At 71.8% G+C, this 50,387-nt stretch carries 47 protein-coding genes and 1 riboswitch; of the genes, 16 read left to right on the top strand and 31 right to left on the bottom strand.

Annotation, left to right across the window (positions count from 1 at the left end):
- The 13 genes from AB0D99_RS31110 to AB0D99_RS31050 all read right to left on the bottom strand — a co-directional run.
- A partial coding sequence (locus AB0D99_RS31110; protein WP_362369779.1) for an adenosylhomocysteinase occupies positions 1-719 on the bottom strand: 719 nt, incomplete at its 3' end.
- Between the two features lie 90 nt (positions 720-809).
- The gene (gene metH / locus AB0D99_RS31105; RefSeq protein ID WP_362369776.1) at positions 810-4,265 is read right to left on the bottom strand and encodes a methionine synthase; all 3,456 of its coding nucleotides are present in this window, start codon (positions 4,263-4,265) and stop codon (positions 810-812) included.
- Positions 4,262-5,245, bottom strand: coding sequence for a carbohydrate kinase family protein (locus AB0D99_RS31100; RefSeq protein ID WP_362369773.1), 984 nt, complete (start codon positions 5,243-5,245; stop codon positions 4,262-4,264). The genes metH and AB0D99_RS31100 overlap by 4 nt, the downstream gene beginning before the upstream one ends.
- Positions 5,246-5,249: 4 nt before the next feature.
- Positions 5,250-6,476: a methionine adenosyltransferase gene (metK, locus tag AB0D99_RS31095; protein WP_362369770.1), complete on the bottom strand. Its 1,227-nt coding sequence runs from the start codon at positions 6,474-6,476 to the stop codon at positions 5,250-5,252.
- Positions 6,473-6,730, bottom strand: a complete 258-nt coding sequence (locus tag AB0D99_RS31090; protein ID WP_362369767.1) for an acyl carrier protein — start codon at positions 6,728-6,730, stop codon at positions 6,473-6,475. Before AB0D99_RS31090 ends, metK begins: the two co-directional genes overlap by 4 nt.
- A gap of 14 nt (positions 6,731-6,744) precedes the next feature.
- Positions 6,745-7,194 carry a holo-ACP synthase gene (acpS, locus tag AB0D99_RS31085; RefSeq protein WP_362369764.1) on the bottom strand — a complete coding sequence of 150 codons (450 nt, stop codon included), beginning with the start codon at positions 7,192-7,194 and terminating at the stop codon, positions 6,745-6,747.
- 1 nt (position 7,195) lies between these two features.
- Complete coding sequence (locus AB0D99_RS31080) at positions 7,196-8,101, bottom strand: hypothetical protein (protein WP_362369761.1); 906 nt, start codon at positions 8,099-8,101, stop codon at positions 7,196-7,198.
- A gap of 38 nt (positions 8,102-8,139) precedes the next feature.
- Positions 8,140-9,033, bottom strand: coding sequence for a diiron oxygenase (locus AB0D99_RS31075; protein ID WP_362369758.1), 894 nt, complete (start codon positions 9,031-9,033; stop codon positions 8,140-8,142).
- 27 nt (positions 9,034-9,060) lie between these two features.
- Positions 9,061-10,104 carry a methyltransferase domain-containing protein gene (locus AB0D99_RS31070; RefSeq protein WP_362369756.1) on the bottom strand — a complete coding sequence of 348 codons (1,044 nt, stop codon included), beginning with the start codon at positions 10,102-10,104 and terminating at the stop codon, positions 9,061-9,063.
- Entirely contained in the window at positions 10,101-10,967 is an 867-nt protein-coding gene (locus AB0D99_RS31065; RefSeq protein WP_362369753.1) for an SAM-dependent methyltransferase, read from the bottom strand. The genes AB0D99_RS31070 and AB0D99_RS31065 overlap by 4 nt, the downstream gene beginning before the upstream one ends.
- A 44-nt stretch (positions 10,968-11,011) precedes the next feature.
- Positions 11,012-11,527: a MaoC family dehydratase gene (locus AB0D99_RS31060; protein ID WP_362369750.1), complete on the bottom strand. Its 516-nt coding sequence runs from the start codon at positions 11,525-11,527 to the stop codon at positions 11,012-11,014.
- A 122-nt stretch (positions 11,528-11,649) separates the two neighbouring features.
- Positions 11,650-12,822: an aminotransferase class I/II-fold pyridoxal phosphate-dependent enzyme gene (locus AB0D99_RS31055; protein ID WP_362369747.1), complete on the bottom strand. Its 1,173-nt coding sequence runs from the start codon at positions 12,820-12,822 to the stop codon at positions 11,650-11,652.
- Positions 12,823-12,912: 90 nt separating this feature from the next.
- On the bottom strand, positions 12,913-14,346 hold the full coding sequence (locus tag AB0D99_RS31050) for an MFS transporter (RefSeq protein ID WP_362369744.1): 1,434 nt from the start codon (positions 14,344-14,346) through the stop codon (positions 12,913-12,915).
- A 142-nt stretch (positions 14,347-14,488) separates the two neighbouring features.
- Here AB0D99_RS31050 and AB0D99_RS31045 point away from each other — a divergent pair, with 142 nt between their 5' ends.
- From AB0D99_RS31045 to AB0D99_RS31035, 3 genes are all read left to right on the top strand, one after another.
- The gene (locus tag AB0D99_RS31045; RefSeq protein ID WP_362369741.1) at positions 14,489-15,148 is read left to right on the top strand and encodes a hypothetical protein; all 660 of its coding nucleotides are present in this window, start codon (positions 14,489-14,491) and stop codon (positions 15,146-15,148) included.
- Positions 15,149-15,254: 106 nt separating this feature from the next.
- Positions 15,255-17,453, top strand: a complete 2,199-nt coding sequence (locus AB0D99_RS31040) for a VCBS repeat-containing protein (RefSeq protein WP_362369738.1) — start codon at positions 15,255-15,257, stop codon at positions 17,451-17,453.
- A gap of 162 nt (positions 17,454-17,615) precedes the next feature.
- Positions 17,616-18,845 (top strand): Cmx/CmrA family chloramphenicol efflux MFS transporter, encoded by a 1,230-nt coding sequence (locus tag AB0D99_RS31035; protein ID WP_362369792.1) that lies wholly within the window; start codon positions 17,616-17,618, stop codon positions 18,843-18,845.
- A 131-nt stretch (positions 18,846-18,976) separates the two neighbouring features.
- On the opposite strand, the gene AB0D99_RS31030 is transcribed toward AB0D99_RS31035, so the two are convergent.
- Positions 18,977-19,264, bottom strand: a complete 288-nt coding sequence (locus AB0D99_RS31030; RefSeq protein ID WP_362369735.1) for a DUF4031 domain-containing protein — start codon at positions 19,262-19,264, stop codon at positions 18,977-18,979.
- A gap of 13 nt (positions 19,265-19,277) precedes the next feature.
- Positions 19,278-19,634 (bottom strand): hypothetical protein, encoded by a 357-nt coding sequence (locus AB0D99_RS31025; RefSeq protein ID WP_362369732.1) that lies wholly within the window; start codon positions 19,632-19,634, stop codon positions 19,278-19,280.
- 150 nt (positions 19,635-19,784) lie between these two features.
- Here AB0D99_RS31025 and AB0D99_RS31020 point away from each other — a divergent pair, with 150 nt between their 5' ends.
- The 3 genes from AB0D99_RS31020 to AB0D99_RS31010 are packed head-to-tail and all read left to right on the top strand — an operon-like array spanning position 19,785 to position 23,190.
- Positions 19,785-20,711 (top strand): MurR/RpiR family transcriptional regulator, encoded by a 927-nt coding sequence (locus AB0D99_RS31020; protein ID WP_362369789.1) that lies wholly within the window; start codon positions 19,785-19,787, stop codon positions 20,709-20,711.
- A gap of 32 nt (positions 20,712-20,743) precedes the next feature.
- Entirely contained in the window at positions 20,744-21,670 is a 927-nt protein-coding gene (gene murQ, locus AB0D99_RS31015; protein WP_362369729.1) for an N-acetylmuramic acid 6-phosphate etherase, read from the top strand.
- 38 nt (positions 21,671-21,708) lie between these two features.
- On the top strand, positions 21,709-23,190 hold the full coding sequence (locus AB0D99_RS31010; RefSeq protein WP_362369726.1) for a PTS transporter subunit EIIC: 1,482 nt from the start codon (positions 21,709-21,711) through the stop codon (positions 23,188-23,190).
- A 121-nt stretch (positions 23,191-23,311) separates the two neighbouring features.
- Here the strand turns inward: AB0D99_RS31010 and AB0D99_RS31005 are convergent, their stop codons facing one another.
- Positions 23,312-24,421 carry a calcium-binding protein gene (locus AB0D99_RS31005; RefSeq protein WP_362369723.1) on the bottom strand — a complete coding sequence of 370 codons (1,110 nt, stop codon included), beginning with the start codon at positions 24,419-24,421 and terminating at the stop codon, positions 23,312-23,314.
- A 194-nt stretch (positions 24,422-24,615) separates the two neighbouring features.
- The gene (locus AB0D99_RS31000; protein ID WP_362369720.1) at positions 24,616-26,127 is read right to left on the bottom strand and encodes an alpha/beta hydrolase; all 1,512 of its coding nucleotides are present in this window, start codon (positions 26,125-26,127) and stop codon (positions 24,616-24,618) included.
- 186 nt (positions 26,128-26,313) lie between these two features.
- Between AB0D99_RS31000 and AB0D99_RS30995 the strand changes: the two genes are divergently transcribed.
- Together AB0D99_RS30995 and AB0D99_RS30990 are read left to right on the top strand one after the other, a co-directional pair.
- On the top strand, positions 26,314-26,955 hold the full coding sequence (locus tag AB0D99_RS30995; RefSeq protein WP_362369717.1) for a hypothetical protein: 642 nt from the start codon (positions 26,314-26,316) through the stop codon (positions 26,953-26,955).
- A gap of 179 nt (positions 26,956-27,134) precedes the next feature.
- Positions 27,135-27,479 (top strand): ASCH domain-containing protein, encoded by a 345-nt coding sequence (locus tag AB0D99_RS30990; RefSeq protein ID WP_362369714.1) that lies wholly within the window; start codon positions 27,135-27,137, stop codon positions 27,477-27,479.
- Positions 27,480-27,524: 45 nt separating this feature from the next.
- Here the strand turns inward: AB0D99_RS30990 and AB0D99_RS30985 are convergent, their stop codons facing one another.
- The 7 genes from AB0D99_RS30985 to thrC all read right to left on the bottom strand — a co-directional run bounded on the left by AB0D99_RS30985 (position 27,525) and on the right by thrC (position 34,187).
- Positions 27,525-28,496: a hypothetical protein gene (locus AB0D99_RS30985; RefSeq protein WP_362369711.1), complete on the bottom strand. Its 972-nt coding sequence runs from the start codon at positions 28,494-28,496 to the stop codon at positions 27,525-27,527.
- 86 nt (positions 28,497-28,582) lie between these two features.
- A complete protein-coding gene (locus AB0D99_RS30980; RefSeq protein WP_362369708.1) occupies positions 28,583-29,143 on the bottom strand; it encodes a GNAT family protein in 561 nt (186 codons plus the stop codon).
- Complete coding sequence (locus AB0D99_RS30975; RefSeq protein ID WP_362369705.1) at positions 29,140-29,607, bottom strand: SRPBCC family protein; 468 nt, start codon at positions 29,605-29,607, stop codon at positions 29,140-29,142. Before AB0D99_RS30975 ends, AB0D99_RS30980 begins: the two co-directional genes overlap by 4 nt.
- 225 nt (positions 29,608-29,832) lie before the next feature.
- Entirely contained in the window at positions 29,833-31,461 is a 1,629-nt protein-coding gene (gene groL, locus AB0D99_RS30970; RefSeq protein ID WP_362369702.1) for a chaperonin GroEL, read from the bottom strand.
- 368 nt (positions 31,462-31,829) lie between these two features.
- Positions 31,830-32,033, bottom strand: a complete 204-nt coding sequence (locus AB0D99_RS30965) for a cold-shock protein (protein WP_005315736.1) — start codon at positions 32,031-32,033, stop codon at positions 31,830-31,832.
- 447 nt (positions 32,034-32,480) lie between these two features.
- Positions 32,481-32,759, bottom strand: a complete 279-nt coding sequence (locus tag AB0D99_RS30960; protein ID WP_215066190.1) for a MoaD/ThiS family protein — start codon at positions 32,757-32,759, stop codon at positions 32,481-32,483.
- Between the two features lie 114 nt (positions 32,760-32,873).
- On the bottom strand, positions 32,874-34,187 hold the full coding sequence (gene thrC, locus AB0D99_RS30955) for a threonine synthase (protein WP_362369785.1): 1,314 nt from the start codon (positions 34,185-34,187) through the stop codon (positions 32,874-32,876).
- A riboswitch (SAM riboswitch) is annotated at positions 34,181-34,338 on the bottom strand. (Overlaps the previous gene by 7 nt.)
- A gap of 121 nt (positions 34,339-34,459) precedes the next feature.
- Between thrC and AB0D99_RS30950 the strand changes: the two genes are divergently transcribed.
- The 3 genes from AB0D99_RS30950 (at position 34,460) to AB0D99_RS30940 (ending at position 38,452) form a co-directional block, all read left to right on the top strand.
- Positions 34,460-35,434, top strand: coding sequence for a glucosyl-3-phosphoglycerate synthase (locus AB0D99_RS30950; RefSeq protein ID WP_362369697.1), 975 nt, complete (start codon positions 34,460-34,462; stop codon positions 35,432-35,434).
- Positions 35,435-35,472: 38 nt separating this feature from the next.
- The gene (locus AB0D99_RS30945; RefSeq protein ID WP_362369694.1) at positions 35,473-36,912 is read left to right on the top strand and encodes a hypothetical protein; all 1,440 of its coding nucleotides are present in this window, start codon (positions 35,473-35,475) and stop codon (positions 36,910-36,912) included.
- Between the two features lie 100 nt (positions 36,913-37,012).
- Positions 37,013-38,452 (top strand): trehalose-6-phosphate synthase, encoded by a 1,440-nt coding sequence (locus AB0D99_RS30940; protein ID WP_362369691.1) that lies wholly within the window; start codon positions 37,013-37,015, stop codon positions 38,450-38,452.
- A 16-nt stretch (positions 38,453-38,468) separates the two neighbouring features.
- On the opposite strand, the gene otsB is transcribed toward AB0D99_RS30940, so the two are convergent.
- The 3 genes from otsB to AB0D99_RS30925 are packed head-to-tail and all read right to left on the bottom strand — an operon-like array spanning position 38,469 to position 40,862.
- Complete coding sequence (gene otsB / locus AB0D99_RS30935; RefSeq protein WP_362369688.1) at positions 38,469-39,344, bottom strand: trehalose-phosphatase; 876 nt, start codon at positions 39,342-39,344, stop codon at positions 38,469-38,471.
- A gap of 23 nt (positions 39,345-39,367) precedes the next feature.
- On the bottom strand, positions 39,368-39,622 hold the full coding sequence (locus tag AB0D99_RS30930; protein ID WP_362369685.1) for a DUF3263 domain-containing protein: 255 nt from the start codon (positions 39,620-39,622) through the stop codon (positions 39,368-39,370).
- Between the two features lie 10 nt (positions 39,623-39,632).
- The gene (locus AB0D99_RS30925; RefSeq protein WP_362369782.1) at positions 39,633-40,862 is read right to left on the bottom strand and encodes an extracellular solute-binding protein; all 1,230 of its coding nucleotides are present in this window, start codon (positions 40,860-40,862) and stop codon (positions 39,633-39,635) included.
- A gap of 240 nt (positions 40,863-41,102) precedes the next feature.
- On the opposite strand from AB0D99_RS30925, the gene AB0D99_RS30920 reads away from it, so the two are divergent.
- From AB0D99_RS30920 to AB0D99_RS30910, 3 genes are all read left to right on the top strand, one after another.
- Positions 41,103-42,041, top strand: coding sequence for an ROK family protein (locus AB0D99_RS30920; RefSeq protein ID WP_362369682.1), 939 nt, complete (start codon positions 41,103-41,105; stop codon positions 42,039-42,041).
- Entirely contained in the window at positions 42,041-43,186 is a 1,146-nt protein-coding gene (gene nagA, locus AB0D99_RS30915) for an N-acetylglucosamine-6-phosphate deacetylase (RefSeq protein WP_362369679.1), read from the top strand. Before AB0D99_RS30920 ends, nagA begins: the two co-directional genes overlap by 1 nt.
- Before the next feature lie 143 nt (positions 43,187-43,329).
- Positions 43,330-44,256, top strand: coding sequence for a 1-phosphofructokinase family hexose kinase (locus tag AB0D99_RS30910; RefSeq protein ID WP_362369676.1), 927 nt, complete (start codon positions 43,330-43,332; stop codon positions 44,254-44,256).
- A 65-nt stretch (positions 44,257-44,321) separates the two neighbouring features.
- Here AB0D99_RS30910 and AB0D99_RS30905 read toward each other — a convergent pair whose 3' ends face one another.
- Positions 44,322-45,281, bottom strand: coding sequence for a CBM35 domain-containing protein (locus tag AB0D99_RS30905; protein ID WP_362369673.1), 960 nt, complete (start codon positions 45,279-45,281; stop codon positions 44,322-44,324).
- Between the two features lie 153 nt (positions 45,282-45,434).
- Positions 45,435-47,057, bottom strand: a complete 1,623-nt coding sequence (gene cdgB / locus AB0D99_RS30900) for a diguanylate cyclase CdgB (protein ID WP_362369670.1) — start codon at positions 47,055-47,057, stop codon at positions 45,435-45,437.
- 313 nt (positions 47,058-47,370) lie between these two features.
- Here cdgB and AB0D99_RS30895 point away from each other — a divergent pair, with 313 nt between their 5' ends.
- Positions 47,371-47,970 (top strand): flavin reductase family protein, encoded by a 600-nt coding sequence (locus AB0D99_RS30895; RefSeq protein ID WP_362369667.1) that lies wholly within the window; start codon positions 47,371-47,373, stop codon positions 47,968-47,970.
- A gap of 7 nt (positions 47,971-47,977) precedes the next feature.
- Here AB0D99_RS30895 and arfB read toward each other — a convergent pair whose 3' ends face one another.
- Entirely contained in the window at positions 47,978-48,415 is a 438-nt protein-coding gene (gene arfB / locus AB0D99_RS30890) for an alternative ribosome rescue aminoacyl-tRNA hydrolase ArfB (RefSeq protein ID WP_362369664.1), read from the bottom strand.
- 127 nt (positions 48,416-48,542) lie between these two features.
- Between arfB and AB0D99_RS30885 the strand changes: the two genes are divergently transcribed.
- Positions 48,543-49,118, top strand: coding sequence for a TerD family protein (locus AB0D99_RS30885; RefSeq protein WP_361960491.1), 576 nt, complete (start codon positions 48,543-48,545; stop codon positions 49,116-49,118).
- Positions 49,119-49,188: 70 nt separating this feature from the next.
- On the opposite strand, the gene AB0D99_RS30880 is transcribed toward AB0D99_RS30885, so the two are convergent.
- Positions 49,189-50,067, bottom strand: coding sequence for a DUF4394 domain-containing protein (locus AB0D99_RS30880; RefSeq protein WP_362369660.1), 879 nt, complete (start codon positions 50,065-50,067; stop codon positions 49,189-49,191).
- Between the last annotated feature and the right edge of the window lie 320 nt (positions 50,068-50,387).

Genomic DNA, 50,387 nt, shown 5'->3' with positions numbered 1-50,387 from the left:
CGGTTGATGCCGTCGATCAGGGAGTGGCGGCAGCCGTACTTGTTGTCGAACTTCGACTTCGTCACGGCGTCGTTCACGTTGATCGCCGGGAAGAGCAGCGCGCCCTCGCGGTGCATCTCGTACAGGCGGTGGACACCGGTCGTGGTCTCCTCGGTCACGCCGCGGATCTCGGACGCGAGCGCCGTCCAGTCGATCGAGGTGCGCCGCAAGAGCGCGAGGACGGCGCGCAGTTCGTCGTTGTCCGCGGTCGAGGGGTCCGGGACCTCGCCGGCCTTCTGGTACTCCACGCCCTTGTGGACGAGGAGGGTGGCGTCACCGCCGTCGTCCAGGATCATGTTGGGGCCCGGGGCGTCCGGCCAGGTGAGGGCCTGCTCCGTGCACCACCAGTACTCCTCCGGGGTCTCGCCCTTCCAGGCGAAGACCGGGATCCCGGCCGCGGCGATCGCGGCGGCCGCGTGGTCCTGGGTCGAGTAGATGTTGCACGACACCCAGCGGACCTCGGCGCCGAGCGCGACGAGCGTCTCGATCAGGACGGCGGTCTGCACGGTCATGTGCAGCGAGCCGGTGATCCGGGCGCCGGCGAGGGGCTGCCGCTCGGCGTACTCGCGGCGGATCGCCATCAGCCCCGGCATCTCGTGCTCGGCGAGGGTGATCTCCTTGCGGCCGAAGCCGGCGAGCGAGATGTCGGCGACCTTGTAGTCGGTGAACGCGTCAGACATGGGCAACGCTCCTTGAGTGCGGAATCGTTCGATGGGTTTCCGGGGCGGCCGGGGCGGGCCGGCCCGACGCGGCCGGCGCCGCCGTCCGGGTCACCGCCGGCCCCCCGCGTTGAAGTAGCTCGCCTCGGGGTGGTGGACGACGATCGCGTCCGTCGACTGCTCGGGGTGCAGCTGGTACTCCTCCGACAGCTCGACCCCGATCCGCTCGGGCCGCAGCAGCCCGGCGATCTTCGCCCGGTCCTCCAGGTCGGGGCAGGCCGGGTAGCCGAGCGAGTAGCGGCAGCCCTGGTACTCGGTGCGCAGCATCCCCTCGATGCCCGCCGGGTCCGCTCCCCCGATGCCCCACTCCGCGCGCACCCGGGCATGCCAGTACTCGGCGAGCGCCTCGGCCAACTGCACGGACAGACCGTGGAGTTCGAGATAGTCGCGGTAGCGGTCGGCGGCGAAGAGCCGCGCCGTCTCGGCGCCGATCCGTGAGCCGACGGTGACGACCTGGAGCGCGAGGACGTCCACCTCGCCGGAGTCCTCCGCGCGGAAGAAGTCGGCCAGGCAGAGGCGGCGGCCCCGCTGTTGGCGGGGGAAGGAGAAGCGGGTCCGCTCGCCTCCGTCCTCGTCCAGGACTATCAGGTCGTCGCCCTTGGACACACAGGGGAAGTAGCCGTGCACCACGGCCGCTTCGAGGAGCTGGTCGGTCTGCAGCCGGTCCAGCAGGCCGCGCAGCCGCGGCCGGCCCTCCGACTCGACGGTCCCGGCGTCCTTCAGCCCCCACTGGCCCTTGAACAGGGCGTTCTCGTCGAGCCAGGACGCGTACTCGGCGAGCTGGATGCCCTTGACGACCCGCGTGCCGAGGAACGGCGGCTCCGGTACGGGAAGGTCGCGGGCCACGTCCGAGCGGCCCGGCGGCTCCGGCTCCCGCACCTCCGGGGCGGGCGCGTCCCGCCGGGTCACCCGGCGCCGCTTCAGCTCCGGGAGCACGGCTCCCGGGACGCCCCGCTTGACCGCCATCAGCGCGTCCATCAGCCGCAGGCCCTCGAAGGCGTCCCGGGCGTAGCGCACCTCGCCCGCGTACAGCTCGTGCAGGTCCTGCTCGACGTACGCCCTGGTCAGTGCCGCGCCACCGAGGATCACGGGGAACTTCGGAGCGAGCCCGCGGCCGTTCAGCTCCTCCAGGTTCTCCTTCATGATCACCGTGGACTTGACCAGCAGGCCGGACATGCCGATGACGTCGGCGCGGTGTTCTTCGGCGGCGTCCAGGATGGCGGAGACCGGCTGCTTGATGCCGAGGTTCACGACGTTGTAGCCGTTGTTGGACAGAATGATGTCGACGAGGTTCTTGCCGATGTCGTGGACGTCGCCCCGGACGGTCGCGAGCACGATCGTGCCCTTGCCCTCCGCGTCCGACTTCTCCATGTGCGGTTCCAGATACGCCACGGCCGTCTTCATGACCTCGGCCGACTGGAGCACGAACGGCAGCTGCATCCGGCCCGAGCCGAACAGCTCGCCGACCGTCTTCATCCCGTCCAGCAGGATGTCGTTGACGATCTCCAGCGCCGGGCGCCCCTCCAGGGCCTCCGCGAGATCGGCCTCCAGACCGTTCCTCTCGCCGTCGACGATGCGGCGCTTCAGCCGTTCCTCCAGCGGCAGCCCGAGCAGTTCCTCGGCCTTCCCCGCCTTCAGTGACGTCGCCGTCGCGCCCTCGAAGAGTTCGAGGAGACGCTGCAGCGGGTCGTACCCCTCCCGCCGCCGGTCGTGGATCAGATCGAGCGCGACCTCGACCTGCTCCGGTTCCAGCCGGGCGATCGGCAGGATCTTCGAGGCGTGCACGATCGCCGAGTCGAGCCCGGCCTTCACGCACTCGTCGAGGAAGACCGAGTTCAGCACGATCCGCGCGGCCGGGTTCAGCCCGAAGGAGATGTTGGACAGGCCCAGCGTCGTCTGGACGTCCGGGTGCCGGCGCTTGAGCTCCCGGATCGCCTCGATGGTGTGGATTCCGTCCCGCCGGGACTCCTCCTGGCCGGTGCAGATCGTGAACGTCAGACAGTCGATCAGGATGTCCGACTCCCTGATGCCCCATCTCCCCGTCAGATCGGCGATGATCCGCTCCGCGATCGCGAGCTTCGCCTCGACCGTGCGGGCCTGCCCCTCCTCGTCGATCGTCAGGGCCATCAGGGCGGCCCCGTGCTCCTTCGCCAACGCCGTGACCCGCGCGAACCGGGACTCCGGCCCGTCTCCGTCCTCGTAGTTGACCGAGTTGACCACCGCCCGGCCGCCGAGCTTCTCCAGCCCGGCCCGCAGCACGCCGATCTCCGTCGAGTCCAGCACGATCGGCAGCGTCGAGGCGGTCGCGAACCGCCCCGCCAGCTCGGCCATGTCCGCCGTACCGTCCCGGCCGACGTAGTCCACGCACAGGTCGAGCATGTGGGCGCCCTCGCGGATCTGGTCGCGCGCCATCTCCACGCAGTCGTCCCAGCGGCCCTCCAGCATGGCCTCACGGAACTTCTTGGACCCGTTGGCGTTCGTCCGCTCGCCGATCGCCAGGTAGGAGGTGTCCTGGCGGAACGGCACATGGCTGTAGAGCGACGAGGCGCCCGGTTCCGCGACCGGCGTCCGGGCCGGCACGGCCGCGCCCCGGACCCGCTCCACGATCTCGCGCAGATGCTCCGGCGTGGTCCCGCAGCAGCCGCCGACGAGCGCCGGCCCGTACTCCCGTACGAAGCGCTCCTGGGCGTCGGCCAGTTCGGCGGGCGACAGCGGATAGTGCGCGCCGTCCGAGGTCAGCACCGGCAGTCCGGCGTTGGGCATCACCGACACCGGGATCCCCGCGTGCCGCGCCAGATACCGCAGGTGCTCGGCCATCTCCGCGGGTCCGGTCGCGCAGTTCAGCCCGATCATGTCGATGCCGAGCGGCTCCAGGGCGGTGAGCGCCGCCCCGATCTCCGAGCCGAGCAGCATCGTCCCGGTCGTCTCCACCGTCACCTGGACGATCAGCGGCAGGTCGAGTCCGCACCACTCCAGTGCGCGGCGGGCGCCGACGACGGCCGCCTTCGTCTGGAGCAGGTCCTGCGAGGTCTCGATCAGCAGGGCGTCGGCGCCGCCCCGCACCAGCCCCTCGGCGTTCTGCCGGTACGCCTCGCGCAGCGGCTCGTACGTGATGTGGCCGAGGGTCGGCAGCTTCGTGCCGGGGCCCATGGAGCCGAGGACCCAGCGGGGCCGCCCGTCGCGGGCCGTGTGGGCGTCGGCGGCGGCGCGGGCGATCCGGGCACCGGCCTCGGACAGCTCGTAGACCCGGTTCTCGATGCCGTACTCGGCGAGGGCGGCCAGGTTCGCGCCGAAGGTGTTGGTCTCGACGCAGTCCACACCGACGGAGAAGTAGGCGTCGTGGACGGAGGCGACGATGTCCGGCCGCGTCAGGTTCAGGATCTCGTTGCAGCCCTCCAGGTTCTGGAAGTCGTCCAGCGTCGGGTCGGCGGCCTGGAGCATGGTGCCCATCGCCCCGTCGGCGACGACGACCCGGGTGGCGAACTCGTCCCGCAGCGACCACCTCATGACAACCCCCGGAGGTGACCCAGCAGTTCGGCCGTGCAGCCCATGCCGTACGCCGTCCTGATCCGGTCCAGGAGAGGTTCGCGGTGCAGCCGGTACTCCTGTGTCCCCACGTAGTCGAGGACGGTGGCGGCGACCGCGCAGCCCAGCTGCGCCGCGCACCGCTCGGGAACGCCCCACGCCGTGCCGGCGAGGAACCCGGCGCGGAAGCCGTCGCCCACGCCGGTCGGGTCGACGACCCCGGGCACCGGCACCGCGGGCACGGCCAGGGCGTCCCGGCCCGCGCCGCGGATCCGGACGCCGGCCTCGCCGTGCGTGGTGACCCAGGCGCCGACCCGGCGCAGGGTCTCCGCCTCCGACCAGCCCGACCTCTCGCCGAGGAGAGCCGTCTCGTACTCGTTGGAGAACAGCCACCGCGCGCCGTCCACCAGCTCCCGCACCTCCGCCCGGCCGAGCCGCGCCAGCTGCTGCGACGGGTCGGCGGCGAACGGGATCCCGAGTTCGCGGCAGGTGCGGGTGTGCCGGAGCATGGCCTCGGGATCGTCCGGCGAGACCAGGACCAGATCCAGACGCCCGGTCCGGGCGACGACCTCCCGCAGATCGATCTCACGGGCCTCGGCCATCGCTCCGGCGTAGAAGGTGGCGATCTGGTTCTGCGCCCGGTCGGTGGTACAGACGAAGCGCGCGGTGTGGAGCGACGCGCTGACGCGCACCGAGTCCGTGTCCACACCGTGGTCCTTCAGCCAGATCCGGTACGGCTCGAAGTCCGCGCCCACAGCGCCCACGAGGACCGGGCGCAGTCCGAGGACGCCGAGCCCGAAGGCGATGTTCGCTGCCACTCCGCCACGCCTGACCTCCAGGTTGTCGGCGAGGAACGACAGGGAGACCCGGTCGAGCCGGTCGGCGAGCAGCTGCTCGCTGAACCAGCCGGGGAAGGTCATCAGATGGTCGGTCGCGATGGATCCCGTGACAGCGACACGCATGCCCTCAGACCCCCTTGCCCCGGCTCGCCGCAGCCTTCCTCAGGGCCTCCACGCGGTCGGTCCGCTCCCAGGTGAAGTCCGGGAGTTCGCGGCCGAAGTGGCCGTACGCCGAGGTCTGGGCGTAGATGGGGCGCTTCAGGTCGAGGTCGCGGATGATCGCGGCCGGCCGCAGGTCGAAGACCTCGCCCACCACGTCCTGGATCTCCTCGTCCGGCAGCGTGCCCGTGCCGAAGGTCTCCACGAACAGACCCACCGGCTCCGCCTTGCCGATCGCGTACGCGACCTGCACCTCGCAGCGGCGCGCGAGGCCCGCCGCGACGACGTTCTTCGCGACCCAGCGCATCGCGTAGGCCGCGCTCCTGTCCACCTTCGACGGGTCCTTGCCGGAGAACGCGCCCCCGCCGTGCCGGGCCATGCCGCCGTACGTGTCGATGATGATCTTCCGGCCGGTCAGACCGGCGTCGCCCATCGGGCCGCCGACCTCGAAGCGCCCGGTCGGATTCACGAGCAGCCGGTAGCCGTCCGACTCCAGGTTGACGCCCTCCTCGGCGAGCGCCTTCAGCTCCGCCTCGACGACGAACTCCCGGATGTCCGGGGTGAGCAGCCCCTCGACGCTGATGTCGGCCGCGTGCTGCGAGGAGACCACCACCGTGTCGAGCCGCACGGGCCGGTCGCCGTCGTACTCGATGGTGACCTGCGTCTTGCCGTCGGGCCGCAGATACGGGACGGTCCCGCACCGGCGGACCTCCGTCAGCCGCCGGGCCAGCCGGTGCGCCAGCGCGATCGGCAGCGGCATCAGCTCGGCCGTGTCGTCGCAGGCGTAGCCGAACATCAGGCCCTGGTCGCCCGCGCCCTGCGCGTCGAGTGCGCCCGAGCCGCCCTCGACCCGGCTCTCGTAGGCCGTGTCCACGCCCTGGGCGATGTCCGGCGACTGCGCGCCGATCGACACCGACACGCCGCAGGATGCGCCGTCGAAGCCCTTGAGGGAGGAGTCGTAGCCGATGTCGAGGATCGCCTCGCGGACCAGCTGCGCGATCGGGGCGTACGCGGTGGTGGTCACCTCGCCCGCGACGTGCACGAGCCCGGTGGTCAGCAGCGTCTCCACCGCGACGCGCGCACCGGGGTCGTCGGCGAGCAGCGCGTCGAGGATGGTGTCGCTGATCCGGTCGGCGATCTTGTCGGGATGTCCCTCGGTCACCGATTCCGAGGTGAACAGGCGCCGGCTGCTCATGCCCGGCCCACCTCCTGGCGTGTGTCGGCGAAGAAGTGGGTCCCGATCGCGGCGAGGGTCCTGATCTCCTCGACCTCCAGGGTCTCCATCTGGATGGACCGGCCGCTCTCCTGCTCCAGCAGGAAGACGAACTCGACGAAGGACAGCGAGTCGATGAGACGGTTCTCGATCAGGTCGAGGTCGGGGGCGATGTCCTCGCGCTCGGGGTGGCGCTCCAGGATCCAGTTCTTCACCTGCTGCAGGCCGTCGGCCATGAGTGCTCTCCTTGTCAACTGCGGGGTACGGAAGGGGTGGGGGGCGCGGCGATGATCGGAGCGGCGACCGCCACGGCGTAGTCCACGTCGTGGCTGATGGACACCGTGATCTCGGTGATGCCGGTCTCGGCGGCCATCTCGGCCGCGCTCCGGTGCAGCTCCACGAGGGGCCAGCCGCCTTCGGAGCGCCGTACGACGATGTCCGGCCAGGGCAGGAACCTGCCCCTGACCCGGAGGGTCTTGAAGGCCGCTTCCTTGGCCGCGATCCGTCCGCACAGGCTCAGCACGTCGAGCCCGGTGGAGGTGCGGCAGTCGGCGAGTTCGCCGGGGGTGAGCATCCGCTCGAAGAACGTCTCGCCGTAGGCGGCGAGAAGCCGGCGGACACGGTTGACGGACACGATGTCCATGCCGAGGTTCGCCCAGCCCAGGCCGCCCGCCGGCGGGGCGGCAGGTCGGGCCGGCACGTCAGATCACCGGCCCGGCCGCCACGCTGACGTCACTCGCGTCGGCCCGCATCCGGGCGTTCGCGTCGAGGACCGCCCGGGTGGCCGCTTCCCAGCCGCCGTGGCGCCGGGTCAGCGCGGACAGCCAGCGTTCGAGGCCGAAGGCGACGCAGCTGGTGAACGCGGGTCCGCCGGTCGACGCCAGGGTGATGGCGCAGCGCTCGCCGAAGAAGTTGCGGTGGGTGTTGACCGAGGCGATCGCCAGGTCCTCGTACAGGAACTCGTGCTTCACCGGGGTGAGGCGCTGGAGCACCGCCTTGGATCCGCCCTTGTCGAAGAACGGGTCGCAGGCGGCCTCCCGGCGCAGCGGCAGGTCGAGCGCCGCCGCGAAGGCGTGGATGCGGTCGGTGAAGCCGGCGAGATGCGTCTCGGCGTGCTCGCGCCCGCCGATGGCGACGATCTCCCGCATCCGGAAACCGAGTTGGCGCCGCATGCCTTCGTAGTGGGTCTCCTTGCGGAAGCACCAGGAGCAGATGGTCACGAGGGTGTCGTCGGCGACCCGGCGGCCCTGGTGGTCGAGGTAGACGGCGTAGCAGGACGCCGAGGGCAGTCCGAGCGCGGCGGGTTGGAGCGCGTCGCACGGAAAGCAGCCGGTGTCGGAACAGAAGGCCGAGGTCTCGCGGCGCTCCAGGTCGAGCGGGGCGGCGACGACGGCCTGGTGGGGGAAGTTGTCGTAGTAGTCGAGCCGGGCCAGGTCGGCGGCGGGCAGCAGCGGGGGCATGGTCATCGGGCGGGCGCCCGCGGTCACTCCCCAGCTCTCGAAGGTGTCGTCGAGCAGCCGCAGCAGCGCGGTCGCCTCGGGGCCGAGGGACGGCAGTCCGCCCGCTTCCCCGGGGGCCCCGACGCTCGCGGGGGTCGTCACGGTCATGGTGGATTCACCTCTCGGGTGCGACGGTCCGGCGGCCGTCAGACGACGGGCAGGGTGTCGTCGGAGAAGATCCCGGTCTTCAGGAAGAAGGCGAGCGGCTTGCGGATCGCCTTGCGCTCGTACGGGCGGCGGCGCTCGTCGGCGACCAGCGCGTTGCGCAGGCCCAGCGGGTCGGCGATGCCGGCGTCGCGGTAGACGTGCGGGTTGTAGAGGGAGTTGACGCTGTAGACGACGTACCGCTTCAGATACGCCTCGACCTCGGCGACCCGCTCGGCGGGCACCGCCTCGCGCATCCGGCTGAAGAGCAGCGAGACGAGCTCGCGGCCGAAGGCGATGTGGCGGGACTCGTCCTGGTGGTGGATGCGGTTGACCTCGCGGATGGTGCGGCACAGGGAGTCGTCCCGCGCCATGCGCGTGTTGTAGTGGTCGACCAGCTCCTCGAAGAACAGGATGCGGGCGAAGACCAGGAAGTTCTCCACCTCCGGCTCCCAGGCGGAGTCGGCGCGCATGGCGGTGGAGCCGTAGATCTTGTTGCCGTAGCGGCGGCAGAACTCGGCGAAGAACCACATGTGTTCGTTCTCCTCGCCGATGAAGTGGTGGAAGAAGTCCGAGGGGACCTCGAAGCCCGGCATGTGGATGCGGCCGACGACCTCGATCAGGAGCTCGCGGATGCCGTGCACGTTGAGGCTGTAGAAGTTGATCGACTCCCACTTCGACAGCTTCCGGATCGTCTCCTCACCGAGCTCGTCGTAGTACGGGGTGCCGTGGACGGTGAGCAGCTCCGGCGTCATCCACAGCCGGTCCTCCTCCAGCCGGTCGGGCCAGTCGAACTGCTGGTAGGGGTTGTAGTACTCCTCGATGGAGCGGGAGCTGAGCCGCTCCAGTACGTCCATGAAGCGGTCGGTGACGGGCAGGGGGGCACTGACGCCCATGAGAGCTCCTAGGGACGGGGAAGGCGGTCAGGGCCGGACCTCGTAGACCGCGTTGACCGGGGTCTCGGTGGCACGGCGCCAGCGGGTGAAGCCGGCCTCCTCGGCGATCGCGCGGAACGCCTTCTCGCCGGAGTGGTTGCCGAGCGCGTGCGGGCCGCGCTGGGCGACCGCGACGGGCAGGCACATCACGGCGGACAGGGCCATGAACATGCGGGCGGCGGGGGTGTCGGTGTCGATGTCGGCGGGCGAGACGTTCGACTCGACGAGCATCCAGGTGCCGTCCGCGTCCAGGGACTTGTGGACGTGCTGGGCGGCGGCGACCGGGTCGCCCATGTCGTGCAGGGCGTTGAAGAAGCAGACCAGGTCGTAGCCGGAGCCGGGGTAGTCGTCGGCGGAGGCGACCTCGAAGACGACGCGGTCGGACAGGCCGGCCTCCTCGGCGAGCTGCCGGGCGAGGGAGACGGCCTCCTCCGAGTAGTCGAAGCCGTGGACGGTGGCCTCGGGGAACGCCCTGGCGATCAGCAGGGTGGTGTGGCCGACCCCGCAGCCGACGTCGGCGACCGTGCCGCCGGCGGCGAGCTTCTCCGTGACCTGGTGCAGGGCCGGCAGCCAGTCCGGGACGAGTCTGTGCTCGTACGTGGGCTGGAAGAAGGAGCCCATGCCGGTGTCGAGCGCGGCGTCGTGCTCGGCCCAGCCGACGCCGTCGCCGGTGCGGTACGCCTCGACGAGCAGGTCCTCGGTGGCGTACAGCGCCTTGAGGGCGGTGAAGAACCCGGCGGCGTAGGTGACGGCCCGCGGGTCGGCGAGGACCTCGACGTGGTCGGCGGGGAGCGTGTACGTGGCGGCGCTCGGGTGGCGCTCGACGTATCCGGCGGAGAGCTGGGCGTGCAGCCACTCCTCGATGTAGCGGGGGTCGGTGCCGGTCTTCTCGGCGAGCTGCCCGGAGGTGAGCGGGCCGGACTCGGCGAGGGCCTTGTAGAGGCCGAGCCGCTCGCCGAGGGCGACGGTCAGACCGCGGACGGCGGCGCCGGCGTCGGTGATGACCTTCTGGTGGAACGCGTGGGCGCTCATGCGGGAGTCTCCTCTCGGGCCGGCTCCGAGCCGGTGCCGGAGGCTCCCGGCAGGTCGCAGGTGAACAGGAAGGACCGCGGGACGCCCGGGACGTTGCGCGACGGGACGGGGTAGGGCCAGCGGTCGAAGTCGGCGCCTTCCTCACCGGGCTGCTTGACCTCGCGCACCTCCCAGCCGCAGGCGGCGAGCAGCGCCTCCGGGTCCTCGGTGCCGAAGAGCCACGGGTTGTCGTCCTCCCGCAGCGCGCTGAGGAACGGGCGCGACAGCGGGTTCTCCAGGGCGGCCCGGGAGATGACGTCGCCGAGGAGCACGGAGCCGGGCGCCGCGTGGGCGGAGAGGGTCGAGATGAGGGTCCTCACGGCCTCCTCGGGCAGGAAGAACAGCAGACCCTCGACCACCCACAGGACGGGCTCGTCGCTCTTCCAGCCGGCCTCCTTCAGAGGGCCGGTCCAGTCCTGGGTGAGGTCGACCGGGACGGTGATCCGGTCACGGCCGGCCGGCAGGGGCTCGTCCGCGAGCATCGTCGCCTTGGCCTCCAGGAGGGCGGGGCGGTCGAGCTCGTAGACGGTCACGCCGTCGGGCCAGGGCAGGCGGAAGAATCGGGTGTCCATGCCGGCGGCGAGGAACACGATCTGGCGGATGCCCCGCTCCTCGACCGCGCGCACGATGGCCCGGTCCAGGTAGGTGGTGCGGATGGCGAGGAACGGCACGGTGCCGGCCCCCGCGTAGCGCTCGAGCAGTTCGAAGCCGATCTCGTCGGCGACGATGCGCGCGTAGGGATCGGCGAACAGCCGGTCCTCGCGCTCGGTCTCCAGGGCGCGCGCTGCGGCGGTCCACTGGGCGGTGCGGGATACGGCCTCCACAGGAGGTCCCCCTTCATGTGATGGAGAGATGCGGACGGCCGTGTTCAGGCGCTGACGCGCGCACAGGCGACGGGGTCCTCGGCCGCGGGCATCGACGACGGACGGGCGGCCTCGGTACCGGCGGGACGGCGCCGGAAGATGCTGTGCAGGATCATGCTGAACACGGCCGTCCCGTCGGCGGCCACGAGCGTGCACCGCGGTGTGACGGTGCCGGTGGCGGGGTTGAACGGCGACGGGGTGGAGCCCAGGATCTCCACGCGGGCGGTGAGGACGTCCCCGGGTCGTACGGGACGGAGGTAGCGGACCTCGTCGATTCCGGGCGAGCCCATACAGGCGCTGTAGGCGAGCAGTCCGTCCACATAGCGCCGCATGAACATCGCCTGGGTGTGGAAGCCGCTCGCGATCAGCCCGCCGAACTGCGAGCGCGCGGCGAGTCGGGGATCCGTGTGGAAGGGCTGCGGATCGAAGCGCCTGCCGAACTCCTGCACCTCCTCCGTCGTGACGGTGACGGTGCCCAGTTCATGGACGTCGCCCGGCCGGAAGTCCTCGAAGTAGCGCATCCCGCGCCCCCCTTGACCTGAAGGTCGTTCCCTGACGTTCTCTGGCATCACCCAATCTACGAATGGCTCATTTATTTTGTCAACCCAAAAGAAGACTCAAGTGCGCCCGGCCGCCCGGCCCTTCACCGCCCGCCCAGCGCCTGCTCGATGTCGGCCCACAGGTCCTCGACGTCCTCGATGCCGACGGACACCCGCACCAGGCCGGCGGCGATGCCCGCCCGCTCCAGCCCCTCCGCGTCGAATTCCCGGTGGGAGGTGGACGCCGGATGGGTCACGAGCGTCTCGACCCCGCCCAGGGAGAGCGCGAGCCGGGCGAGCCGCACCCGCTCGATGAAGGCCCGGCCCGCCTCCCGGCCCCCCGCCGGCTCGAAGGAGAGCAGCCCGCCGCCTCCGGAGAGCACCGTGCGGGCGATGTCGTACGAGGGATGGCCCGCGAGCCACGGATGGTGGACGGCGGTGACGTCCGGGCGGGCCGCGAGCCGCTCGGCGAGAACGGCGGCGTTGGCGCAGTGCTCCCGCATCCGCAGCGGCAGCGTCTGCAGCCCGCGCAGCGTCAGCCAGGCGGCGAACGGGTCGGCGCAGGCGCCCAGTTCGACCGTCCGCGGCCACACGGCACGCCGCAGCCCGTCGTCGGCGAAGACCGCGGCGCCGCCGAGCGCGTCGGAGTGGCCGGAGAGGTACTTGGTGGTGGAGTGCACGACGATGTCCGCGCCGAGCTCCAGCGGGCGGCAGAGCACCGGCGAGGCGAGCGAGTTGTCGACGAGGGAGGTCACCCCGAGCCGCCGGGCGGCCGCCAACAGGCCCGGAAGCTCCGGGACATGCGCGGTCGGGTTGGCGATGGTCTCCAGGACGAGCAGCCGGGTCCCGGGCACGGCCGCCTCCTCGAACTCGGCGACGTCGTCACCGGAGACGTAGGCGACCTCGATCCCGTACCGCCCGGCGAGATCCGACAGGACCGCGTACGTGCCCCCGTACAGGCACCGCTGCGCCACCACACGGTCGCCGGGCCGCAGCAGGGCGAGCAGGACTCCGCTCACGGCGCCCATGCCGGAGGCGAAGGCGAGCGCGGACTCACCCCCTTCGAGCCCGGCCAGGGTCCGCTCCAGGGCGTGCACGGTGGGATTGCCGCGCCTGCTGTAGACGTACGGGCCGTCGGGGCCCGCCATGGCATCGGCGAGCGCGTCGGCCGAGGCGAAGGCGAAGGCGGAGGACTGCACGAGCGGCACGGAGAGCGGCCTTCCGCCCTCCTCCGGCGGCTCGTCGACGACGTGCACGGCGAGGGTACGGATGTCCATGGCTCTCTCCTGACTCGGATACGGGAAAGGGGCCGCCCGATGTCCTGGGGAACGGACACCGGGCGGCCCCTCGGTCGGCGCGGTCGCGCCTCACGCGGAGACCTTTTCCCCCTGCGGGGCGGGGGCGGGCTCGGCGGCGAGGGCCTTGTCGCTCTTCATGACGAGGAGCGTGATCACACCGCCGACGGCGGCGATGACCGCCGCGCCGACGAAGGCGGCCGAGAAGCCGTCGGTGAGGGCGGGCAGGTCGCCGATCCTGTCGGCCCCCTGGGACATGGCGACGGCGGTCAGCGCGGCCAGACCGAGGGCGGAGCCCACGTTGTACGTGGTGTTGACGATGCCGGAGGCGAGACCGGCCTGCTCCTGCGGGGCACCGGCCATCGCGGCGATCATCGCGGGGATGTAGGCGAGGGACATGCCGAGCGCGGCGACCAGCGAGGCGGGCAGGACGTCGACGAGGAAGCTGCCGGTCGGCGGGACGGCCGCCAGCCAGACGAGTCCGGCCGCGAGGACGAGCAGACCGCCGGCGATCAGCGGCTTGGCACCGAACCTGCCCATCAGCCGGGCGGTGATGGCCGTCATGAAGATCATCAACAGGACGGTCATCGGGAGCAGGGCGGCACCGGAGGCGAAGGCGCCGTAGCCGAGGACCTGCTGGAGGTAGAGGTTGAGGAAGTACCACATCGGGATCCACGCGGCTCCGAGCAGCGTCATCGCCAGGTTGGCCGAGCCGAGGCGCGGGACGCGCCACACGCTGAGCGGCATGAGCGGTTCGCGGACCGACTTCTGGATCACGAAGAAGAGGACGAGCAGGGCGGCGGCACCGGCCAGTTCCAGGATGGTGGCGGTGGCGCCCCAGCCGACCTCGGGGGCGCGGACGACGGCGAAGACGGCGAGTGCGAGACCGGCGGTGACGGCGACGGCGCCGAGGACGTCGACGGCGCCCCGGCGGGGCTCGACGGCCGGGAGCAGCTTGGTGGCGGCGAGGGTGGCCAGGCCGATCGGGATGTAGATGATGAAGACCCACTGCCAGCTCATCCACTCGGTGAAGACACCGCCGAGGAAGACGCCCGCGGTGCCGCCCGCGGGGGCCGCGGCGCCGTAGAGCGCCATCGCCTTGCCGAGCTCCTTCGGGTCGTGCATGAAGAGCATCATCAGCAGGGTCATCGCGGAGGGCGCGATGAGCGCACCGCCGACACCCTGGACGGCGCGGCCGACGATCTCGACCCAGGCGGTCTGCGCGGCGGCGGCGACGACCGAGCCGGCGATCATGACCGCCCAGCCGGAGACGAAGATCTTGCGGGCGCCGAGGAGATCGGAGAGGCGGCCGCCGAGCAGCAGGAGCCCGCCGAAGACGATGACGTAGGCGTTGAAGATCCACTGGAGCTCGCTCTGCGAGAAGCCCAGGTCCTTCTGCATCTCGGGGAGCGCGACGCCGATGATCGAGGTGTCCATGATCACCATGAACTGGGCGGCGGCGAGCACGGCAAGTGCCCACCAGCGCCGGGGATTGACGGTTGACATTGCCCTGCTCCTTCTCTCGCACATACCCCTAGGGGGTACCTTCGCGGAGCACCGTAGCATACCCATGGGGGGTATGTAAGAGCGCGCGGCGAAGGGAGCCGGAACGTGAGCCTCCAGGACGTCCGGGCGGCAGAATGCAGCCATGACCGAAGCCCAGGACCCCGCCCTGCTCCAGCGCTGGAACGCCACCCTGCGCGCCGCCCGCACCGGCCACGAGGGCCCCGACCCCGCCCCGTACGGCCGGAACCTGCTGGCCCGTTGGGCCGAGCCGCAGCGCAGGTACCACACCGTGGACCACCTGCGGGCGGTCCTCGACCGCATCGACGAACTCGCCGATCAGGGCGGCACGGGAGGGGAGTTGGAGCTGATCAGGCTGGCGGCCTGGTTCCACGACGCGGTCTACCGCCCGGAGCGCTCGGAGAACGAGGAGCGCTCGGCGACGCTCGCCGAGAAGGCCCTCGCGGAAGCCGGCCTCACCCCCCACGAGGTGGCGGAGGTGGCCCGCCTGGTCCGCCTGACGGTCACTCACGACCCTGCGGAGGGCGACGCCAACGGCGAGCTCCTCTGCGACGCGGACCTGGCCATCCTGGCGACGGACGAGGATACGTACGGGGGGTATGTGCGAGCGGTCCGCGAGGAGTACGGCTTCGTCCCGGAGGACGCCTTCCGCCAGGGCCGCGCGGCCGTCCTGCGCCAACTCCTCGCCCTGCCGCGCCTGTTCCGCACCCCCTACGGCGCCGCGGCCTGGGAGTCGCGGGCCCGCCGGAACCTGGAACGGGAGCTGGCGGGCCTGGAGCCCTGAGGAAGAGCTCTTCGATCTTCGTACAACTATTCGCCGTTTCGTGAGTCTCCTCGGGTGGCGCCTGGTGCGCCCGCATACTTCTGTTTCATCTGAGGGGGAACCTCACGTGCCTCACGCACGCTCGACCCGGCGTCGGCTCCTGGCCGCCGCCACCACCGTCCTGGCCGTCACGCTCGGGGCGGGCACACTGACCAGCCTCCCCGCGAGCGCCGCCGACACGGCGACCGGCGGGACGGCTTCACGGACGGACGCCACGAACGCCGCCGCGCCGATCCCGTTCCCGAAGGACGCCAGGCTGACGGAGGCCGGGCTGACCGGCTTCCTCTCGCGCACCCAGGGGACGTCCGACCAGCGCTGGACGCACTTCGCGGACGGTTCCTCGCAGGGCCTCGGATGGTGGAACCACCTGCGCTCCTCGCGGACCACGGACTACCTGGTCTCCGACGAGCAGAGGCTGGTCACGCTCAAGAACCTGAGCACCGACGCCACGCTCAAGATCCGCGTGGGGCTCGAAGCCGACGGCATCATGTACGCCGGCTCGGCCGGGCACGCGGCCTTCACCAGGTCCGCGAAGGGCACGGACCTCCGGATGCACCGGCTCGACACGGAGGGCGGCACGGTGAACGTGACCGGCCTCCCGGCCGACGCGACCAGCATCTACGTCACCCCCGGCACACCCGAGGACGCGCTCGTCACCTTCACCGACGGCACGGCGAAGAAGTGGGGCCTGCTCGACCTCGCCACCGGAACCGTCGACGAGATCCACGACCGGACCGCGGGCTCGGCGGGTGGCGACATCGCCGTCTCCGAGAAGCACGTCGCCTGGACCGAGGGCGATGACACCGGACTCCCGATGGTGTTCCTCCTGGACCGCGCCACGGACAAGGTCCAGGTGATCCCGATCGACACGGCCTGGACGAGTGACCTCCAGATCGGCCTGGTCGGCGGCTGGGTCGTGTACGGCGAGGCGGGCGGAATCTCCCACGGCGACGTCAGCCCGCTGTACGCCCTCACCGCGTACGACCCGGCGACCGGCGCGAAGGTCAAGCTCCTCGACCACCTGACCTCGTCCGCCGCCGCCCCCGACGGCCTGTACGTGCGCGGCGGCAGCGTCGCCCAGGGCGAGGGCCTCTACAAGATCACGGCCGGTGCGGACGGGGCTCCGACCGTCAGCCTGGTGGCGACCACGGGCGAGCCCACGCACGTCGTCATCGGCGCCAACGACATCCCCGCCACCGTCGACCTCGACCAGAACGGCGGAAAGGCGAGCTTCACCTGGGCGGTCTCCCGGACCAGCGTCGAGGTGGACATCACCCTGCGCCACGTCCGCACCGGGCTGACCCGCGAGTTCGTCCGGAGCCACCCGTACACCCCGAGCGTGACGGTCGACTGGAACGGCCAGATCGGGCCCGACTTCACCAGCGCCTACAACGGCGACTACACCTGGCAGATGACCGCGCGGCCGCTCAACGGGATCGGCCCGGCCACCAGCGCCTCCGGCACGTTCAAGGTCGTCCGCAAGGCCGCGCCGCACGACTACGACGACAACGGCTCCCCGGACATGCTCTCCCGGGACGCCTCCGGCACGCTGTGGCGGAGCGACACCTACTTCCACGAGGACATCGGCCAGCTGGACACCCGGTCGCGCACGTCGGTCAGCACCGGCTGGAACGGCCACACCCTGATCGAGGCCGCCGGCAACCTCGGCGGAGCCGCCCACGCGGACATCGTCGGCCGTGACACGGCCGGCGTCCTGTGGCTCTACCTCGGCAACGGCGACGGCACCTTCGCCACCCGGTACAAGGTCGGCTCGGCCTGGAACTACAACAAGATCGCCGCCGGAAGCGACCTGAACGGCGACGGCAAGGCCGACCTCGTCGCCACCGACTCCACCGGCGCCATGTGGCTCCACAAGGGCACCGGCGACTGGCGCGCCCCGTTCGAGAGCCGCGTCAAGATCAGCACCGGCTGGAACGGCTACAACCAGATCACCGCCACCGGCGACATCGCCGGAGGCACCGCCGGAGACCTCGTCGCCCGCGACCCCTCGGGCGTCCTCTGGCTCTACCTCGGCAACGGCGACGGCACCTTCGCCGGCCGGGTGCAGATCGGCTCCGGCTGGGGCGAGTACACGCACCTCGTCGGCATCGGCGACGGCAACCGGGACGGCCGCGCCGATCTGGTCGCCGTCGGCCCGAAGGGCCAGTACTTCTACCAGGGCACGGGCAACTGGCGCGCCCCGCTGGGCGGCCGGCAGCTCGCTTCCCTGCCGCACGTCGGCGACGCGGGCAACCACGTCGTCTGACGGCACCCGAGGCCGGTCCCGCCCCGCGGCGGGACCGGCTGTCCGTATCCCGAGACACCTCGTCCCGCGGGAATGTCAGGGACAAACCGCAGGTTGACGCATGTCATGCCGTCAACCTCCGCCGAGCGCTCCGCACCCCCGACCGCCCCCGCCCGCACCCGCATGCCGCTGGCCGTCTACATCCTCGGCCTCTCCGTCTTCGCGCTCGGCACGAGCGAGTTCATGCTGTCCGGCCTCCTCGAGGCGATCGCCGCCGACATGAGCGTCTCCATCCCCCGGGCCGGCCTCCTCATCTCCGCCTTCGCCATCGGCATGGTCGTCGGCGCCCCGCTCCTCGCGGTCGCGACCCTCCGGCTCCCCCGCAAGACGACCCTGGTGACGCTGATCACCGTCTTCGGACTCGGCCAGGTCGCCGGCGCCCTCGCGCCCAACTACGCGATCCTCTTCGCCTCCCGGGTCGTCAGCGCGCTCGCCTGCGCCGGCTTCTGGGCGGTCGGCGCCGCCGTCGCGATCGCCATGGTCCCCGTCGGCTCCCGCGCCCGCGCCATGGCGGTCATGATCGGCGGCCTGTCGATAGCCAACGTCCTCGGCGTCCCCGCCGGGGCCTTCCTCGGCGAGCACCTCGGCTGGCGCTCCGCGTTCTGGGCCGTCGGCGTGGCATCCGCCATCGCGCTCGTCGGCGTGGTGACCCGGATCCCGCACATCCCGCTCCCCGAGACCAAGCCCCGCCTCAAGCGCGAGGTGGTGATCTACCGCGACCGCCAGGTGCTGCTGTCGATCGTCATCACCGCGCTCGCCGCCGGCGGCGTCTTCTGCGCGTTCTCGTACCTCTCCCCGGTCATCACCGGCGTCGCCGGCATCGACGCCCGCTGGGTCTCCGCGATCCTCGGCCTCTTCGGCATCGGCGCGCTGATCGGTACGACGATCGGCGGCCGGGTCGCCGACGCCCACCTCTTCGGGGTGCTGCTCAGCGGGATCACGGCCTCCACGGTCTTCCTGGTCGCGCTGGCGCTCTTCGCCTCCAGCCCGGTCGCGGTGATCGCCCTCTCCTTCCTCCTGGGCGTCTCGGCCTTCTACACCGCGCCCGCCCTCAACGCCCGCATGTTCAACGTGGCCGGCGCCGCCCCGACCCTCGCGGGCGCCACGACCACCGCCGCCTTCAACCTCGGCAACACCGCGGGACCGTGGTTCGGCGGCACGGTCATCGACGCGGACTTCGGTTTCGCGGCGACCGCGTGGGCCGGTGCGGCGATGACCGTGCTGGCACTGGCGACGGTCGCGCTCTCGCTCCGGCTCCACAACTCCCACTCGCGCGTGGTGGCCTCCTCCACACCGGAGACGGGAGAAGCGCACGACGCCACGGTGACGTACGGGCGCTCGACCTCACACTGACGGACGGGGCGCTCGACTTCACGCTGACGGACGGGGCGCTCGACCTCGCCGGACGGGCGCTCGCCTCGCGCCGGCGGACGGCCGGGAGCCCCTTGGGCGCGTCCCCGGGGGAGGCGGCGCGACCCGAGCCGCTACAGCGGGTCGGACTCCGTCTGGCGTCGCGGGTGCTTCGGACGCCGCAGCCCCGCCTCGGTGATCCGCCGCACGAGCTCCTTGGAGCCGACCTCGACCGCGCCGGCCGCCACCGCGTCCGCGTAGCGCTCCGACGGGATGTCGTAGTGGTCGCGCTCGAAGGCGCGCGGCGGCGCGCCGATCCGCGCGGCGAAGTCGTGCAGCTCCTCGTGCGAGACGTCGCTGACCAGGTGCGACCACATCCGGCCGTGGCCCGGCCAGGTCGGCGGATCGATGAAGAGGGTCACCTGAGGGCCGCCGTCACGTCAGGCCGCCGACCGGGGCGACGACCACACCCGCCTGGCCGCAGACCCAGTGCGGGTCGGGGCCGAGCTCGGGTTCGACGTCCAGGGCGTGCGGATCGCCGGACGAGCAGACGGGGCAGATGGGCCACCGGCCGTAGCGCTCCAGGAGCGCGTCCTGCACGTCCTGGGCGACGAGCCCGGCGACGAACGTGATGCCCTCGGGCCACTGCTCCACCCACCACCGGCGATGGGTGACGGCGTCCTCGACCATCGACACGACCTCGGCCGCGGCCACGTCGCGGGCCGCCAGATCGGCGAGGACCAGGGCGCGGGCGGCGTGCAGTGCCTGCTCCAGTGGGTCGATGTCGTCCATGCACACATTGTCACCCGGCAAGCCTCCAGGACGAAGGTCCCTCCCGCATCCGGGACCTTCCGGGACCGAAGGGGTCTTGACGCGTCAAGGACCCGAAAATATCTTTCAGGTGTGACCAATGACGTGAAGGAAAGTTTCAGCGGTGGCCGGGTGATCGGCCGGCCCGGCGGGCCCACCCCCGGACCCGCCCAGGACGCCCCGCCGGCGCCCGCCGCCCTCGCGGCCAAGGTGCGCACCCTCGCGCCGTCCATGACCCGCTCCATGCAGCGGGTCGCCGAAGCCGTCGCCGGGGACCCGGCCGGCTGCGCCGCCCTCACGGTCACCGGCCTCGCCGAGCTCACCGGCACCAGCGAGGCGACCGTCGTCCGGACCGCCCGCCTCCTCGGCTACCCCGGCTACCGCGACCTCCGCCTCGCCCTCGCCGGCCTCGCCGCCCAGCAGCAGTCCGGCCGCGCGCCCTCCGTCACGGCCGACATCGCCGTCGACGACCCCGTGGCCGACGTGGTCGCCAAGCTGGCCTACGACGAGCAGCAGACCCTCGCCGACACCGCCGCGGGACTCGACACCGTCCAGCTGGGCGCCGCCGTCGCCGCCCTCGCCACCGCCCGCCGCATCGACATCTACGGCGTCGGAGCCTCCGGCCTCGTCGCCCAGGACCTCGGCCAGAAGCTGCTCCGCATCGGCCTCATCGCCCATGCCCACAGCGACCCGCACCTCGCCGTCACCAACGCCGTACAGCTCCGGTCGGGCGACGTCGCCATCGCCATCACCCACTCCGGATCGACCGGCGACGTCATAGAACCCCTCCGCGTCGCCTTCGACCACGGCGCCACCACGGTCGCGATCACCGGCCGCCCGGACGGTCCCGTGTCGCAGTACGCCGACCACGTCCTCACCACCTCCACCGCCCGGGAGAGCGAACTGCGCCCCGCGGCGATGTCGTCCCGCACCAGTCAACTCCTGGTCGTGGACTGCCTGTTCACCTGTGTCACCCAACGTACGTACGAGACGGCGGCCCCTGCCCTCGCGGCCTCGTACGAAGCCCTCGCCCACCGCCACTCCCCCCGCACCCGCTGAACGTCAACGACGACGCACCGAAAGAGCCGCACGTGTCCTCTACGTACTCCGAGCTTCAGGCGCAACTGGCCACCCTCAGCACCGAGGCGTTCCGGCCCGAGCTCGCGGAGATCGACCAGCTCCCGACCCTCGACATCGCCCGCACCATGAACACCGAGGACCAGACCGTCCCCGCGGCCGTCGCCGCGGTGCTGCCGGAGATCTCCGCCGCCATCGACGCCACCGCCGCCCGCATGGCGCGCGGAGGCCGGCTGATCTACGCCGGCGCCGGCACGGCCGGCCGGCTCGGCGTCCTCGACGCCAGCGAGTGCCCGCCCACCTTCAACACCGACGCCGGCGAGGTCGTCGGCCTCATCGCGGGCGGCCCCTCGGCCATGGTCAAGGCCGTGGAGGGCGCGGAGGACTCACCGGAACTCGCCGCCGCCGACCTCGACGCGCTGAACCTCGCCGCGAACGACACCGTGGTCGGCATCTCCGCCTCCGGCCGCACCCCGTACGCCATCGGCGCCGTCGAACACGCCCGCGCGGCGGGCGCGTTGACGATCGGCCTGTCCTGCAACGCCGACAGCGGACTGGCCGCCGCCGCGGAACACGGCATCGAGGTCGTCACCGGCCCCGAGCTCCTCACCGGATCGACCCGGCTGAAGGCGGGCACGGCCCAGAAGCTCGTCCTCAACATGATCTCGACGATCACGATGATCCGGCTCGGCAAGACCTACGGAAACCTGATGGTCGACGTCCGCGCCTCCAACGAGAAGCTCCAGGCCAGGTCGCGCCGGATCGTCGCACTCGCCACCGGAGCACCCGACGAGCAGATCGAGACCTCCCTCGCCGCCGCCGACGGCGAGGTGAAGACCGCGATCCTGATGATCCTCGCCGGCATCGACGCCAAGAGCGCCGACCAGCGCCTCACCGACTCACACGGCCATCTGCGCGCCGCCCTGCACGCGCAGCCCTGAACCCTCCCCACCCCCGCACAGCAAGGCACCACCGCACCATGAGCACAGACGACAAGAACCGCGCCATCGCCGCCGCGATCCTCCCGCTCGTCGGCGGCGCAGCGAACATCGGCTCCGTGGCCCACTGCATGACCCGGCTCCGGCTCGGTCTGCGGGACCGCTCGCTCGTCCAGGACGAGGCCCTGAAGGCACTGCCGTCCGTGATGGGCGTCGTCGAGGACGACACGTACCAGATCGTGCTCGGCCCCGGCACCGTCGCCCGCGTGACGCCGGAGTTCGAGGCGCTCGTCGCCGCCGCGGCACCGGCCCACAGCGCCGACGAACTGGCGGCACAGGGCGCGGCGATCAAGGCGGCGCGGAAGGCGAAGAACCAGACCCCGTTCAAGCTGTTCCTCCGCCGGATCGCGAACATCTTCGTCCCGCTGATCCCCGCCCTCATCGGCTGCGGCATCATCGCCGGTCTCAACGGCCTGCTCGTCAACCTCGGCTGGCTGCCGTCCGTCACCCCCGCCCTGGCGGCGATGGCGAGCGGCTTCATGGCGCTGATCGCCGTCTTCGTCGGCTTCAACACCGCGAAGGAGTTCGGCGGTACGCCGATCCTGGGCGGGGCCGTCGCGGCGATCATCGTCTTCCCCGGCGTCGCGAAGATCGACGCCTTCGGCCAGACCCTGTCGCCCGGGCAGGGCGGTGTCCTCGGCGCGCTCGGCGCCGCCGTGCTCGCGGTGTACGTGGAGAAGTGGTGCCGGCGCTGGGTGCCGGAGGCGCTCGACGTCCTGGTCACCCCGACCCTCACGGTCCTCGTCTCCGGCCTGGTCACGATCTTCGGCCTGATGTTCGTGGCCGGTGAGGTCTCGACCGCGATCGGCGACTTCGCCAACTGGCTCCTCGCCAACGCCGGCGCGGGCGCGGGCTTCGTCCTGGGCGGTCTGTTCCTCCCGCTGGTGATGCTGGGCCTGCACCAGGCCCTGATCCCGATCCACACCACCCTGATCGAGCAGCAGGGCTTCACCGTCCTCCTCCCGATCCTGGCGATGGCGGGCGCGGGCCAGGTCGGCGCGGCGGTCGCCGTCTACCTCAAGCTCCCCCGCAACGGCTCGATCCGCCGCACCATCAAGTCCGCCCTCCCGGCCGGTTTCCTGGGTGTCGGCGAGCCCCTGATCTACGGCGTCTCGCTCCCGCTGGGCCGCCCGTTCGTCACGGCCTGCGTGGGCGGCGCGTTCGGCGGCGGTTTCATCGGCCTGTTCAACATGCTCGGCGACAAGGTCGGCTCGACGGCCATCGGCCCCTCGGGCTGGGCCCTGTTCCCGCTGCTCGACGGCAACAAGGGCCTCGGCGAGACGATCGCGATCTACGCGGGCGGCCTGCTGGCCGGTTACCTGGTCGGCTTCGTCGCGACGTACTTCTGGGGCTTCAGCCGCGAACTCCTGGAGGAGTTCGACGTGGAGACGGAGCCGGTGGAGGTCCCGGTGGCCTCCGGTGGTCCCGCCGCACCCCAGGCGCCGGAGCCGGTGAAGGTCTGACCGGCCGCGGCTCCACGACGACGAGGGCGGCTCCCCGTGCCGGGGGGGCGCCCTCGTCGTTCGTGGGACCGGCGCCAAGGGTCAGGCGTTCAGGCGTTCAGCCGTTCAGGCGTTCAGGCGTTCAGGGCACGTTCGCCGTCGTCTCGCAGGACGGCGTCGCGACGTCCGTCCCCGCCTCGCCGTCGCAGGTGTCCGGGGTCCCCGCGCCCCCGTCGAGGACGTCTCTGCTCGGGCCGGCGAGCAGCCGGTCGGCGCCGGCGCCGCCTCTGAGCACGTCCCGCCCGCCCACGGTGCCGACCGTGGACTCGATGAAGAAGTCGGCGTTGTCGCCGAGGATCCGGTCCTCTCCGCCCCTGCCCTCCAGGACGTCGTCACCGGCGCTCGCGGGCGCGGTGGTGTCGACCGAGCTGTCCCCGAGCAGGATCTCGTTCGCGCTGCCGCCGACGATCCGGTCGTCCCCGGAGCCGGTGGACGTGCCCGTCGCCGCGTTGTGGTCGCCGATGGCGAAGAAGCCGCCGTCGGCGCCCAGGTCCAGGACGTCGTCGCCGCCGCTCCCCGAGGTGCTGCCCTGCGCGTTGCCGTCGCCGATGAGGATGTCGACGCCGGGGCCGCCCCGCATCACGTCGTCCCCGGCGCCGGAGGCGTCCGTGACGGTGGCGGCGGAGTCCCCGTTCATGTCGTCGTCGCCCGCCCCACCGTCCATCAGGTCGTTGCCCCCACCGGAGGCGCTGGTACCGCGGCTGTCCCCGGCCGCGACGTCGTTCCCGGGACCACCGAAGATCTGGTCGTTCCCGCCGCCGGTGGCCACGCCCGCGGGGGCGAAGCTGTCCCCGCCGAGCCGGTCGTCGCCCGGGCCGCCGAAGACCCGGTCGTCTCCCCCGCCCGTGGCGTCGCCGGCCAGGGCGATCACATCGCCGCGCACGATGTCGTTGCCCGCCCCGCCGTCGACCTGGTCGTCGCCCAGCCCTCCGGCGACCGAGTCGTTCCCGCCGAGCGCGCAGATCAGGTCGTTGCCGCCCAGGCCGTCGATGGCGTCGACGTCCTCGGACCCGACGATCACATCGCTGCCGGCCGTGCCCAGGACGGTGCCCGAACCGGTGATGGTCGCCGGGACACCGAAACAGGTCGGCGGGGCGGCGGACGCGACGCCCGTCGGGAGGCCGAGCGCGAGGAGCGCGGCCACGGTCAGCACGGTCGGGCCGAGGCGGCGGGGTGGTCGGAGCGATGACATACGAAACCTCCAGGGCGAGAGCGCCCCACGAGCCACATGTGTCACCCAGAGCGATCACATACGGGGCGATATGTCACGGAACGTATGACACCGCGTGTCGCCCGGCGACCGGTGATCGCATTCGGGTGAGCCGCCGCCCCGCTCCCCCGCGCAGGACCGCGCGGGAAGCGGGCCGGCGCCTCCGCCGGCCCCGGTCAGTTCGCGCAGTACGTGTCGGAGGCCGGCCGCTCGCCGGTCCGCAGAAACGTGGTGACGGCCCGGTCCCCGCACGCGTTCCCGTTCCCCAGGTACATCCCGTGGCCGCCCTGGTCGACGGTGACGAGGCGGGCCCGGTCGCCGAGGGCGCGCCGCATCCGCAGACCGGCGGCGTACGGCGTGGACGGGTCGCGCAGGCTCTGGATCATCAGGACGTTGGACGGCCCCCGGTCGGTGATACGGGTCGGCTTCTCGGCCGGAGCCTTCCAGAACGAGCAGGGCGTGATGTTCGCCGGGAGACCGGCCGTGAGCGGGTACCGGGCCCGGTCGGCCGCGACGGCCCGCCGGTGCGCCGGGACGGAACGCGGCCACGTCACGTCGTTGCAGATGACGCCGACCGTGATCGCGGCGTCCTCGTCGGACAGCGCGTCGGCGAGCATCGGCGGAAGCGTGGGCGTGCGTCCCGGAGCCTGGGCGTCCACCACCAGACGGGCGAACCCCGCGAAGGCGCCGTCGCTGTAGAGCGCGTTCTGGAGCGCCTGCCGCAGCACGTTCCCCGTCAGCGGCACGCCCGCCTTCGTCGACTCCTTCGGTTCCCGGTCCAGCCGCTCGGCCAGCGCGATCACCAGCGGACGCACGTCCTCAGGGCGCTCCGCCAGCCGCAGCCCCTCGTGCGCCCGGTCGGGGTGGGCCGCCCAAGCCGCGAAGTCCGGGAACCGGTCCTCCGCGCCCTGCCCCATGAACGCGAGCCATCCCCTCGCCACCCGCCCCGGGTCCGGGTCGTTGCTGCTGTCCAGCACCCAACGATCCGTCCGGTGCGGGAACTTCTGCGCGTACACGGCCCCGACATACGTCCCGTACGAGACACCCCACGCCGACAGCTTCTCCTCCCCGAGCGCCTGCCGGAAGCGGTCCAGGTCCCGCGCCTGGTTCGCCGAGGTCATGCTCCGCAGCACGTCGCCCCCGTTGCGCGCGCACGCCTCGGCGGTCCGCCGGGACCGCTCGACGTTCTCGTCGATCGAGCCGTCCGCCGCCGGCCAGGAGCGCAGCGTCACCATCCACCGGTCGCCCTCGTCCAGCCCGCAGCGCGCCTTCGCGCTTCCGCCGACCCCGCGCGGATCGAGCGCCACCAGGTCGTAGGTCCCGCCCAGCTCCGCGCGCAGGGCGTTGCCCTTCGTCGTCAGCCGCTGCACACCGGAACTCCCCGGCCCGCCGGGGATCACGGCCAGCGTGCCCCGCCGCTCCTCGGGCCGGTCGCTGCGGACCCGCGACACGGCGAGGCCGATCTGGGGCCCGCCGGGGTCGCCGTAGTCCACGGGCACGGTGAGCGTGGCGCACTCCTGCGTGGCGGGCCCGTCCTTCTTGGCGCAGGGCGTCCACGTGAGGCCCGGGGAAGCGGCGGAGCCGGTGGCCGCGCGGGCGACGGTGGGCAGGGAGACCGCGGAGAGGGTGGCGGCCACGGTGGCGGCGGAGAGGGCGAGAGCGATGCTGGTGCGTCCGTAAGTCGTCATGCCGCAAGCTTTGTTGACGGGCCATCACGATCACATCCGGCAGCCGGGACGGCACGGGGTGGGGGTAGCCCCCGAGTCTCACGGGGGTGGCCGCACCTCCCGCGGGGCACCGTGCGCCATACTCCGGGCCGGAAGATCCCCGGGAGCGACGCGTCGCCCCCCGCACGCCCCCGAGGCAGGAGAACGATGGAAGCGACCGTACGGAACCGCCTGCGCCGGCTCACCCGAAGACAACGCGCGCTGGGACTCGTCCTGGCGTCGGTGCTCCTGGTCCTCGCCGGGACGGCCGGCCGGTACGCCGCGAGGGACGGCGGACTGCTCGTGGTGGCGGAACTCTTCCACCACCCGCTGCTGTTCGCCCTGTTGACGGGGGCGGCGCTGACGACGGCGGCGTTCCTGGCCTTCCGCGGCCTGATCGTCCGCGTCCTCGTCGGGGCGCTGTCCGCCCTCCTGGCCCTCGCGGGCCTGCCCTTCGCCCTGTTCGCCCTCTTCGGGGCGGCCGAGGAGACGATGGACACGCCGGCCCCCGGCCGCACCGACCGGCACCTCGTCATCGAGGAGGGCGCGGCGCTGATCGACCCCCTGTGGTGGGTGTACGTCGACGAGGGCAGCGGCCTGACCAAGCGCCGCTGGCGCGTGGGCCACTTCAACGGCGACGACCCCGCCAACGCTCTGGCCGAGGCGTCCTGGGCGGGCCCCGACCGCATCCGCCTCGTCACCGGCGACCCCGAATCCGGGGCGGAGGACGGCGTAGACGCGCCACGGACCCACTTCATCGACCTCGTCCCCGAGACGGGCCGGCCGCTGCGCACGATCGAGTCGGGCTGAGCGAACCCCCGCTCCTCCTCGGCGGTCCAGGTCCCGCCGGTCGGGCCGGTCGGGCCGCGTTCGGCCTATGATCACGCGGATGCCGGCCCCGACCGACGGGCCGTGACGAGAGGGCGGACGGGACGATGTGGCCGCGGGTCGACGGAATGCGCGCGCTGGAGCTGGGATCCCCCGGGGCCATGCGGGACGAACTCAACGCCCTGGTCCTGGCAGGTGCCAAGACCGCCACGACCTGCCTGCTCGACGAGTACGCCGAGGAGACGGAGGGCCTGGAGTACGTCGGCGAGCGGCAGGCTCTCCTGGACAACGAAGGGCGGTGCGTCGCCACCCTGGTCGTCACCGGCGTGGACGTGAGGCCCTTCGGCGAGGTCACCTGGGAGCACGCGCGGGCCGAGGGTGAGGGCGACGCGTCCCTCGACGCCTGGCGCGAGGTCCACCGCCGCTTCTGGTCCGCGTCCGGCACGCCGGTCGACGACCGCACCGTCGTCGTCTGCCTCACCTTCCGGCGGGCGGACAGCTCCTGAGCGGCCCGCGGCCGAGGCGGCGGCCGTCGGCGCGGCGAGGCGGCGTCAGTAGCCCCCTCCGGCGCAGCTGAAGCCGCCACCGCTGTGGCCGCCGTCGCCGAAGCCGCCGCTGTGCCCGCCGCCGAAGCCTCCCGAGCCCCCGGTGGCGGAGCCGCCGGACGGGTTGCCCCGGGGGGCGGGGGCCGGGCGGGAAGGGGGTGAGGTGATCGTCCGGTAGTTCTCGTGGAACAGCTCCCGCCACCAGGCCCCGAAGCCGACACCGTCCAGCTCCCGCTCCGCCTCGGCGAGAGCGGCGCCGTCCCAGACGACGGTCGGGAGATCCAGGTCCATGAGCGCCTGCCGAAGCCCCGCCAGGTCCACGCGGGGGCTGGCGTGGAGGGGAGTCGTCAGGGGCGCCTCGTCACGGGCGACGTCATGGCGGAAGGCGTACGCGGCCCGCCAGCCCTCCTCGGTGACGACCGCCCAGCCCCAGAGGGGCCGTTCGGCGAGCCGCTTCCTCCGGCGCCGGGCCTCTTCCTCCCGGCGGGCCGCCTCGCGCGCCCGCTCGACGACCTTCCGCTTCTCGGCCTCGATCGCCTGCCCGATCTCCCGGCCGACGGGCGCGTACGCCTCACCGGCTTCCCGCATCTCCCGCTCGTAGCGCTGCCGCGTCTCCTCCCACGCCTCCACGGCGCGGCGCACGGCGAGGTACTTCCACCCGGGAACGGCGACGGCCCGACGATAGGCGGCCTCCAGCCGGGCGCTGGCATCGTCCACGGCGGTGGCGTACGCGACGGCGGCCTTCACCCACCGGTCGCATGCCTCCGCCGTGCACGGGACGAGGACCCCCGCTCCGTCGTGGAGCCTCGGTGTCCACACGAGAAAGAGGGAAGGCGCCCGCCGCCCGTCGAGCAGCCGGTGGAAGGAGTGCTCGTAGACCCGGACCCTCCCCCGCAGCGGGGCGACGCGATCGCGACGCGTCTGTCTCGGGAGCAGCTTCCCGTGATGAGTGAGGTGCAGCGGCTGCAACCGACCCATCGACCCACCCCCCGCGGTCCCGTTGCCTCAAGGATTCCCCCACCGACGACCCCCGAAGCGTTCGACCGGGGCAGGACGGCCGCCCCTCATCCGGGCCCGTCCTCCCGGTCGGGTCGTCTGACTCGTCCGTACATCACCATGTCCCGTCGTTCCCCGCCCACTTCCTGCCAGGACCGCAGCACCCCCTCCCGTACGAAGCCCGCCCGTTCCGCCGTCCGGATCGAGGCTTCGTTCCAGGGCTCCACGAGCAACTGGAGCCGTGGGATGCCCAGTTCGCCGAAGGCCCACTCGGTCACCGCCGACAGCGCCGCCCCGGCCGCGCCCTCGCCGCGGCAGGACGGGGCGATCCAGTAGCCGAGGGTCGCGCGGCCCTCGGGGAGTTCGCGGAGCCAGAGGCCGATCATGCCCACGGCCCGCTCGTCCCTGCGGCGGACGATGACGAAGGGGTAGCCGGTGGCGTGCTCCGCGCGGGCCCATTGGCGGCGGACGTACGCCTCGCCCTCCGTCTCCGAGTACACCGGCGGGACGGTGGTGATCAGGGGGATGTACGGGTCCGTCGACGCCTCCTCCAGGAGGGGCAGGTCGGCCCGCTCCCAGCGGCGCAGTGCGAAGGCCCCGGCCGCCAGCCGGGGGACGATGAGGCTCACATCGTCCGAAGGTACGCCGCCAGACGGTCGTACTCCTCTTTCACCCCGCCCTCCATCCCGGTGGCCAGCGCCTGGTCCCGGACCTCGGTGGACGGCCAGAGCGAGGTGCTGGTGAGGGCCGTGCCGCCGTCCGGCGTGTCGTCGAAGGTGAGGGTCACGTGCACGGGCGGGCCGGGCATCAGCTCGAAGTTCTCGGTGTAGACGAGACGCTCGTTCGGGACGATCTCCTCGTACGTTCCCGAGAAGACGATCTCCTGCCCGTCGGGGGCCTGCTGGCCCCAGCGCCAGGCTCCGCCGACCTTGAGGTCGATGTCGGCGACCGTCGTGGTCAGCGCGGCGATCCCGTACCACCGGCGGACGTGCTCGGGCCTCGTCCACGCCTCCCAGACGCGGGCGGGCGGGGCGTCGAAGGTTCGGGTGATGACCAGCTCGCGGTCGGTGGGTGTCGTCAGCAGCGTGATCATGGAACGCTCCCGCCGTGGGGGATCCGGCCGTGGGGACCGTCGGGGGTCCTCTCCCCAGCATCACCCCGAAGCCCCGGGCGCGGCACCCGCAGGCGGCACGGGCCCGGACAGCCCGAGGGCGGCACCCCCGGCAGGGAGTGCCGCCCTCGGTCGCTCGAAGCGAGTCGCGGTCCGCGCGTCGCCTCGGCGATGCGCGGTCCGCGAGGAACCGCCGATCCGGAAGGATCAGAAGTCCATGTCACCGCCCGGCATGCCGCCCGGAGCGGCCGCGCCGGCCTTCTCCGGCTTGTCGGCGATGACAGCCTCGGTGGTGAGGAACAGCGCGGCGATGGAGGCCGCGTTCTGCAGCGCGGAGCGCGTCACCTTCGCCGGGTCGATGATGCCCTCGGCGATGAGGTCCACGTACTCGTTGGTCGCGGCGTTCAGGCCGTGGCCGACGGGCAGGTTGCGGACCTTCTCCGCCACGACGCCACCCTCGAGGCCGGCGTTGACGGCGATCTGCTTCAGCGGGGCCTCCAGGGCCAGCTTCACGATCGCGGCACCGGTGCCCTCGTCGCCCGAGAGGTCGGCCTCGAGCTTCTCGAAGACGTTGGACGCCTGGAGCAGGGCCACGCCACCACCGGCGACGATGCCCTCCTCGACGGCCGCCTTCGCGTTGCGAACGGCGTCCTCGATGCGGTGCTTGCGCTCCTTGAGCTCGACCTCGGTCGCGGCACCGGCCTTGATGACCGCAACACCGCCGGCGAGCTTCGCCAGGCGCTCCTGCAGCTTCTCGCGGTCGTAGTCGCTGTCCGAGTTCTCGATCTCGGCACGGATCTGGTTGACGCGACCGGCAACCTGGTCGCTCTCGCCGGAGCCGTCGACGATCGTGGTCTCGTCCTTGGTGATGACGACCTTGCGGGCGCGGCCCAGCAGGTCCAGGCCGGCGTTCTCGAGCTTGAGACCGACCTCCTCGGAGATGACCGTGCCGCCCGTGAGGATGGCGATGTCGTTCAGCATGGCCTTGCGGCGGTCGCCGAAGCCCGGGGCCTTGACCGCGACGGACTTGAAGGTGCCGCGGATCTTGTTGACGACCAGGGTCGACAGGGCCTCGCCCTCGACGTCCTCGGCGATGATCAGCAGGGGCTTGCCCGACTGCATGACCTTCTCCAGCAGCGGGAGCAGGTCCTTCACGGAGGAGATCTTGGAGTTGACGATCAGGATGTACGGGTCGTCCAGGGACGCCTCCATACGCTCCATGTCGGTGGCGAAGTACGCCGAGATGTAGCCCTTGTCGAAGCGCATACCCTCGGTGAGCTCCAGCTCCAGACCGAAGGTCTGGGACTCCTCGACGGTGATGACGCCTTCCTTGCCGACCTTGTCCATCGCCTCGGCGATGAGCTCGCCGATCTGGGTGTCGGCGGCGGAGATGGAGGCCGTGGAAGCGATCTGCTCCTTGGTCTCGACATCCTTCGCCTGCTCGAGCAGGGCGCCGGAGACGGCCTCGACGGCCTTCTCGATGCCGCGCTTGAGGGCCATCGGGTTGGCGCCGGCCGCCACGTTGCGCAGGCCCTCGCGGACGAGCGCCTGGGCGAGGACGGTCGCGGTGGTCGTACCGTCACCGGCGACGTCGTCCGTCTTCTTGGCGACTTCCTTGACCAGCTCGGCGCCGATCTTCTCGTACGGGTCCTCGAGCTCGATCTCCTTGGCGATGGACACACCATCGTTGGTGATCGTGGGGGCGCCCCACTTCTTCTCGAGGACGACGTTCCGGCCCTTGGGGCCAAGGGTGACCTTGACGGCGTCGGCGAGCTGGTTCATCCCGCGCTCGAGACCGCGCCGTGCCTCCTCGTCGAACGCGATGATCTTGGCCATGTGAAGTGGTCCTCCCGGACATGGGGTGGATAACGCTCCAGGACCGCGCCGACGCCCGCGACGGACGGCCTGCGAGCCCTGTGGTTCCTTGCCCCACCTGGCCGCGGACCTCGTCTGCCCGATCCTCGTAAGCACTCTCACCTTCAGAGTGCTAACGCCAATGATTAGCACTCGGCCCATGCGAGTGCAAGCGACTCCCACAGATCGGGAGAGGTCCGGGCGCGCGCACCCCGCCCTTCCCGCACACGCGCGAGGGGCGCACCCCGCCCCTCCCGCACACGCGCGAGGGGTCCGCATCCTGGTCAGGATGCGGACCCCTCGACGTAGAGAACGCGTGAGTGCGTACGTGGTGGCCGATCGCGCCGTGCTCAGACGGCGAGCTTGACCATGTCCGCCTGCGGACCCTTCTGGCCCTGCGAGATCTCGAACTCGACCCGCTGACCCTCTTCAAGGGTGCGGTATCCGTCCATCTGGATCGCGCTGTAGTGGACGAATACATCCGCACCACCGTCGACCGCGATGAAGCCGTAGCCCTTCTCCGCGTTGAACCACTTGACGGTGCCCTGAGCCATGCCTAACTCCCCTATTACTGGCCCTTGCGCGGGACCGCACTTCGCGGACCCGGGTCAGACCCTGCGCCGGAACGCGTCGACCGCGGCTGAATGTATCTGTCCAACTGCCCTCTGCAACAGGTCAATCGGACGAGAAATCTGGGCACGCCAGAAAGGAGAATTAAGGAGAATTCACTGAATTCCGGGGCAAGTCGGGCCCGTCAAAGTGCGCAGAAGGTACACAACAGTCGAACACTTTGGCTGCTTCTTGTCGGGTGCGGACGCATTCTCATATGCGTCTGGCACAAGCAGCGAAGGGAAGTCAGGGGGGCTTCCCCAACTCTACCCCCCTCAACCATGCAGAATTGCCCCCTCCGCTTCTCCGGCGGAAGGGGCAATTCAGGTGACCGTGGGTAACTCAGGTGACCGTGGGTGATTCAGGAGTTCCCCGCGCGAGGCCGTTCCGACTCAGCAGCCGCCGGCGACGGCGGGGATGATCGAGACGCCGGCGCCGTCCGGGGTCGCCGTCTCCAGGCCCTGCTCGAAACGGACGTCGTCGTCGTTGACGTACACGTTGACGAAGCGGCGCAGCTTGCCCTGGTCGTCCAGGACGCGGGCGGCGATGCCCGTGTGGTTCTTCTCGAGGTCGGCGATGACCTCCGAGAGCGTCGCGCCCTCGGCTGCGACCTCGGCCTGGCCGCCGGTGTAGGTGCGGAGGATGGTGGGGATGCGGACCTTGACGCTCATGAGTGGTTCACCTTCGGGGCTTCGGTGCGGGGCTGGAGCCCCCCGGACGGAGTCCGGGGGTTCGGGGGGCCGCCGGGGCGCCGGGTCTCCCGGGCACCCCGTCGGTCGCGGACGTCAGCCCGCCAGGCCGGCTTCGCGGAACGCGTCCAGGCTCGGGCGGATCGTGGCGGTCGCCTGCGAGGTATCGGCCACCGCGTCCAGGGTCTTGAGGCCGTCACCGGTGTTGAGCACGACCGTGGTCAGGCTGGGGTCGATGAGACCGGCCTCGATCAGCTTCTTCGTCACGCCGACCGTCACGCCGCCCGCCGTCTCGGCGAAGATGCCCTCCGTACGGGCGAGGATCTTGATCGCCTCGACGACCTGCTCGTCGTTCACGTCTTCCACCGCGCCACCGGTGCGGCGGGCGATGTCGAGGACGTACGGACCGTCGGCCGGGTTGCCGATCGCCAGGGACTTGGCGATGGTGTCCGGCTTCTGGGGGCGCACGACGTCGTGGCCGGCCTTGAACGCCGTGGACACCGGGGAGCAGCCCTCGGCCTGCGCGCCGAAGATCTTGTACGGCTTGTCCTCGACGAGACCGAGCTTGATGAGCTCCTGCAGACCCTTGTCGATCTTGGTGAGCTGGGAGCCGGAGGCGATCGGGATGACGAGCTGGTCGGGCAGCTGCCAGCCGAGCTGCTCGCAGATCTCGTACGCGAGCGTCTTGGAGCCCTCGCCGTAGTAGGGGCGCAGGTTGACGTTGACGAAGCCCCAGCCCTCGCCCAGCGGGTCGCCGATGAGCTCGGAGCAGAAGCGGTTGACGTCGTCGTAGTTGCCCTCGATGCCGACGAGTTCACCGCCGTAGACGGCGGCCATGACGACCTTGCCCTGCTCCAGGTCGTGCGGGATGAACACGCAGGAGCGGAAGCCGGCGCGGGCGGCGGCGGCGCCGACGGCGCCGGCCAGGTTGCCGGTGGAGGAGCAGGACAGGGTGGTGAAGCCGAAGGCGCGGGCGGCTTCGAGGGCCTGGGCGACGACGCGGTCCTTGAAGGAGTGCGTCGGGTTGCCGGAGTCGTCCTTGACGTAGAGCTTGCCCGGCTCGACGCCCAGCTCGCGGGCGAGGTTGTCGGCCTGGACGAGCTTGGTCCAGCCCGGGTTCAGGTTCGGCTTCTCGGCGACGTCGGCGGGGACGGGCAGCAGCGGGGCGTAGCGCCAGATGTTGGCGGGTCCGGCCTCGATCTGCTTGCGCAGTGCCTCGGGGTCGCCGAGGGGCAGGTCGTAGGCGACTTCGAGCGGGCCGAAACAGAGCTCGCAGGCGAAGATGGGACCGAGGGGGAACTTCTCACCGCATTCACGACAGGAGAGTCCGGAAGCCGGACCGAGGTCGACCGTCGAAGTGGTGGTGGAAACAGTCTGTACAGCCATGGAGGCGAGGCCCTTTCTCCTCATCTTTCCCATGGCGAACGTCGCCATGAGACGGATTTGGCACCTTCCCTAGCCGGGAGCCTCGCGGGCGCTGTCACGAAGACTGCGGACGAGACCGACTGGAGGGTTGCCGGGGCTTCAACGGGCCGTTTCCCTCTGCCCCTCTGGATGAGCGGTATTCGGTTGTAGAACGCAGGTGGCACCCCGACATGCATCGGGCTTCCGCGTTGTTCAAGACTGTAACCGAAGGCATGGACGGGTGAGATGGTCGTCCGAACCGCGAGATGGAGATCACGTTGCTGGATGAAGTGGAGCGCTGGCTGGCCCGGCGGTCCTGGTCCGTGGCAGACCGTCCGAGGGAGCGGCTGGTGGCCGCCAAGCGGGGGACGACGGTCAGCGTGGTGCTGCCGGCCCTCGACGAGGAGGCTACGGTCGGGGACATCGTCTCCGTGATCCGCCGGGAGCTGATGACCGAGGCGGTGCCGTTGGTCGACGAGCTCGTGGTGATCGACTCCGGCTCCACGGACCGTACGGCCGAGGTCGCGGCGGCGGCGGGGGCCCGGGTGGTGGCGCGTGACGAGATCCTGCCGCGGATTCCGGCCCTCCCGGGCAAGGGCGAGGTGCTGTGGCGGTCACTGATGGTGACCAGCGGTGACATCGTCTGCTTCGTCGACGCGGATCTGCGGGACTTCTCCGCGGACTTCGTCACCGGCATCGTGGGTCCGCTCCTCACCGAGCCCGACGTCGACTTCGTGAAGGCGATGTACGACCGCCCGCTCGGAACCGAGGCCGCCGAATCCGGCAAGACGCCTGGTCAGGGGGGTCGGGTGACGGAGCTGGTGGCACGGCCGCTGCTCAATCTGCACTGGCCCCAACTGGCCGGCTTCGTCCAGCCGCTGGGCGGCGAGTACGCGGTGCGCCGCTCGCTGCTCGAACGACTCCCCTTCCCCGTCGGCTACGGAGTGGAGTTGGGGCTGCTCGTCGACGCGCTGCACACCGTCGGTCTCGACGCGCTCGCCCAGGTCGACGTCGGGGTCCGCAAGCACCGCCACCAGGACGAGCGGGCGCTCGGCCGGATGGCGGCGGCGATCTACCGGACCGCGCAGCTGCGGCTGTCCCGCGGACATCTGGTGCGGCCGCTGCTGACGCAGTTCGAGCGGGACGACTCGGGCCGGGGGAAGGGCTTCACGCCGCGGACGTACGCCGTGGACACGGAGGAGCGGCCGCCGATGATCGACATCGCGGAGTACGCGCGCCGCCGCGTGGCGTAACACCGAATGATGATGTTTTTTAACTAAATTCCCGTTTCATGCGGTTCAACAATCGGATGACCACACGGTCGGTGGCGCTCGTGCTCGCCGCCGGCGCGCTCGGTTCGCTGTCCCTCGCCGCGGCCGGTCCGGCCGCGGCGGACGTGGTGGAACCCTTCGGCAAGCGGTACGACGCCTCCCTGTACGGCGACTTCACGACCGTCGGCAACACGGTCATGGGCTGCCCCACCACCCCCGCCGATCAGGCCGCGCGGTGCGCCACCGCCGCCGACGGCCGGGGTGGTGACGACAACGACGCCTTCGCCATGACGCGGATCGACACCGCCTCCATGGCCGCCGGCTACGGCTCCAGCACGGGCCGGGTCGAGATCCCCGCGGGCGCCGAGGTCTCGTACGCCCGGCTCTTCTGGGGCGGCAACGACGGCACGTACCAGGGACCGGACGGGACGCGGCGCGAACGCTGCGACGTCTCCGGCGGCGAGGCGACGCCCTCGCCCGGCGACCCCGCGACGACCGCGCCGCGCCTCCGGGTCGGATCGGGGGCCGGGACGGAGGTCTCCATCGACTCCATGGTCACGGACCCGGAGGAGATCACCGGCCCGCACTACTACACGGGCGAGTCGGACGTCACCGCCGCCTTCGCCGAGGTGCCCGGCGGCGCCACGCCGGTCGCGGTGGGCAACGTCTGGGCGGCGAACGGCCCGGGCTGCGTCGCGGGCTGGTCCCTGACGGTCGTCTACGCGTACCCCGGCCCCGAGCCGACGCACGCGCCGGACCGCCGCCGCGTGTACGTCTACGGCGGCCACGTGCTCCAGCGCCCCACCTCTCCGGCGACGACCGTGACCGTCGACGGCTTCCACCGGACGGCCGGGCGGGCGCGGGCGGCCGTGACGGCGTACGACGGCGACCGGAACACACCGGGCGACATGTTCCTGGTGAACGGCGAGAAGGTCACTGTGCCCACCGGCGGCACCGACGGCTTCTTCGTCGGCGGGACCTCCGGCGCCGTCTCCCCGGACGCGGCCGACAGTCTGGGCATCGACGCGAGGTCCTTCGACCTCCCGGACGGCGCGGTCCCGGACGGCGCGGACTCGGCCGATCTGACCTTCAGGACCGCGGGCGACGCCTACGTGCCCTCCGCGCTGGCCTTCTCCGTACCCGTGCGGGACCCGGACGGCACGCGGCCGACCCCGACGCCGACCCCCACGCCCGCCCGGACGGAGGCGCAGGCACGGCCCGCGGCGGCCTCCGTGGCGCCCTCGGGGTCCCCCTCCCCGACGCGGCCGCCGGCCCCGCCCACGCCGGTCCCCGACCCCACCACCCACCAGGCCCGCCCCCCGGCGCACGGACCCGGCGGCTCGATGGCCGAGACGGGCGGCAACGGCGAGCGGCTGTGGCTGCTCGGCGGTCTCGCGCTCGCCCTGGCGGCGACGGGCGCGGTGGCGAAGGCGGCGATGCGCAGCCGGCACCAGCCCTGACGACGCCCGCCGGCACGGCTCCGACGCGCCCGCGCGGCGTGGATTCGCCACACTTGTATACGTACGTTTGAGCGTTTACGCGACGGGCTAGGTTCGGCACATGGCTTCTGTGCTTGTGGCGTCCAATCGGGGTCCGGTCTCGTACGCCCTCGCCGAGGACGGCACCCTCAGTGCCCGCCGCGGCGGGGGCGGTCTCGTCTCCGGGCTGAGCGCCGTGTCCTCCGAGGACAGCGTGTGGGTGTGCGCGGCGCTGTCCGACGGGGACCGGGAGGCGGTCCGCAGGGGCGTCTCCGAGCCGGGCGTACGGATGCTGGCCATCGAGCCTGAGGTCCACCACGACGCGTACAACGGCATCGCGAACTCGGTGCTGTGGTTCCTGCACCACCACCTGTGGGACATCCCGCGCGAGCCGGTCTTCGACGCGGAGTTCCGCCGCCGGTGGCAGTCGTACCGTGCCTACAACCGCGCGTTCGCCGAGGAGCTGGCGGCGCGGGCGGCCGAGGGCGCGGCGGTCCTGGTGCAGGACTACCACCTGGCGCTGGTTCCGGGGCAGCTGCGGGAGCTGCGGCCGGATCTGCGGATCGGTCACTTCACCCACACCCCGTGGGCGTCGCCGGAGTACGCGCGGCTGCTCCCGGAGGACATCCGCGAGGAGCTGCTCTGGGGGATGCTCGGCGCGGACGAGCTGGGCTTCCACACCTGGGAATGGGCGTCGTCGTTCATCACGGGTGCGCGCGTCGACGGCGCGGGCGGGGTGGCCGAGGGGGCCCTGCGCGCGGACGACCCGTGGCGCGGGGTGCACCATCACAGGGCGGGCGGATCGGCACGGCGCACCCGGGTCCACGTCTACCCCCTGGGGGTGGACGGCGACGAGCTGCGCGCCCTCGCCCACCGGCCGGAGGTCGAGGACCGGCTCGCCGCGCTGCGGGCCGAGGTCGGTGACCGCAGGACGATCGTGCGGGTGGACCGCACGGAGCTGTCGAAGAACGTGGTCCGCGGGCTGCTGGCGTACCGGGAGCTGCTGCGTGAGCGGCCCGAGTGGCACGACCGGGTCGTCCACCTGGCCTCGGCGTACCCGTCCCGCCAGGACCTGGAGGTCTACCGCGCGTACACGGCGGCGGTGGCGGACCTGGCGGGGGAGATCAACGCGGAGTTCGGCACGGACGCCTGGCAGCCGGTGCTGCTGTCGGTGAAGGACGACTTCCCGCGCTCCCTCGCCGCCTACCGGATGGCGGACGTGGCGCTGATCAACCCGGTCAGGGACGGGATGAACCTGGTGGCGAAGGAGATCCCGGTGGTGTCGGAGACGGGCTGTGTCCTGGTCCTCTCGACGGGCGCCGGGGCGTACGACGAACTGCGCGAGGACGCGCTGACGGTCAGCCCGTACGACGTCTCGGAGACGGCCCGGGCGCTGCACCGCGCCCTGACGATGTCCCCGAGCGAACGCGCCGACCGGACCAAGCGTCTGGCCGTGGCGGCGACGGCGCTGCCGCCACAGCAGTGGTTCCTGAAGCAGCTGGAGGCGCTGCGGGAGAACTGACGGCCGGGTCCGGCCGTCAGTCGCCGTCGCCGTCGCCGGGACGTTCGCCGGATTCCGGCCGGATCCGCTCGGCCAGGGCCGAGAGGAACCCCACCACCGCGCCCGGACCCGGGACCGACAGATCGGCCCGGTCGCTGAGTTCGGGGACCTCGGCGGAGCCGCTGCAGACCAGCAGGCCCGGGGTGCCGTTGGAGCGGAGCTTCTCCACCGCGGCGAAGGCCGGCAGGTCGCCCAGGTCGTCGCCCGCGTAGAGGACGGATCCGGCGCCCACCTCGCGTACGTACTCCGCCAGGGCCACGCCCTTGTCCATGCCCGGCGGGCGCAGTTCGAGGACCATGCGGCCGGGCTCCAGGACGAGGCCGTGCCGGGTGGCGAGGTCGGCGAGGGGCGCCTTGAGGGCCTCGAAGGCGGCCTGGGGATCGGTGGAGCGGCGGGTGTGGACAGCGACCGCGCGGCCCTTCTCCTCGATCCAGGTGCCGGGCCAGGCGCCGACGCTGTCGAGGAAGCCGGGGAGTTCGGCGCGGACGGAGGCGACGCCCGGGTGGACGGCCGAGGCATGGACGGTGCCGGTGATCGCGTCCCAGCGTTCGGCGCCGTAGTGGCCGAGGACGACGAGGTGTTCCAGGCCGGGGACGCCGGCGAAGCCGCCGTAGCGGACGGCGACACCCGCGGGGCGTCCGGTCACCACCGCGACCGAGGCGACCTGAGGGGCGAGCGCGGAGAGCGCGGCGACGGCGCCCGCGTGGGCGCGGGCCTGTTCGGGGTCGGGGACGATCTCGGCGAGCGTCCCGTCGAAGTCGAGGGCGACGACGGCCTTGTCCGGCCGCGCGAGGAGCGCGGCGAGGCCGTCGCGGCCTGCGGGTGTGGTCGGGTGCGGAAGGCTGCTGACCATACGACGACCCTACCGACGCGGGCTCAGCGGCGCTGCTCCTTCTCGGCACGGACCCGGCGCAGCCGGTTGACGGTCACCGGGTCGTGTTCGAGTGCGCGCGGGTCGTCCAGGAGCGCGTTGAGGAGCTGGTAGTAGCGGGTCGCGGAGAGGCCGAGCTGTTCACGGACGGCTCGTTCCTTGGCGCCGGGGCCGGGCCAGGAACGGCGCTCCACGGCGAGGACGGCGCGTTCCCGGTCCCCCAGGGCGCCGCGCTGTCCCCGTTCCTCTTCGTTGGTCATACGAGCCAACTTATTCCGCGTTCTCCGCCTCCGTCGCCTCGCGGGCGAGCTTCGACAGGACGTCGGCGGGCCGCTGCCCGGGCGCGACGGCCTTGCCGATGTTCTGCTTGACGTTCTCGCTGACCTTCGCCCAGGACGTCTTGCCGACCGGCGGGAGCTGTGAGTTCGGCAGCTCCTTGAGGAACTCGCGGAGGTTCTTGTGCTCCTCCTCGCTCTGCATGCGGGAGTACGCGCTGACCGTCGGCGGCAGGAGGTCGTTGCCACCGGCGAACTTCAGCACGTTCTCGTCGCTGAAGACGAAGTCGAGGAACGCGCCGATCTCCTTGCCGTGGCCTTTCTGCTTGAAGCCCATGATCCAGTCGGCGACGCCCATGGACGCCTTGGCCTTGCCGTTGGCGCCGGGCAGTGCGACCTTGCCGACCTTGACGCCCTTCTTCTCGGCCTCCTGCATGAGCGAGGGGTGGCCGTTGAGCATCCCGACCTCACCACGCGAGAAGGCCGCGAAGGCGTCCTTCCGGTTGAGCTTGCCGGGGGCTATGGGGCCGGTGAGCTCCTTCTCGACCAGGTTCTTCTTCAGCCAGTCGAAGGTCCGGACGTTCAGGTCGGAGTCGATGCGGTAGCGGTCGCTGCTGTCGGTGTAGCCGTCGCCGCCGCTGAGCAGCCACATCATCGTCTCGGCCTGCGCCTCCTCCGGGCCGAGCGGCAGCGCGAAGGGGTAGGGGACGTCGTCGTCCTTCAGCTTCTCGGCGGCGGCGGCCAGCTCGTCCCAGGTCGTCGGGGGCTTGGTGATGCCCGCCTCGTCGAAGAGCTCCTGGTTGAAGAAGAGGAGCCGGGTGGAGGCGGCGAACGGCAGGCCGTACTGGGTGCGCCTCATCTCGCCGGCGGAGACGAGCGGGGCGAGGAAGTTGGCCTGGACGGGGATGGAGAGCAGTTCGTCGGCGGAGTAGAGCTCGCCGGCGGCGGCGTAGTCGGCGTAGGCACCGATCTGCGCGATGTCGGGGGCGTCGCCGGCCTTGACCATCTCGGCGACCTTGCGGTCGACGTCGTTCCAGGACTCGATCCGGACGTCGATCGTCACGCCGGGGTGCTCGGCCTCGTAGGCGGCGGTGAGCTCGTCCCAGTACTTCTTGGTGGTGTCGCCGCCGGTGAGGTCGTAGTCGGCGGCGACCAGGGTGAGGGTCACGTCGCCCGAGTCGGCGCCGGTGAGGCCGCAGCCGGAGAGCGCGGCGGTCAGGCCCATCGCGGCGATGGTCGCGGTCAGTCCCAGGATTCGCCGCTGCACAGCGCTGCCCCACCCTCGTTGGCTCGTCGTCGAGCTGTGATTTTCACAGGAGGGAAAGCATAAGGTCTACACCACTCGGGTATCGCTTCCGCATCGCACCCCGGGGCGCGGCACGGCCCGCCGGTAATTTGTATGCCCGCGCAACAATATCGGCCAGTGGACTAGACCTTTCGGGCGTTCACGCGCGAGACTGTTCCCGTGAGACACGTCATCGCCCTCGATGTGGGCGGCACCGGCATGAAGGCCGCCCTCGTCGGCACGGACGGCACCCTGCTCCACGAGGCACGGCGCGCCACCGGACGCGAACGCGGCCCCGAGGCCGTCGTCGAGACGATCCTCGGCTTCGCCGCCGAGCTGCGCGCCTACGGCCTGGAGCGGTACGGCGAGCCCGCCGCGGCCGCCGGCGTCGCCGTCCCCGGCATCGTCGACGCCGAGAACGGCATCGCCGTCTACGCCGCCAACCTCGGCTGGCGCGACGTCCCGATGCGCGCCCTGCTCAGCGAGCGCCTCGACGGCATCCCCGTCGCCCTCGGCCACGACGTCCGCACCGGCGGCCTCGCCGAAGGCCGCATCGGCGCGGGCAACGGCGCCGACCGCTTCCTCTTCGTGCCCCTGGGCACCGGGATCGCCGGCGCCATCGGCATCGGCGGAGCCATCGAGGCGGGCGCCCACGGCTACGCCGGCGAGATCGGCCACATCGTCGTCCGCCCCGGCGGCGCCGAGTGCGGCTGCGGCCAGCGCGGCTGCCTGGAGCGGTACGCCTCCGCCTCCGCCGTCTCCCTCGCCTGGGCCGCCGCCTCCGGCGACCCGGACGCCGACGCCGCCGACTGCGCCAAGGCCGTCGAGTCCGGCGACGCCCGGGCCGTACGGGTCTGGCAGGACGCCGTCGACGCCCTCGCGGACGGCCTGGTCACGGCGCTCACCCTGCTGGACCCCCGCACCCTCATCATCGGTGGCGGTCTCGCCGAGGCCGGGGAAACCTTGTTCACACCGCTGAGGGCCGCGGTGGAGGAACGCGTGACGTTCCAGAAGCTGCCCGCCGTCGTCCCTGCGGCCCTCGGGGACACCGCCGGATGCCTGGGCGCGGGCCTCCTCGCCTGGGACCTGCTCTCCCTCGACTCGGAGGTATCCGCCTGATGGCCGTTTCCACAGTTCTCGCCGGAGCCCGCGTGGTCCTGCCCACCGGCGTCGTCGAGAACGGACGGGTGATCGTCGAAGGCGGTCGCATCGCGGGCGCCGCGCCCGCCGACGCGCCCGCGCTCGACCTCACCGGCCACTGGGTCGTCCCCGGCTTCGTCGACATGCACAACCACGGCGGCGGCGGGGCCTCCTTCACCTCCGGCACCGTCGACGACATCCTCACCGGTGTCCACACCCACCGGCTGCACGGCACCACCACGGTCGTCGCCTCGTTCGTGACCGGCGAGATGGACTTCCTGAGCCGACGCGCCGGACTCCTCTCCGAACTGGCCGAGCAGGGCGACATCGCCGGCATCCACTTCGAGGGGCCGTTCATCTCCCCGTGCCGCAAGGGCGCCCACGACGAGTCCCTGCTGCGCGACCCCGACCCCGCCGACGTCCGCAAGCTCGTCGACGCCGCCCGCGGCCAGGCCCGGATGGTCACGCTCGCCACCGAACTCCCCGGCGGCATCGACTCCGTACGCCTGCTCGCCGAACACGGCGTGATCGCCGCGATCGGCCACACCGACGCGACGTACGAGCAGACCGTCGAGGCCATCGACGCCGGCGCCACCGTCGCCACCCACCTCTACAACGCGATGCCCGCCCTCGGCCACCGCACCCCCGGCCCGATCGCCGCGCTCCTGGAGGACGAGCGCATCACGGTCGAGCTGATCAACGACGGCACCCATCTGCACCCGGCCTCGCTGGAGCTGGCGTTCCATCACGCGGGGCCGCGGCGGGTCGCGTTCATCACCGACGCGATGGACGCGGCCGGCTTCGGCGACGGGCGGTACGCGCTCGGCCCGCTGGCCGTCGAGGTGAAGGACGGCGTCGCGCGCCTCGTCGAGGGCGGCTCCATCGCGGGCTCGACCCTCACCCTGGACCGCGCGTTCAAGCGCGCGGCGACCGTCGACGGCCTGCCCGTCGAGTCGATCGTGCAGGCCATCTCCGCCAACCCGGCCCGGCTGCTCGGCATCGACGACACGGTCGGCTCACTGGAGCCGGGCAAGGACGCCGACCTCGTCGTCCTCGACGAGAACTTCGACGTCAGGGGCGTGATGCGCAAGGGCACCTGGGTGGTTGACCCCCAAGTGGCCTGATTTCGCCGACCGTAGCGCACGGCGGTTGGTCCGGGGACTGGGCCAACCGCCTTCTGTTTGGCATGATCGGGGCGCGTTCCACGGCTGTTCCAGCAGGTCCGGCCGGTCCACGATCCATCGACGGCGTACGGGGGTTACGGCAGGTGATTCTCACAGTCACCCTCAACACGGCACTGGACCTCACCTACCGCGTCCCCGCTCTCACCCCGCACGCCTCACACCGCGTCACCCAGGTGATCGAGCGCCCCGGCGGCAAGGGCCTCAACGTCGCGCGCGTGCTCACCACCCTCGGGCACGACACGGTCGTCACCGGCTTCACGGGCGGCGCGACCGGCGAGGTCCTGCGCGCGCACCTCGCCGACCTGCCGCTGACCGACGCGCTCGTCCCGACCGCCGGGCCCACCCGTCGTACCGTCGCCGTCGTCGACACCGCGACCGGCGACACCACCCAGCTCAACGAGCCCGGCCCCACCGTCACCCCCGCCGAGTGGTCCGCGTTCACCGGCCGCTACACCGAACTGGTCGGCGGCGCCGAGGCGGTGGCCCTGTGCGGCAGCCTGCCGCCCGGCATCCACGTCGGCGCGTACGCGGAGCTGATCCGCATCGCCCGCGGCGCCGACGTCCCGGTCCTGCTCGACACCAGCGGCGAACCCCTGCGGCGCGGCATCGCGGCCCGTCCCGACTTCGTCAAGCCCAACGCGGACGAGCTCGCCCAGCTCACCGGCTCACGCGAACCGCACCGCGCCACCCGCGACGCCCGCCGCCGCGGCGCGCACACGGTCGTCTCCTCGCTCGGCCCCGAGGGAATGCTCGCCGCCACCCCGGACGGCCTGTGGCTCGCCGCCCCGCCGGCCCCGGTGCGCGGAAACCCGACCGGCGCCGGCGACTCGGCCGTCGCGGGACTGCTGTCCGGCCTCGTCGACGGGCTCGCCTGGCCGGACCGGCTGACCCGCGCGGTCGCGCTGTCGGCGGCCACGGTGCTCTCCCCGGTCGCGGGCGAGTTCGACCGGACGGCGTACGAGGAGCTGCTCACCCGGGTGAAGGTGACGGAGCAGCCCGAGGCGGCGTGACGCCCACGGCATGACGAAGGCCCCGCGGAACGAGGTTCCCCGGGGCCTTTCGCGAGCCGTACGGCTCAGATCTCGCCCTTGCTGATCTTCACCCAGTCGAAGATCACGTCGCACTGGTTGCCCGCCGCGCACGACAGCATGATCGTGTTCTGACCCTTCTCCAGCGAGACCTGGGACCAGGTGGTCTGCCAGTTCTTCTCCGGGTTCGGGTCCGAGGAGCCGATGAAGTTCTTGAGATTCATCGGGTTCGTGTTGGCCTTGCCGTTGACGGTCACGGTGGCGTTGGCGTCCTTGGCGGGGATCGCGTACCGGACATACATGCGGTACGTGCCGGCCTCGGGCACCTCGGTCTGCCAGGTCACGGAGGATCCGACCGAGTTGAACCCGGCCACGTACAGCCCGTCCGTGCCCTCGGCGCCCTTGATCTGCTTGTCGAGGGCCGCGGTGCCGCCGAGCTTGAGCGTCGCCGCGTCCTGCTGCGGCAGCGCGGCCGGGGTGTCGTCGGCGCTGGGCTTGGTGGAGGGGGTCTCCTGGACCTGCGTCGAGCCGCCGGTCGGCTTGCCGCCGGCCTTGCCGCCGTCGGTGTTCTCGTCACCGTTGTTGCTGATGACGGCGGCGGTGATTCCGATCACCACGACCGCGACGACCGCGATCGCGCCGATCAGCAGACCCTTGGTGTTGGGCCCGCGGCCGCCGCGCTGGGGCGGGAGGGGCGCCTGCCGGGTCCGCTCGCCACCGGGGTACGTCTCGGGCGCGGCGTACTGCGGGTTCGCCTGGCCGTACTGCTGGCCGCCGTAGTTCTGCTGCTGCGGCACGTGCGGCTGGCCGCCGCCGTACTGGCGCTCGCCGACCGTCCTGACCTGGTTGTACGAGGTTCTGGGGACACCCGGCTGCGCGGCCGGACCGGGGTAGCCGTAGCCACCGGCCCCGGGCGGCTGGGCACCTGCCGCCTGGCCGTCCGCGTACAGGTAGCCGAACGGATCGTCGTCCTCGGGCGTGTTCGCGCCGTCGTTACCGGCAGCCATCCCTGGTCACTCCTATCCATGCTCGCCAGCCGTCGCCGACCGGCCGAGCCTACCCCGAATGGACCACCCGCCGATCCGTCCCTTGACCGCACGGCAGGTGACCCGCGGGTAACGGAGGGGGCGCGGCAGGGGCCGACGCCGGGGAGATCCGGGCTATCCGGCGCGGCGGTGGATCTTCGAGCGGGAGCGCTTCTCTATGTACATCCGCTGGTCGGCGGAGTTCAGGACCTCTTCGACGGTCATGCCGCACTCGGCCCAGCCGATGCCGAAGCTCGCCCCGACCCTGACCGCCCGTCCGTCGACCCGGATCGGCGGAATGATGGCGTTGCGCAGCCGTACCGCGAGGTCGGCGGCGTCCGCCGAGCCGAGCCCGTCGGCGAGGACGACGAATTCGTCACCCCCGAGCCGGGCGACGGTGTCCCCGTCCCGTACGCCGGTGGTGAGGCGGCGGGCGACCTCGATGAGGACCGCGTCGCCGGTGTGGTGCCCGAAGCGGTCGTTGATCGACTTGAAGCCGTCGAGGTCGCAGAAGAGGACGGCGAGCCCCTTCGTCCCGTCGTCGACCTCGCCGCCGGCGGGCGCGACGCTGTGGACGTGGTGGTCGTACGGTCCGCCGGGGCCCGGCCCCGAGTCGAAGCCGAAGTTGTGGCCGTGCCCGTACGGGGCGTCGTAGTCGGTCTCCGGGGTGGCGTGCGGGCGCTCGCAGATCCGGGCGCTGAGCCGGGAGCGCAGTTCGGCGCTGTTGGGGAGGCCGGTGAGGGCGTCGTGCGAGGCGCGGTGGGCGAGCTGGAGTTCGTGGCGCTTGCGCTCCTCGATGTCCTCGACGTGGGTGAGGAGGAAGCGCGGGCCGTCGGCGGTGTCGGCGACGACGGAGTTGCGCAGGGAGACCCAGACGTAGGTGCCGTCGCGGCGGCCGAGGCGGAGTTCGGCGCGGCCGCCCTCGGCCGAGGTGCGGAGCAGGGTGCCTATGTCCTCGGGGTGGACGAGGTCGGCGAAGGAGTAGCGCCGCATCACGGAGGCGGGGCGGCCGAGGAGGCGGCAGAGGGCGTCGTTGGTGCGCAGGAGCCGGCCGTGCTGGTCGCCGCCCATCTCGGCGATGGCCATGCCGGAAGGGGCGTACTCGAAGGCCTGCCGGAACGACTCTTCACTGGCGCGCAGGGCCTGCTGTTCGCGTTCGAGGCGGACGAGGGCGCGCTGCATGTTGGCCCGGAGCCGGGCGTTGCTGATCGCGATCGCCGACTGGGAGGCGTACATCTGGAGGGCTTCCTGGCCCCAGGGTCCGGGGTGGCGGCCGTTGCGGGGCCGGTCGACGGAGATCACGCCGAGCAGTTCGCGTTTGGAACCGGAGGCGTACATGGGGGCGTAGAGGCGGTCGTGCGGGTGCCACTCGTCCTCGAAGCGGGGGGCGGGGCCCTCGGTGTGCCACTGCGGGACGTCGTCCTCGATGAGGACCCAGCCCTCGGTGTGCGGGATGAACCTCAGGTCGCCCCAGGCGACACCCATGGAGAGGCGGCGTTCCCAGGACTCCCGGGGACCGACGCGGCCGGTGATGAGCGCTTCGGCGGCGGGGCTGCCGGCGAAGGCGGCGACGACGAGGTCACCGTCGGGGCGTACGAGGTTGACGCAGGCCAGTTCGTAGTTCAGGCCGGCGACGATGCCGTCGGCGACGGTCTGCAGGGTGTCCGCCAGACTGCGGGCTGTATTGAGGTCGGCCACGACCTGATGCAGCTGCCGCAGGGTCGCAAGACGGACGTACGGCTCCGACTCGGTCTCCATCGCTCGCTCTCCCCGAGACCTCGACAGCAACTCCAGGGTTCTCATCGGCACTCGTGCTGCATTGTCCTTGCCACTGAATCACAGCGAGCGTTGCACCCGGTACACAGGGTCAACAAATACTGAGCTCTGTGACTCAAGTCACACCAGGTCATGAAGCGTTGCGAGAGGTGTCGGAAAGCGCTCCCGTTCTTTCGTGAACGCAAAGAGAACGGTGCGGCAACGACGGTGGGAGGCGGCTCCGGACGGTACGGGAGACGTCCCCGGCCAAAGGTCCTAGGACCGGCGAGGGGGCGCGGGCTGGTCCCCCGGCCCGATGCCGCGGGCGGGGGGCGGAGCTAGCGTGCGGAGTGTGCTGACGACGACCCCCGCCCCGCCCCCCGCCTCGGATCTGGCGATCCCTCATGCTGAGGGGGTGAGCAACGACGAGTTCCGGGCGGCCATGTCCCGCCTCGCGGCGGGCGTGGTGCTGGTGACGGCCCACGACCCGGACGACGGTCCGCGCGGGGAGGACGTCGGCATGACGGCGACCGCCTTCATGTCCGTCTCCCTCGACCCGCCGCTGGTGCTCGTCAGTCTCCGCAACGGCTCCCGCATGGACGACCTGCTGGACGAGGTCCCGGTCTGGGCGGTCTCGGTCCTCTCCGAGAGCCAGCGGCACATCGCGGGCCGGTTCGCGATGAAGGGCCGGGTGAGCGACCGGCTCCTCTTCGAGGACGTGCCGTACACCCGCGGCTCGGAGAGCGGCGCCCCGCTGGTCAGCGGCGCCCTGGCGACCCTGGAGTGCCGCACGGAGAACCGCGTGGTGGCCGGCGACCACACCCTGGTCGTCGCCCGGGTCCTGACGGCCGACTTCCCGTCCTCGGACGGCGCCCCCCTGACCTACTTCCGCGGCAAGTACCGCCGCCTGGCCTGACGAGGACTCAGCCCCAGTCGCGCCCCTGGCGGCCCCGCTTCGTCTCCGAGCGCTGCTTCTTCACCCGCAGCCGGCGTTCGTTGATGCCCCGGGGGATCTTCGTCGCCCGGCGCGGCTTCGGCGGCGGCGCCGTCGCCTCCGCGAGGAGCGCGGCGAGACGGACGGCCGCCGTCTCGCGGTTGCGCCACTGCGAGCGGTGCTCCGACGCGCGGACCGTCACGACCCCGCCGACCATGCGCGGGGCGAGCCTTTCGAGCGCGCGCGCCTTCCAGACCTCCGGCAGCGCGTCCGTCGACGCCAGGTCGAAGCGGAGCTCCACCTGCGAGTCGCTGGTGTTGACGTGCTGCCCGCCCGGCCCCGACGACCGCGAGAAACGCCACATGAGCTCGGCCTCGGGAAGCGAGACGGAGCCGCGGATGACATAGGGACCGGACATGTCATCCATGTTCCCCGGAGTGCCTCCGGCACGTCATCCTGTTTTCGCGCCGATCCCGCACCGTGGAACCGGCGAGCCGTCGCCGGCGTTATCCCGGGTGACGACATCACGAAGGTCACGAAGAAAGGCACTTCCCATGGCTGTAAGCCTCTCCAAGGGCGGCAACGTCTCCCTGACCAAGGAGGCCCCGGGCCTCACCGCCGTCACCGTGGGCCTCGGCTGGGACGTCCGTACGACCACCGGCACCGACTTCGACCTCGACGCCTCGGCCATCGGCGTCGACGGCGCGGGCAAGGTCGCCTCCGACGCGCACTTCGTCTTCTTCAACAACAAGGCCACCCCGGACCAGACCATCGTCCACACCGGTGACAACCGCACCGGCGAGGGCGGTGGCGACGACGAGCAGATCAACGTCAACCTCGCCGCGCTGCCCCCGAACGTCGACAAGATCGTCTTCCCGGTCTCCATCTACGACGCGGTGAACCGCTCGCAGAACTTCGGCCAGGTCCGCAACGCCTACATCCGCATCATCAACCAGGCCGGCGGCGCCGAGATCGCCCGCTACGACCTCTCCGAGGACGCCGCCGTCGAGACCGCCATGGTCTTCGGCGAGCTGTACCGCAACGGCGCGGAGTGGAAGTTCCGCGCGGTCGGCCAGGGCTACGCCTCCGGCCTGGAGGGCATCGCCCGCGACTTCGGCGTCAACCTCTGACGTACGCCGCGACGGCGGAGCCCCGGCGCGATCCCCGCGCCGGGGCTCCGGCGGTCCTGGCGCGTGCGGGTCAGCGCTGGCTCAGGGGCAGAGCGACATCGACGACCTGGTGGGCCGAGGGGAAGGCGCCGACGAGGGTGGCGCGTCCGTTGAGGACGTCGACCCTGTAGAAGCGCTGCCTGCCGTCGGTCGTCAGGGCGGCGAAGCCGTGATTGGAGCCGTCGGATGCCTTGTAGTAGACGTCGAATCCGGCGGACGGCCCGGCGTTCACGCCAAGGTTGCCCGTGGGTGCGAGGGTGCCGGCGTTGGCGGGCGACTGCAGCGAGACGCGGTCGTTGGCCGTGTCGATGTCGAACAGGGTCGTCGCGGTCGCCGCGTCGAGGTCGTTGTTCGTGTAGCCGGCGCCGGTGACTCCGAGGGCGGTGGCGGGCGGCATCGTGGGGTTGGTCAGAGTCCCGTCGGCGACGGTGGTCGTCGGCGCGGCGGGGTCATCGATGTTGTGACGCAGGTTCTGCCCCGTGTCGGAGATGACGCGCAGCCGGTTCGCGGCGGGGTTGAAGTCGACACCGAAGTGCCTGCCCTGGAGGGCGACGGTCAGCTGCGAGACCTTGACGGCCCTGGCTCCGCTGTTCAGCGTGTAGACCCCGCCCCGGTCACCGACGCCATAGAGCTTGCCGTTCTGTACACGGAAGTCGATTCCGACGAGCCTGCTGTCCCCGCTCAGGCCCTGGATCCGGCCGAAGGACCAGGTGTCGCCCGGGTCCGCCGTACCGAAGCCGACGAGGCGCTGGTCCGCGGTCAGGCCGACGCTGATCAGCCCGGCGTGCCGTGCGTGGCGGGACCCGAACGGGCCCGCACCGTCGGCGTCCGCCGAAGCCGAACCGGGAGTGAGCACGGAACCGCAGACTGCGGCGGCGAGGACGGCGACTGTGGCGAGACGAATGCGCACGAGGCTTCTCCGATCGGTGCACGGCCCGCGCTCGGCATGAGGCGAGTCCACCGATGCTTCGAAGCCGGCCCTCCGCAAGGATGGCCGAAACGTCGCCAATCACTCGTTGGGCCTATGCACGTCCCCCCTGTCCCGCCCACGCGTTGACCAGGGCCGGAGCACTCGCCAGGCCGGTGGCACCCGCGCGCGACACCACCGCACACAAAGGGTGTTGCAGAAGGCTTCGTTCTGGGCATTTTGCCTGTATGGGTGGGGTGTTGCGGGCTGAGCCGGTGTGGGTGGAGACGTTCACGGGCTTGCGGATGGACCGGTTCGCGAAG

Source organism: Streptomyces sp. NPDC047971 (assembly GCF_040653355.1).
Classification (GTDB): domain Bacteria; phylum Actinomycetota; class Actinomycetes; order Streptomycetales; family Streptomycetaceae; genus Streptomyces.
This window is presented reverse-complemented; position numbering and strand designations above follow the sequence as displayed.

What these genes read in the sequence shown, in the direction of transcription:
- metH (WP_362369776.1), bottom strand. Translation starts at nt 4,265, where the DNA reads ATGAGGTGGTCGCTGCGGGACGAGTTCGCCACCCGGGTCGTCGTCGCC.
- AB0D99_RS31100 (WP_362369773.1), bottom strand. Translation starts at nt 5,245, where the DNA reads ATGCGTGTCGCTGTCACGGGATCCATCGCGACCGACCATCTGATGACC.
- metK (WP_362369770.1), bottom strand. Translation starts at nt 6,476, where the DNA reads ATGAGCAGCCGGCGCCTGTTCACCTCGGAATCGGTGACCGAGGGACAT.
- AB0D99_RS31090 (WP_362369767.1), bottom strand. Translation starts at nt 6,730, where the DNA reads ATGGCCGACGGCCTGCAGCAGGTGAAGAACTGGATCCTGGAGCGCCAC.
- AB0D99_RS31080 (WP_362369761.1), bottom strand. Translation starts at nt 8,101, where the DNA reads ATGACCGTGACGACCCCCGCGAGCGTCGGGGCCCCCGGGGAAGCGGGC.
- AB0D99_RS31075 (WP_362369758.1), bottom strand. Translation starts at nt 9,033, where the DNA reads ATGGGCGTCAGTGCCCCCCTGCCCGTCACCGACCGCTTCATGGACGTA.
- AB0D99_RS31070 (WP_362369756.1), bottom strand. Translation starts at nt 10,104, where the DNA reads ATGAGCGCCCACGCGTTCCACCAGAAGGTCATCACCGACGCCGGCGCC.
- AB0D99_RS31060 (WP_362369750.1), bottom strand. Translation starts at nt 11,527, where the DNA reads ATGCGCTACTTCGAGGACTTCCGGCCGGGCGACGTCCATGAACTGGGC.
- AB0D99_RS31055 (WP_362369747.1), bottom strand. Translation starts at nt 12,822, where the DNA reads ATGGACATCCGTACCCTCGCCGTGCACGTCGTCGACGAGCCGCCGGAG.
- AB0D99_RS31050 (WP_362369744.1), bottom strand. Translation starts at nt 14,346, where the DNA reads ATGTCAACCGTCAATCCCCGGCGCTGGTGGGCACTTGCCGTGCTCGCC.
- AB0D99_RS31045 (WP_362369741.1), top strand. Translation starts at nt 14,489, where the DNA reads ATGACCGAAGCCCAGGACCCCGCCCTGCTCCAGCGCTGGAACGCCACC.
- AB0D99_RS31035 (WP_362369792.1), top strand. Translation starts at nt 17,616, where the DNA reads ATGCCGCTGGCCGTCTACATCCTCGGCCTCTCCGTCTTCGCGCTCGGC.
- AB0D99_RS31025 (WP_362369732.1), bottom strand. Translation starts at nt 19,634, where the DNA reads ATGGACGACATCGACCCACTGGAGCAGGCACTGCACGCCGCCCGCGCC.
- AB0D99_RS31010 (WP_362369726.1), top strand. Translation starts at nt 21,709, where the DNA reads ATGAGCACAGACGACAAGAACCGCGCCATCGCCGCCGCGATCCTCCCG.
- AB0D99_RS31005 (WP_362369723.1), bottom strand. Translation starts at nt 24,421, where the DNA reads ATGTCATCGCTCCGACCACCCCGCCGCCTCGGCCCGACCGTGCTGACC.
- AB0D99_RS31000 (WP_362369720.1), bottom strand. Translation starts at nt 26,127, where the DNA reads ATGACGACTTACGGACGCACCAGCATCGCTCTCGCCCTCTCCGCCGCC.
- AB0D99_RS30995 (WP_362369717.1), top strand. Translation starts at nt 26,314, where the DNA reads ATGGAAGCGACCGTACGGAACCGCCTGCGCCGGCTCACCCGAAGACAA.
- AB0D99_RS30990 (WP_362369714.1), top strand. Translation starts at nt 27,135, where the DNA reads ATGCGGGACGAACTCAACGCCCTGGTCCTGGCAGGTGCCAAGACCGCC.
- AB0D99_RS30985 (WP_362369711.1), bottom strand. Translation starts at nt 28,496, where the DNA reads ATGGGTCGGTTGCAGCCGCTGCACCTCACTCATCACGGGAAGCTGCTC.
- AB0D99_RS30975 (WP_362369705.1), bottom strand. Translation starts at nt 29,607, where the DNA reads ATGATCACGCTGCTGACGACACCCACCGACCGCGAGCTGGTCATCACC.
- groL (WP_362369702.1), bottom strand. Translation starts at nt 31,461, where the DNA reads ATGGCCAAGATCATCGCGTTCGACGAGGAGGCACGGCGCGGTCTCGAG.
- AB0D99_RS30965 (WP_005315736.1), bottom strand. Translation starts at nt 32,033, where the DNA reads ATGGCTCAGGGCACCGTCAAGTGGTTCAACGCGGAGAAGGGCTACGGC.
- AB0D99_RS30960 (WP_215066190.1), bottom strand. Translation starts at nt 32,759, where the DNA reads ATGAGCGTCAAGGTCCGCATCCCCACCATCCTCCGCACCTACACCGGC.
- thrC (WP_362369785.1), bottom strand. Translation starts at nt 34,187, where the DNA reads ATGAGGAGAAAGGGCCTCGCCTCCATGGCTGTACAGACTGTTTCCACC.
- AB0D99_RS30945 (WP_362369694.1), top strand. Translation starts at nt 35,473, where the DNA reads ATGCGGTTCAACAATCGGATGACCACACGGTCGGTGGCGCTCGTGCTC.
- AB0D99_RS30940 (WP_362369691.1), top strand. Translation starts at nt 37,013, where the DNA reads ATGGCTTCTGTGCTTGTGGCGTCCAATCGGGGTCCGGTCTCGTACGCC.
- otsB (WP_362369688.1), bottom strand. Translation starts at nt 39,344, where the DNA reads ATGGTCAGCAGCCTTCCGCACCCGACCACACCCGCAGGCCGCGACGGC.
- AB0D99_RS30930 (WP_362369685.1), bottom strand. Translation starts at nt 39,622, where the DNA reads ATGACCAACGAAGAGGAACGGGGACAGCGCGGCGCCCTGGGGGACCGG.
- AB0D99_RS30925 (WP_362369782.1), bottom strand. Translation starts at nt 40,862, where the DNA reads ATGGGCCTGACCGCCGCGCTCTCCGGCTGCGGCCTCACCGGCGCCGAC.
- nagA (WP_362369679.1), top strand. Translation starts at nt 42,041, where the DNA reads ATGGCCGTTTCCACAGTTCTCGCCGGAGCCCGCGTGGTCCTGCCCACC.
- AB0D99_RS30905 (WP_362369673.1), bottom strand. Translation starts at nt 45,281, where the DNA reads ATGGCTGCCGGTAACGACGGCGCGAACACGCCCGAGGACGACGATCCG.
- cdgB (WP_362369670.1), bottom strand. Translation starts at nt 47,057, where the DNA reads ATGGAGACCGAGTCGGAGCCGTACGTCCGTCTTGCGACCCTGCGGCAG.
- AB0D99_RS30895 (WP_362369667.1), top strand. Translation starts at nt 47,371, where the DNA reads ATGCCGCGGGCGGGGGGCGGAGCTAGCGTGCGGAGTGTGCTGACGACG.
- arfB (WP_362369664.1), bottom strand. Translation starts at nt 48,415, where the DNA reads ATGGATGACATGTCCGGTCCCTATGTCATCCGCGGCTCCGTCTCGCTT.
- AB0D99_RS30885 (WP_361960491.1), top strand. Translation starts at nt 48,543, where the DNA reads ATGGCTGTAAGCCTCTCCAAGGGCGGCAACGTCTCCCTGACCAAGGAG.